This is a genomic window from Streptomyces sp. NPDC001220, assembly GCF_053597895.1.
In genome coordinates this window covers 57,672-114,435 of the sequence record NZ_JBSFJE010000018.1, presented here as the reverse complement: position 1 = coordinate 114,435, position 56,764 = coordinate 57,672, and the positions used below count along the sequence as shown (strand labels likewise).

At 71.8% G+C, this 56,764-nt stretch carries 52 protein-coding genes (2 of these 52 only partly in view); 29 read left to right on the top strand and 23 right to left on the bottom strand.

Annotated features, from left to right (window positions below; genetic code table 11):
• The 4 genes from ACWDGI_RS35600 to ACWDGI_RS35585 all read left to right on the top strand — a co-directional run.
• On the top strand, positions 1-138 hold the end of the coding sequence (locus tag ACWDGI_RS35600) for a nitrilase-related carbon-nitrogen hydrolase (RefSeq protein ID WP_450766255.1). It extends 705 nt beyond the left edge of the window; only the last 138 of its 843 coding nucleotides appear in the window; its start codon lies beyond the left edge, outside the window; it ends in the stop codon at positions 136-138.
• A 34-nt stretch (positions 139-172) separates the two neighbouring features.
• Positions 173-1,615, top strand: a complete 1,443-nt coding sequence (gene hydA / locus ACWDGI_RS35595; RefSeq protein ID WP_450766253.1) for a dihydropyrimidinase — start codon at positions 173-175, stop codon at positions 1,613-1,615.
• A gap of 11 nt (positions 1,616-1,626) precedes the next feature.
• On the top strand, positions 1,627-2,646 hold the full coding sequence (locus ACWDGI_RS35590; protein WP_450766251.1) for a TIGR03842 family LLM class F420-dependent oxidoreductase: 1,020 nt from the start codon (positions 1,627-1,629) through the stop codon (positions 2,644-2,646).
• Between the two features lie 136 nt (positions 2,647-2,782).
• Positions 2,783-4,309, top strand: coding sequence for an NCS1 family nucleobase:cation symporter-1 (locus ACWDGI_RS35585; protein ID WP_450766249.1), 1,527 nt, complete (start codon positions 2,783-2,785; stop codon positions 4,307-4,309).
• A 22-nt stretch (positions 4,310-4,331) separates the two neighbouring features.
• Here ACWDGI_RS35585 and ACWDGI_RS35580 read toward each other — a convergent pair whose 3' ends face one another.
• Positions 4,332-5,012 (bottom strand): hypothetical protein, encoded by a 681-nt coding sequence (locus ACWDGI_RS35580; RefSeq protein WP_450766247.1) that lies wholly within the window; start codon positions 5,010-5,012, stop codon positions 4,332-4,334.
• 237 nt (positions 5,013-5,249) lie between these two features.
• Complete coding sequence (locus ACWDGI_RS35575) at positions 5,250-5,528, bottom strand: GlsB/YeaQ/YmgE family stress response membrane protein (protein WP_450766245.1); 279 nt, start codon at positions 5,526-5,528, stop codon at positions 5,250-5,252.
• A 235-nt stretch (positions 5,529-5,763) separates the two neighbouring features.
• On the opposite strand from ACWDGI_RS35575, the gene ACWDGI_RS35570 reads away from it, so the two are divergent.
• Together ACWDGI_RS35570 and ACWDGI_RS35565 are read left to right on the top strand one after the other, a co-directional pair.
• On the top strand, positions 5,764-6,126 hold the full coding sequence (locus tag ACWDGI_RS35570; RefSeq protein ID WP_450766243.1) for an ArsR/SmtB family transcription factor: 363 nt from the start codon (positions 5,764-5,766) through the stop codon (positions 6,124-6,126).
• A gap of 236 nt (positions 6,127-6,362) precedes the next feature.
• Entirely contained in the window at positions 6,363-8,066 is a 1,704-nt protein-coding gene (locus ACWDGI_RS35565) for an LCP family protein (RefSeq protein WP_450766241.1), read from the top strand.
• 154 nt (positions 8,067-8,220) lie between these two features.
• On the opposite strand, the gene ACWDGI_RS35560 is transcribed toward ACWDGI_RS35565, so the two are convergent.
• The gene (locus tag ACWDGI_RS35560) at positions 8,221-8,907 is read right to left on the bottom strand and encodes an RES family NAD+ phosphorylase (protein ID WP_450766239.1); all 687 of its coding nucleotides are present in this window, start codon (positions 8,905-8,907) and stop codon (positions 8,221-8,223) included.
• 163 nt (positions 8,908-9,070) lie between these two features.
• On the opposite strand from ACWDGI_RS35560, the gene ACWDGI_RS35555 reads away from it, so the two are divergent.
• The 5 genes from ACWDGI_RS35555 to ACWDGI_RS35535 all read left to right on the top strand — a co-directional run bounded on the left by ACWDGI_RS35555 (position 9,071) and on the right by ACWDGI_RS35535 (position 14,381).
• Positions 9,071-9,307, top strand: coding sequence for a hypothetical protein (locus tag ACWDGI_RS35555; RefSeq protein ID WP_450766237.1), 237 nt, complete (start codon positions 9,071-9,073; stop codon positions 9,305-9,307).
• Between the two features lie 275 nt (positions 9,308-9,582).
• Positions 9,583-11,388, top strand: a complete 1,806-nt coding sequence (locus ACWDGI_RS35550) for a gamma-glutamyltransferase family protein (protein ID WP_450766235.1) — start codon at positions 9,583-9,585, stop codon at positions 11,386-11,388.
• 142 nt (positions 11,389-11,530) lie between these two features.
• A complete protein-coding gene (locus ACWDGI_RS35545; RefSeq protein WP_450766233.1) occupies positions 11,531-12,379 on the top strand; it encodes an inositol monophosphatase family protein in 849 nt (282 codons plus the stop codon).
• A gap of 86 nt (positions 12,380-12,465) precedes the next feature.
• Positions 12,466-13,875, top strand: coding sequence for a phytoene desaturase family protein (locus tag ACWDGI_RS35540; protein ID WP_450766231.1), 1,410 nt, complete (start codon positions 12,466-12,468; stop codon positions 13,873-13,875).
• The gene (locus ACWDGI_RS35535) at positions 13,872-14,381 is read left to right on the top strand and encodes an O-acetyl-ADP-ribose deacetylase (RefSeq protein WP_450766229.1); all 510 of its coding nucleotides are present in this window, start codon (positions 13,872-13,874) and stop codon (positions 14,379-14,381) included. Before ACWDGI_RS35540 ends, ACWDGI_RS35535 begins: the two co-directional genes overlap by 4 nt.
• A gap of 127 nt (positions 14,382-14,508) precedes the next feature.
• Here ACWDGI_RS35535 and ACWDGI_RS35530 read toward each other — a convergent pair whose 3' ends face one another.
• Together ACWDGI_RS35530 and ACWDGI_RS35525 are read right to left on the bottom strand one after the other, a co-directional pair.
• Entirely contained in the window at positions 14,509-15,408 is a 900-nt protein-coding gene (locus ACWDGI_RS35530; protein ID WP_450766227.1) for a LacI family DNA-binding transcriptional regulator, read from the bottom strand.
• Positions 15,409-15,476: 68 nt separating this feature from the next.
• The gene (locus ACWDGI_RS35525) at positions 15,477-16,358 is read right to left on the bottom strand and encodes a LysR family transcriptional regulator (RefSeq protein WP_450766225.1); all 882 of its coding nucleotides are present in this window, start codon (positions 16,356-16,358) and stop codon (positions 15,477-15,479) included.
• Positions 16,359-16,503: 145 nt separating this feature from the next.
• Here ACWDGI_RS35525 and ACWDGI_RS35520 point away from each other — a divergent pair, with 145 nt between their 5' ends.
• From ACWDGI_RS35520 to ACWDGI_RS35510, 3 genes are all read left to right on the top strand, one after another.
• Entirely contained in the window at positions 16,504-17,397 is an 894-nt protein-coding gene (locus tag ACWDGI_RS35520; protein WP_450766223.1) for an SDR family oxidoreductase, read from the top strand.
• 145 nt (positions 17,398-17,542) lie between these two features.
• Positions 17,543-19,021 carry an AlkA N-terminal domain-containing protein gene (locus ACWDGI_RS35515; protein WP_450766221.1) on the top strand — a complete coding sequence of 493 codons (1,479 nt, stop codon included), beginning with the start codon at positions 17,543-17,545 and terminating at the stop codon, positions 19,019-19,021.
• 10 nt (positions 19,022-19,031) lie between these two features.
• A complete protein-coding gene (locus ACWDGI_RS35510) occupies positions 19,032-19,514 on the top strand; it encodes a methylated-DNA--[protein]-cysteine S-methyltransferase (RefSeq protein WP_450766219.1) in 483 nt (160 codons plus the stop codon).
• A 76-nt stretch (positions 19,515-19,590) separates the two neighbouring features.
• On the opposite strand, the gene ACWDGI_RS35505 is transcribed toward ACWDGI_RS35510, so the two are convergent.
• Entirely contained in the window at positions 19,591-20,463 is an 873-nt protein-coding gene (locus ACWDGI_RS35505; protein WP_450766217.1) for an aldo/keto reductase family oxidoreductase, read from the bottom strand.
• A gap of 131 nt (positions 20,464-20,594) precedes the next feature.
• Here ACWDGI_RS35505 and ACWDGI_RS35500 point away from each other — a divergent pair, with 131 nt between their 5' ends.
• Positions 20,595-21,029 carry a winged helix-turn-helix transcriptional regulator gene (locus tag ACWDGI_RS35500; RefSeq protein ID WP_450766215.1) on the top strand — a complete coding sequence of 145 codons (435 nt, stop codon included), beginning with the start codon at positions 20,595-20,597 and terminating at the stop codon, positions 21,027-21,029.
• Positions 21,030-21,082: 53 nt separating this feature from the next.
• Here the strand turns inward: ACWDGI_RS35500 and ACWDGI_RS35495 are convergent, their stop codons facing one another.
• Genes ACWDGI_RS35495 through ACWDGI_RS35485 form a run of 3 tightly spaced genes read right to left on the bottom strand, consistent with a single transcriptional unit; the run spans position 21,083 to position 23,471 of the window.
• On the bottom strand, positions 21,083-21,817 hold the full coding sequence (locus ACWDGI_RS35495) for an SIR2 family NAD-dependent protein deacylase (protein ID WP_450766213.1): 735 nt from the start codon (positions 21,815-21,817) through the stop codon (positions 21,083-21,085).
• Positions 21,818-21,876: 59 nt separating this feature from the next.
• Positions 21,877-22,371, bottom strand: coding sequence for an NUDIX domain-containing protein (locus tag ACWDGI_RS35490; RefSeq protein ID WP_450766211.1), 495 nt, complete (start codon positions 22,369-22,371; stop codon positions 21,877-21,879).
• The gene (locus ACWDGI_RS35485; protein WP_450766209.1) at positions 22,368-23,471 is read right to left on the bottom strand and encodes an ADP-ribosylglycohydrolase family protein; all 1,104 of its coding nucleotides are present in this window, start codon (positions 23,469-23,471) and stop codon (positions 22,368-22,370) included. The genes ACWDGI_RS35490 and ACWDGI_RS35485 overlap by 4 nt, the downstream gene beginning before the upstream one ends.
• A gap of 159 nt (positions 23,472-23,630) precedes the next feature.
• Here ACWDGI_RS35485 and ACWDGI_RS35480 point away from each other — a divergent pair, with 159 nt between their 5' ends.
• A complete protein-coding gene (locus tag ACWDGI_RS35480; RefSeq protein WP_450766461.1) occupies positions 23,631-24,749 on the top strand; it encodes a glycerate kinase in 1,119 nt (372 codons plus the stop codon).
• 149 nt (positions 24,750-24,898) lie between these two features.
• On the opposite strand, the gene pssA is transcribed toward ACWDGI_RS35480, so the two are convergent.
• The 9 genes from pssA to ACWDGI_RS35435 all read right to left on the bottom strand — a co-directional run bounded on the left by pssA (position 24,899) and on the right by ACWDGI_RS35435 (position 36,141).
• Positions 24,899-25,723 (bottom strand): CDP-diacylglycerol--serine O-phosphatidyltransferase, encoded by an 825-nt coding sequence (gene pssA / locus ACWDGI_RS35475; protein ID WP_450766459.1) that lies wholly within the window; start codon positions 25,721-25,723, stop codon positions 24,899-24,901.
• Positions 25,724-25,745: 22 nt separating this feature from the next.
• The gene (locus ACWDGI_RS35470; protein WP_365684803.1) at positions 25,746-26,402 is read right to left on the bottom strand and encodes a phosphatidylserine decarboxylase; all 657 of its coding nucleotides are present in this window, start codon (positions 26,400-26,402) and stop codon (positions 25,746-25,748) included.
• Between the two features lie 169 nt (positions 26,403-26,571).
• Positions 26,572-27,786, bottom strand: a complete 1,215-nt coding sequence (locus tag ACWDGI_RS35465; protein ID WP_450766206.1) for an acyl-CoA dehydrogenase family protein — start codon at positions 27,784-27,786, stop codon at positions 26,572-26,574.
• Between the two features lie 3 nt (positions 27,787-27,789).
• Complete coding sequence (locus ACWDGI_RS35460) at positions 27,790-28,302, bottom strand: MaoC family dehydratase (RefSeq protein ID WP_123972516.1); 513 nt, start codon at positions 28,300-28,302, stop codon at positions 27,790-27,792.
• Positions 28,303-28,305: 3 nt separating this feature from the next.
• Positions 28,306-29,271 (bottom strand): HpcH/HpaI aldolase/citrate lyase family protein, encoded by a 966-nt coding sequence (locus ACWDGI_RS35455; protein WP_450766204.1) that lies wholly within the window; start codon positions 29,269-29,271, stop codon positions 28,306-28,308.
• Positions 29,268-31,340 (bottom strand): protein meaA, encoded by a 2,073-nt coding sequence (locus ACWDGI_RS35450; RefSeq protein WP_450766203.1) that lies wholly within the window; start codon positions 31,338-31,340, stop codon positions 29,268-29,270. The genes ACWDGI_RS35455 and ACWDGI_RS35450 overlap by 4 nt, the downstream gene beginning before the upstream one ends.
• A 17-nt stretch (positions 31,341-31,357) precedes the next feature.
• Positions 31,358-32,701, bottom strand: coding sequence for a crotonyl-CoA carboxylase/reductase (gene ccrA / locus ACWDGI_RS35445; protein ID WP_450766201.1), 1,344 nt, complete (start codon positions 32,699-32,701; stop codon positions 31,358-31,360).
• A gap of 613 nt (positions 32,702-33,314) precedes the next feature.
• Entirely contained in the window at positions 33,315-34,145 is an 831-nt protein-coding gene (locus tag ACWDGI_RS35440; RefSeq protein WP_450766199.1) for a TetR family transcriptional regulator, read from the bottom strand.
• Between the two features lie 190 nt (positions 34,146-34,335).
• Positions 34,336-36,141 carry a 3-hydroxyacyl-CoA dehydrogenase family protein gene (locus ACWDGI_RS35435; RefSeq protein ID WP_450766197.1) on the bottom strand — a complete coding sequence of 602 codons (1,806 nt, stop codon included), beginning with the start codon at positions 36,139-36,141 and terminating at the stop codon, positions 34,336-34,338.
• Between the two features lie 391 nt (positions 36,142-36,532).
• Here ACWDGI_RS35435 and ACWDGI_RS35430 point away from each other — a divergent pair, with 391 nt between their 5' ends.
• Positions 36,533-37,108 (top strand): adenylosuccinate lyase, encoded by a 576-nt coding sequence (locus tag ACWDGI_RS35430; protein WP_450766195.1) that lies wholly within the window; start codon positions 36,533-36,535, stop codon positions 37,106-37,108.
• Here ACWDGI_RS35430 and ACWDGI_RS35425 read toward each other — a convergent pair.
• The 4 genes from ACWDGI_RS35425 to ACWDGI_RS35410 form a co-directional block, all read right to left on the bottom strand.
• Positions 37,095-37,628 carry an N-acetyltransferase family protein gene (locus ACWDGI_RS35425; RefSeq protein ID WP_450766193.1) on the bottom strand — a complete coding sequence of 178 codons (534 nt, stop codon included), beginning with the start codon at positions 37,626-37,628 and terminating at the stop codon, positions 37,095-37,097. The genes ACWDGI_RS35430 and ACWDGI_RS35425 overlap by 14 nt on opposite strands.
• 46 nt (positions 37,629-37,674) lie before the next feature.
• Entirely contained in the window at positions 37,675-38,073 is a 399-nt protein-coding gene (locus ACWDGI_RS35420; RefSeq protein WP_450766191.1) for a RidA family protein, read from the bottom strand.
• A gap of 56 nt (positions 38,074-38,129) precedes the next feature.
• Complete coding sequence (locus ACWDGI_RS35415; RefSeq protein WP_450766189.1) at positions 38,130-39,698, bottom strand: alpha/beta hydrolase; 1,569 nt, start codon at positions 39,696-39,698, stop codon at positions 38,130-38,132.
• A 167-nt stretch (positions 39,699-39,865) separates the two neighbouring features.
• A complete protein-coding gene (locus ACWDGI_RS35410; protein WP_450766187.1) occupies positions 39,866-40,906 on the bottom strand; it encodes an Rv2578c family radical SAM protein in 1,041 nt (346 codons plus the stop codon).
• Between the two features lie 180 nt (positions 40,907-41,086).
• Here ACWDGI_RS35410 and ACWDGI_RS35405 point away from each other — a divergent pair, with 180 nt between their 5' ends.
• From ACWDGI_RS35405 to ACWDGI_RS35360, 10 genes are all read left to right on the top strand, one after another.
• Complete coding sequence (locus ACWDGI_RS35405; protein WP_450766185.1) at positions 41,087-41,530, top strand: SRPBCC family protein; 444 nt, start codon at positions 41,087-41,089, stop codon at positions 41,528-41,530.
• 181 nt (positions 41,531-41,711) lie between these two features.
• A complete protein-coding gene (locus ACWDGI_RS35400; RefSeq protein ID WP_450766183.1) occupies positions 41,712-44,099 on the top strand; it encodes an MFS transporter in 2,388 nt (795 codons plus the stop codon).
• 174 nt (positions 44,100-44,273) lie between these two features.
• Positions 44,274-46,739, top strand: a complete 2,466-nt coding sequence (locus tag ACWDGI_RS35395) for an ATP-binding SpoIIE family protein phosphatase (protein WP_450766181.1) — start codon at positions 44,274-44,276, stop codon at positions 46,737-46,739.
• A gap of 134 nt (positions 46,740-46,873) precedes the next feature.
• Positions 46,874-47,599 carry a class I SAM-dependent methyltransferase gene (locus ACWDGI_RS35390; protein WP_450766179.1) on the top strand — a complete coding sequence of 242 codons (726 nt, stop codon included), beginning with the start codon at positions 46,874-46,876 and terminating at the stop codon, positions 47,597-47,599.
• Positions 47,600-47,739: 140 nt separating this feature from the next.
• Positions 47,740-48,573: a M55 family metallopeptidase gene (locus tag ACWDGI_RS35385; RefSeq protein ID WP_450766177.1), complete on the top strand. Its 834-nt coding sequence runs from the start codon at positions 47,740-47,742 to the stop codon at positions 48,571-48,573.
• Positions 48,566-49,870 carry a M20/M25/M40 family metallo-hydrolase gene (locus tag ACWDGI_RS35380; protein WP_450766175.1) on the top strand — a complete coding sequence of 435 codons (1,305 nt, stop codon included), beginning with the start codon at positions 48,566-48,568 and terminating at the stop codon, positions 49,868-49,870. Before ACWDGI_RS35385 ends, ACWDGI_RS35380 begins: the two co-directional genes overlap by 8 nt.
• Before the next feature lie 8 nt (positions 49,871-49,878).
• On the top strand, positions 49,879-51,813 hold the full coding sequence (locus tag ACWDGI_RS35375) for a prolyl oligopeptidase family serine peptidase (RefSeq protein ID WP_450766173.1): 1,935 nt from the start codon (positions 49,879-49,881) through the stop codon (positions 51,811-51,813).
• Positions 51,810-52,733, top strand: a complete 924-nt coding sequence (locus ACWDGI_RS35370; RefSeq protein WP_450766171.1) for a S66 peptidase family protein — start codon at positions 51,810-51,812, stop codon at positions 52,731-52,733. Before ACWDGI_RS35375 ends, ACWDGI_RS35370 begins: the two co-directional genes overlap by 4 nt.
• A gap of 64 nt (positions 52,734-52,797) precedes the next feature.
• Entirely contained in the window at positions 52,798-53,352 is a 555-nt protein-coding gene (locus ACWDGI_RS35365) for a GNAT family N-acetyltransferase (protein ID WP_450766169.1), read from the top strand.
• Between the two features lie 102 nt (positions 53,353-53,454).
• Positions 53,455-55,413 (top strand): DUF5107 domain-containing protein, encoded by a 1,959-nt coding sequence (locus ACWDGI_RS35360; RefSeq protein WP_450766167.1) that lies wholly within the window; start codon positions 53,455-53,457, stop codon positions 55,411-55,413.
• On the opposite strand, the gene ACWDGI_RS35355 is transcribed toward ACWDGI_RS35360, so the two are convergent.
• Positions 55,414-55,764 carry a VOC family protein gene (locus ACWDGI_RS35355; RefSeq protein WP_450766165.1) on the bottom strand — a complete coding sequence of 117 codons (351 nt, stop codon included), beginning with the start codon at positions 55,762-55,764 and terminating at the stop codon, positions 55,414-55,416.
• Between the two features lie 87 nt (positions 55,765-55,851).
• Between ACWDGI_RS35355 and ACWDGI_RS35350 the strand changes: the two genes are divergently transcribed.
• Positions 55,852-56,313 (top strand): phage holin family protein, encoded by a 462-nt coding sequence (locus tag ACWDGI_RS35350; RefSeq protein ID WP_450766163.1) that lies wholly within the window; start codon positions 55,852-55,854, stop codon positions 56,311-56,313.
• 416 nt (positions 56,314-56,729) lie between these two features.
• A protein-coding gene (locus ACWDGI_RS35345) for a transketolase (protein WP_450766162.1) crosses the window boundary here: on the top strand, positions 56,730-56,764 show its 5' portion. It continues 1,813 nt past the right edge of the window; 35 of the gene's 1,848 nt are visible here — the first part of the coding sequence; the start codon lies at positions 56,730-56,732; its stop codon lies off the right edge, out of view.

Genomic DNA, 56,764 nt, shown 5'->3' with positions numbered 1-56,764 from the left:
GGCGAGGTGGCCTCGGACAAGGAGACCGAACTCGTCGTCCGCGACCTGGACCTGGCCAAGCTGCGCGAGGTCCGCGACCGCTGGCAGTTCTTCCGGGACCGCCGCCCCGACGCGTACGGCCCGATCACCGCACCGTAACCGCACCAGAGTCGAGCAGGGCAGGAGAGGGAGAATGAGCAGCCGTACCGTCATCCGGGGCGGACTCGTCATCACCGCGTCCGACGAGATCCACGCCGACGTCCTGATCGAGGACGGCCGCATCGCCGCCCTCGCCGCCTCCGGAACCCCCGCCGCCGAGGCCTTCACCGCCGAGCGAAGCGAGATGGGGGCACCCCCGCCCGAAGGGTGGGGGAGGACCATCGACGCGACCGGCAAGTACGTCATCCCGGGCGGTGTCGACGCCCACACCCACATGGAGCTGCCGTTCGGCGGCACCTTCGCCTCCGACACCTTCGAGACCGGCACCCGGGCCGCCGCCTGGGGCGGTACGACGACGATCGTCGACTTCGCGGTACAGAGCGTCGGCCACAGCCTGCGCGAGGGCCTGGACGCCTGGCACGCCAAGGCCGAGGGCAACTGCGCGATCGACTACGGCTTCCACATGATCGTCTCCGATGTGAACCAGGAGACGCTCAAGGAGATGGACCTGCTGGTCGAGGAGGGGGTGACCTCCTTCAAGCAGTTCATGGCCTACCCCGGCGTCTTCTACTCCGACGACGGCCAGATCCTGCGCGCCATGCAGCGCTCCGCCGAGAACGGCGGCCTGATCATGATGCACGCCGAGAACGGCATCGCCATCGACGTGCTGGTGGAGCAGGCGCTGGCCCGTGGCGAGACCGACCCCCGCTACCACGGCGAGGTGCGCAAGGCGCTGCTCGAAGCCGAGGCCACACACCGCGCCATCAGGCTCGCCCAGGTGGCCGGCGCGCCCCTGTACGTCGTGCACGTCTCGGCGATGGAGGCGGTGGCCGAGCTGGCGCGGGCACGCGACGAGGGGCTGCCCGTCTTCGGCGAGACCTGCCCGCAGTACCTGTTCCTGTCGACCGACAACCTCGCCGAGCCCGACTTCGAGGGCTCGAAGTACGTGTGCTCGACCCCGCTCAGGCCCAAGGAGCACCAGGCCAAGCTCTGGCAGGGCCTGCGGACCAATGACCTCCAGGTGGTCTCCACCGACCACTGCCCCTTCTGCTTCGTGGGCCAGAAGGAACTGGGCCGCGGGGACTTCTCGAAGATCCCCAACGGCCTGCCCGGCGTCGAGAACCGCATGGACCTGCTCCACCAGGCCGTCGTCGACGGGCACATCTCGCGCCGTCGCTGGATCGAGATCGCCTGCGCCGCCCCGGCCCGGATGTTCGGGATGTACCCGAAGAAGGGCACCATCACCCCGGGTGCCGATGCCGACGTCGTCATCTACGACCCGCACGCCGAGCAGATCGTCTCCGCCGAGACCCACCACATGAACGTCGACTACTCGGCGTACGAGGGCAAGCGGCTCACCGGCCGGGTCGAGACGGTCCTCTCGCGCGGCGAACTCGTCATCACCGAGCGGGAGTACACCGGACACGCCGGACACGGCGTCTACACTCCGCGCTCCACCTGTCAGTACCTCAACTAGGAGTGGCGCCCATGGACTTCGGACTCGTCCTGCAGACCGACCCGCCGGCCTCCCGTGTCATCAGCCTGATGAAGCGGGCCGAACGCAACGGGTTCTCGTACGGCTGGACCTTCGACTCCGCCGTGCTGTGGCAGGAACCGTTCGTGATCTACAGCCAGATCCTCGCCAACACGACGAAGCTGACCGTCGGGCCGATGGTCACCAACCCGGGCACCCGCACCTGGGAGGTCACCGCCTCCACCTTCGCCACCCTCAACGACATGTTCGGCAACCGCACGGTCTGCGGCATCGGCCGCGGCGACTCCGCGATGCGGGTGGCCGGGCGCAAGCCCAACACCCTCGCCCGGATCAGCGAGGCCATGAAGGTCATCCGGGCACTGGGCCGGGGCGAGGAAGCCGACCTGGGCGGCACGGTGATCCGGTTCCCGTGGATCAGGCCCGGTGCCGAACTCCCCGTCTGGATGGCCGCGTACGGCCCGAAGGCGCTCAAGATGACAGGCGAGGAGGCCGACGGCTTCATCCTCCAGCTCTCCGACCTCTACCTCACCGAGTACATGGTGAAGGCGGTGAAGGACGCGGCGGTGGCCGCCGGACGTGACCCCTCCGAGGTCAGGATCTGCGTCGCCGCCCCGGCGTACGTCACCGAGGACGACTCGCCCGAAGCTCTGGCGCACGCCCGTGACCAGTGCCGCTGGTTCGGCGGCATGGTCGGCAACCACGTGGCCGACCTCGTCGCCAAGTACGGCGAGCACTCCGCCGCCGTACCCGACGAACTCACCGACTACATCAAGTCCCGCCAGGCCTACGACTACGCGCACCACGGGCGCAGCGGCAACCCCGACACCGAGTTCGTGCCCGACGAGATCGTCGACCGGTTCTGCGTCATCGGACCGGTGGAGAAGCACATCGAGAAGCTGAACGCACTGCGCGAGCTGGGCGTCGACCAGTTCGCCGTCTACGACATGCACGACGCGCAGGAAGCCACCATCGACGCATACGGGAGCAAGGTCATCCCGACCGTCAACGGCTGACCCGCACCCACCGGTTGATCTCCCCCTTCCCGCCGTCCCGGGAAGGGGGTCCCCCTCGCACCCCCCGCTCACCTCCCCCCTCGGCGCCACCCGCACGGCCTTTCTCCCGTCCCGTCTCCTCCCGATTGGCCTGCCCATGACCGACACCGCTCCCACAGCCATACCGCCGTCCGGCCAAGTCACCGCCTCCGACGGGCGCGTCGAGCTCGCCCCGGGCTCCCCGCCGCCGACCGGTCCCTACGCCAACGAGGACCTGCTGCCGGTCCCCGTCGAAAAGCGCACGTGGACCACGTACAACTTCTCCGCGCTCTGGGTCGGCATGGCCCACAACACGGCGTCCTGGACCCTGGCCTCCGGGCTGATCGCGGTCGGCATGGACTGGAAACAGGCCGTGTTCACCATCGCCCTGGCCAACCTGATCGTCCTGGTCCCGATGCTGCTCACCGGGCACGCCGGGCCGAAGTACGGCATCCCCTTCCCGGTCTTCGCCCGCGCCAGCTTCGGCGTACGCGGCGCCAACCTCCCCGCCGTCGTACGGGCGCTGGTGGCCTGCGGCTGGTTCGGCATCCAGACCTGGATCGGCGGCGAGGCCATCTACTTCCTCGCCGGCAAGCTCATCGGCGACAGCTGGGCGAACGCCTCGCACGTCGGCGGTTACGCCTGGACCATGTGGCTGTCGTTCGCGATCTTCTGGGCGCTCCAGGTCGCCATCATCTACCGGGGCATGGAGACCATCCGCCGCTTCGAGAACTGGGCCGCGCCCTTCGTGATCGTCGGCGCGATCGTGATGCTGGTCTGGATGAGCAACAAGGCCGGCGGTCTCGGCCCGCTCTTCGACCAGCCCTCCAAGCTCGGCTGGGGCGGGGACTTCTGGAAGCTGTTCTGGCCCTCGCTGATGGGCATGATCGGTTTCTGGTCCACCCTGAGCCTGAACATCCCCGACTTCACCCGGTACGGCAAGAGCCAGAAGGCGCAGACCTGGGGCCAGGCCCTCGGCCTGCCGACCACGATGACCCTGTTCGCGTTCCTGTCGGTCCTGGTGACCTCCGGTTCCCAGGCCGTGTACGGCGCGCCGATCTGGGACCCGGTCCAGCTGGCCGCCAAGACGGACAACGTGGTCGGGCTGCTCTACGCCCTGGTCACCGTCCTCGTCGCGACCCTGTCCGTGAACATCGCGGCCAACCTGGTGTCGCCGTCGTTCGACTTCTCCAACATCGCGCCCCGGAAGATCAGTTTCCGCACCGGCGCCCTGATCACCTGCGTGCTCGGTGTGGTGATCTTCCCGTGGAAGCTGTACTCCGACCCGCAGGGCTACATCTTCACCTGGCTCGGCCTGGTCGGCGGTCTGCTCGGCACGGTCGCCGGCATCCTCATCGCCGACTACTGGCTGCTGCGCCGCACCCGCCTCGACCTGACCGACCTGTACCGTACGGGCGGCCGGTACTGGTACGACGGCGGTTGGAACTGGCGGGCGGTCGTGGCCTTCCTCGTCGGCGGTGTCCTCGCCGTCGGCGGCGCCAGCTTCAAGCCGCTGTTCGACGGCCGCCCGATCCCGGCGCTGTCCTCGCTCGCCGACTACGGCTGGGCGGTCGGACTCGGCACGTCCCTGGTGCTGTACGTGGGACTGACCCTGCTGACGAGGCGCACCCCCGAAGAAGCATGAGCGCGAAGGGCGGCCGGAGCGGTTACCGGCTGCCCTTCAGCGCGGTCACCGCGCTCTTCGCCGCCTTGATGGCGCCCTTGTTGATCTCGTCCGTGGACGGCGCCTTCTTGTTCTCGAAGTCGCTGCCGTTGTAGGTGATGACCACCAGCGCGTTCGAGACCTGGGCCATCACCACGCCCTCACGGGTCTGCTGCTTGTCCTCGGTGCTGAGGTTCACCACCGAGTAGCCGCTGTCACCGAGCCCCGGCACCGCCCCGCCGCCGCTCTTCTCCGCGACCCGGTCCTTGTACTCCTTCGCCGCCGCCGCGTCCGTGTCCATGATCTCGAAGGAGACGTCGAGCCAGCGGTAGTCGTACCCCTTGAGCGCGTTCCAGGAGCAGGTGCGGCGCAGCTTGGTGTCCGTGGAGGGGATCTCCTTGCCGGCCGTCTTCGCGCCCGGCACCAGCGACTTGATGGTGGCCACCGGGATGCTGCCGCAGGGCGCGGGAGCGCCGGCGTAGGTCTTGACGGCCCCCGTCGACGCCGTGGACGACGACGGGGCGTCGCTCGCCGACTGGCCGGCCGTCTGCTGGGTCGAGGTGTCACCGGAGGCGGTGGCGGACGTCTTGTCCGGACCCGACGCCATCGCCCAGCCCGCACAGGCGAGCACGGCGACCGGCGTCAGGCGCGCGGTGAGGGCGAGTGGCAGTGGTAGAGAACGCAAGTCGCACTTCTCGTGGGGGACGGTGTGCCGAGGTGTCCACACTGCGGACGGGACGCCAGTGTCACACGACTCACTGTGGGGTGGAAGTGGAATCGGCGCCTTGCCTGCGCCGCAGGCACTCACGCCCTGTTGACGAGGCCCGCGGGCCCGTCCCCGTACATCCGGAATGTCGTGTGGCCACGGTCCCCGTACTTCCGGAATGTCGTGACTGGGCCCGGCTCTGGAAGGTGACCGGAGTCACCGCCGCGCGCGGTCGCGCGAGTTGCCGAACAGCAGCCGGTAGGCGATGAGGAGGACCAGGGAGCCGGCTATCGCGGCGCCCCAGGTGTAGAGGTCGAAGAACTGCTTCTCCACCGGGCGGTCGAGGAAGCGGGCCGAGAGCCAGCCGCCGACGAAGGCGCCCGCGATGCCGATCAGGGTGGTGCCGATCAGGCCACCCGGGTCACGGCCGGGCAGCAGGATCTTGGCGATGGCTCCGGCGAGGAGGCCGAGGATGACCCAGCTGACGATGCCCACGTTGGTTGTCCTCCCGGTACGGGGTGGCGCCTTGCTCAGTTGCCTTGTTGCGCAAGCTTATGAACGGCAGTGGCCCGCGGCGGCGCCTGACGCCGAGCCGTCGATGATCTGTCACCCGCTCATGACAATGCGGAGAACACGTGCAGGACATTCCGGGGAGGCCGTACGGAGGCCGGTGACCGCCCGCCTACACTGAGTGCACTTCTGTGCGACGACTGTGAGGAGGGAGCGGGCTGTGGCGGAGGACATCGGTGGAGCCGCGGACCCCTCCGGCAGGGTGCTGGCGGAGGCGGCCGCGGTGTTCGGGCTGCTCGCCTCACCGGCCCGGCTGCACCTCATGTGGGCGCTGTCCCAGGGCGAGAGTGACGTGACATGCCTCGCCGACCGGGTCGGCGGCGCCCTGCCCGCGGTCAGCCAGCACCTGGCCAAGCTCAGGCTGGCCGGCCTGGTGCGCTCCCGCCGGGAGGGGCGTCGGCAGATCTACTATGTGGACGATCCGGACATCGTGACCGTGGTGCGGGTGACCGTCGGACAGCTGACCGTGCGCTCGTACCAAGTTCCGGCACCGGTGCGCCGATTGCGCGAAGCGGGGGTCTGAGAGCGCCGGCGCGGATCCGACGGCACCGGCGCCCCCGGGGTTCCACGGGGATGCACGGGCGTTTCCATGAGATCACTCACCTGTGAAATCGGTAGGGATCTGTGCTGCTCGGGCCGTGGGTTTGTTAGATTGCGCAATCACGCAACCCAAGTGGGCCCACCTCGCGCCTGCCCGTACACCGCCGCGTACGGGACGACCTCACTGTCGCGGGCCCAACCCGTTCATGGGAGTGGAAGATGACCGACCCGTGGGACGGCCCGGGGGGGCAGGCCACGCGGAGCCGCACCGACCGGGTGCCCGGACAGCGCGGTGCCCTGCCCGACGGGGCGCGCCCGACCGGTGGCCGGGCCGCGGCCCGGCAGGCGGCCAGATCCCGTGGCGGCAGAGGGGCCCGACGGGCCAGGCCGACGGGCCGCGGCAGGCGGGCGCTGAAGGTGGTCGGCCTGGTCACCGCCGTCCTGGTCCTGGTCACGGCCGGCGCGGGTTGGTGGTTCTACCAGCACCTGAACGGCAACATCAACAGCGTCTCCCTCGACGGCAAGGGCGGCACCGAGAAGGCCGACGCGTTCGGCCGGACCCCGATCAACATCCTGGTGATCGGCTCGGACGGCCGGACCAGCTCCGAGGACTGCAAGCTCGGCGGCGGCTGCAAGACGACCGGGGTGCAGACCGGCAACGGCAACGCGGACGTGGAGATGGTCGTCCACATATCCGCGGACCGCTCCAACGCAACCGTCATGAGCATCCCCCGCGACACCATGGTCAACGTGCCTGCCTGCAAGGACAGCGCGAGCGGCCAGTCCACGTCCGGCTACTACGGCCAGGTCAACAGCGCCCTCGAGTACGGGCCCGCCTGCCAGGTCGACACCATCCACCAGCTCACCGGCATCACCATCGACCACTTCGTCAAGCTGGACTTCTCGGGCGTGGTCAAGATGTCCGACGCGGTCGGCGGCGTCTCCGTCTGCGTCAGCTCCAACGTGTACGACACCTACTCGCACCTCAAGCTGTCCAAGGGCCCCCACACCCTCAAGGGCGAGGCCGCACTGGAGTTCGTCCGCTCCCGGCACGGCTTCGGCGACGGCAGCGACCTCGGCCGTACCGTCTCCCAGCACATCTTCCTCAGCGCGATGATGCGCAACTTCAAGAGCGCGGGCACGCTCACCGACCCCACCGCGGTCTACAAGCTCGCCGATGCCGCCACCAAGGCGCTCACCGTGGACGACGGCCTCGGCACCGTCAAGAAGCTGATATCGCTCGCGGCCGACGTGAACAAGGTCCCCACCAAGCGGATGACCTTCACCACCATGCAGACCGCCCCGGACCCGAACAACAACAACCGCGTGGTGGTCGGCGACGGTGCCAAGGACCTGTTCGCCACCATGGCCAACGACCAGTCGCTGACCACCAGTTCCGGCAAGAAGTCGTCGGCCGCCGAGGCCACCGCGAAGCCGAAGGCCACCACCGCGACCGTACCCGCCGCCCAGATCGCCGTGACCGTCGAGAACGGCACCGACGTCACGGGCCGCGCCTCCGCGATCGCGACCTCGCTGATCTCGCAGGGCTTCAGCAGCGGTACGAGCACGGCCAACGCGCCGAGCTCGGCGACCACGACCACCGTGACCTACGGGAGCGGCGACAAGGCCGAGGCACAGACCGTCGCCAAGGCGCTGGACGTACCCAGCTCGCACGTCAAGCAGGGCACCGGCACCGGCGTGACCCTGGTCATCGGCAGCGACTGGACGACCGGCTCCAGCTACCCGGCCAGCTCCGGCGACACCAAGGCCGCCGTCTCCAACGCCAACGCCTCGACCGCCGACGACTCCAAGACCTGCGCCAAGGTCAGCCCCTACAAGACGGTGAGCCTCAACGGGGTCCCGATGACACCGGCCCAGGCGTACGCGGCGGCGGGGAACAAGCCCGACTCGGACGCCGACTAGCGGGCGGCCGGGGTCTGTGATCGACCAGGTCGCGTGCCCCGGCCTCCCCCTCGGCCCCGGCGGCAGGCCGCCGCGCCGGCCGCTTCGGGGCGGCGCCGGAGGGTCACCGGATGTCCGTGACGCCCCTCGGGCGTGATACCGCGGAGGTGCGGAGTCACGGGCGCCTTCGGGGGTGCTCGACACGAATGCGCAGCGCGGCGAGGAGACTGTTCACGTAGTCGCGGCCGGCCGGCGTGTTCAGCTCCAGCGGGGCCTCGGACGACGGCTTGAGCAGGGCGGGGCCGTTCTCCCGCTCGTACAGGGCGCACACCTCGCCGGAGAGCAGCCCCGAGTCCTGGCGCGAGGGCCAGCGCAGCCCCACCGCCCAGTCGGCCTGGCCCCGGATCCACGAGCCCCAGCGACGGGTGCGCGGATACGCCGGGGCCTCCGCCTCCACGAGCCAGATGTCCTGGCGGACCGCCGCGAGACGGGCGTTGTCCGTGAGGTCGACCAGCGGCAGGTCGACGGCCGCGACGACCTTCGACAGCAGCATGCCCCGCACCCGGGGCTGGGTGATGCGCCGGCGCCCGTTCGGCTGCACACGCAGATCGCGGGCCAGGGTCTCGCACAGAGCGGTCAGCGGCGACAGCCCCGCATACAGGTAGGGGAGCCGCTCGGGGCTCAGCTCGTCCCTGATGTGGCAGAACCGGCCGCCGCCCCAGTGCAGGTCGCCCGGTACGGCCTTGAACTCGGTGGCGGCACGGCGTTCGCTGTGCACCCGCCACAGCTCGGTACCGGCGGGCAGCACATGGCGGTGCGGGGTGACCCGGACGGCCGGGGCGGGGATCATCTGGTCGGGCACGCCCAGTTGTGGCTCCTGGACCCGGACCGCGTGCTCCCCGACGGCATGCCCCGCCCGATCGCGGACCTACTGCACGACGGGGATCCTTCGGCCCTGGACATGTGGGCGGCCTTCGCCTGCCAGGGGCACTGAGCCCAAGGGGCGGGACGGGGTAGGGCACGCGATGGACTCGGCCGTGACGGGCCTGCTGGCGGCGGTGGTCGGCGTGGGCGGCACCCTCGGCTCCGCCTGGCTGACCCAGCGCCGCGGGGACACCCTGCGGCGCGAGGAGTGGGACCGGCTGGAACGTGCCCGGCTGGCCGAACTCGACGCCCAGCGGCAGCAGTCGGGACGTGACGGGCCCGACGTACGAATGACCCCGGCGAACGCCTCCGGGGCGACGGTCTCGACGTACGAATGACCCCGGCGAACGCCTCGGGGGCGACGGTCTCGATGTACGAATGACCCCCGCGAACGCCTCCGGGGCGACGGTCTCGACGTACGGATGACCCCCGCGAACGCCTCCCGGGCGGGCTCGACGAGGAAGGCAGGCGGCCTGCTGTGCCCGGCCGTCCGTGGGTAGTCTGCTGCGTGATCAGGGCGATCGGAGCCGAGCTGAGACCTCCCGGACCCTCCCCGCGGCGGGTCCGGAGGACTGTCCGGCCCGGCCTACGCGCGCACCTACCGAGGTGAGAGATGCACTTCACCACCCGACCCACGCTTCAGGGATCCTTCGGCATGGTGTCGTCCACGCACTGGCTGGCCTCCCAGTCGGCGATGGCGGTCCTGGAGAACGGCGGCAACGCGTACGACGCGGCCGTCGCCGGCGCGTTCGTCCTGCACGTGGTCGAGCCGCACCTCAACGGACCCGCCGGTGAGGTACCGATCCTGCTCGCCCCGGCCGGCGGCGAGGTGCGGGTGCTGTGCGGCCAGGGTGTGGCCCCGGCCGGCGCCACGGTCGCCCACTACCGGGCGCTCGGCCTCGACCTGGTCCCCGGCACCGGCCCGCTGGCCGCGGCCGTCCCCGGCGCCTTCGACGCCTGGCTGCTCCTGCTCCGCGACCACGGCACCAAGCCGCTCGACGAGATCCTGGCGTACGCCATCGGATACGCCGAGCACGGGCACCCACCCGTGGAGAACGTCGGCGCGACCGTGGCGAGCGTACGGGAGCTGTTCGAGACCGAGTGGACTTCGTCGGCGGAGCTGTACCTGCCGGGCGGCCGGGCGCCCCGGCCCGGTGAGTTGTTCCGCAACCCCGCCCTCGCGGCCACCTGGCAGCGGCTGCTCGCCGAGACCGCGGGCGCCGGGGACCGGGAGGCGCGGATCGACGCGGCCCGTGAGGTGTGGCGCACCGGCTTCATCGCCGAGGCCCTGGTCGGGCAGGCCGCCCGCCCCACCATGGACACCAGCGGCGAGCGGCACACCGGCACCCTCACCGCGGCCGACCTGGCCGGCTGGTCCGCGAGCTACGAGGCCCCGGCGTCGTACGACTGGCACGGCTGGACCGTCTGCAAGGCGGGTCCCTGGAGCCAGGGGCCGACCTTCCTCCAGCAGCTGGCCCTGCTGCCGCCCGAGCTGTCCGAACTGCCCGCGTACGGCTCCGCCGACTACCTGCACCTCCTGATCGAGGGCTGCAAGCTCGCCATGGCCGACCGGGAGGCCTGGTACGGGGACGCGGCCGAGGTACCGCTCGCCGAACTGCTCTCCGACGCGTACAACGCGGAGCGGCGCGGCCTGGTCGGCGCCAAGGCCTCCGGGGAACTGCGGCCCGGCAGCCCCGGCGGACGCCTGCCCCGGCTGCCCGGGTACGCGCGCGTGGAGGCCGCGCGGAGCAGCGCCTTCGACCCGCTGGGCGCCGGTGAGCCGACGGTCGCGCAGGTCGCCGCCGACGGCACCACCCGGGGCGACACCTGCCACCTGGACGTCGTCGACCGCTGGGGCAACATGGTCGCGGCCACCCCCAGTGGCGGCTGGCTCCAGTCCAACCCCGTCGTCCCCGAGCTGGGCTTCCCGCTGGGCACCCGGCTCCAGATGGCCTGGCTGGAGGAGGGGCTGCCGAACTCCCTCACCCCCGGCCGCCGCCCCCGCACCACGCTCACCCCGTCGATAGCCCTGCGCGACGGCGAACCGGTGCTGGCCTTCGGCACGCCCGGCGGCGACCAGCAGGACCAGTGGCAGCTGCACTTCTTCCTCGCCGTCGCGCTGTGCGGCGAGGTGCGCGGCGGACTCGACCTCCAGGGCGCGATCGACGCCCCGAACTGGCACAACGACAGCTTCCCCAGCTCCTTCTACCCGCGCGGGCGCCGCCCCGCGAGCGTGACCGTCGAGTCGCGGACGGACCCCGGGGTGGTGGCCGGGCTACGGCGGCGCGGCCATGACGTGACGGTCGGGCCGGGCTGGTCGGAGGGGCGGCTGTGCGCGGTGGCCCGGGACCCGCGGACCGGGGTGCTGTCGGCGGCGGCGAATCCGCGCGGGATGCAGGGGTACGCGGTGGGGCGCTGACGCCGATGTGCTGCTGTCAGGGCGCTGACCTGGCACGTCCGTCGAGCGCCCGCTGATCGTCGGCACCGCCTGTTCGTCCGTATTCCATGTCCCGTACATCCGGGCGGCGGGGATTGTCAGGGGCGCGTGCTCTCATGGAGGCATGATCGAAGCAACGGAGACCATCGACGAGTTTCTCCTCCAGCACGCCGGTGACGTCGAGGACGCCATCCGCAAGGCCGCCCGGACCGAGATCCTGCCCCGCTGGCGCCGGCTCGCCGACCACGAGGTCGACCAGAAGAGCGGGCCGCACGACCTGGTGACGGACGCCGACCGGCTCGCCGAGAGGTACCTCACCGGGGCGCTGGGCGCCCTGCTGCCGGGTTCCGTCGTGGTCGGCGAGGAGGCGGTGCACGCTGACCCGGAGACGTACGAGGCACTCCAGGGCGACGCGCCGGTGTGGATAGTCGACCCGGTCGACGGCACCCGCCAGTTCGTGCGCGGCGAGGACGGCTTCTGCACGCTGGTCGCGCTCGCCCACCGGGGCGTCCTGCTCGCCTCCTGGACCTTCGCCCCTGCCCGCGGCCAACTCGCCACGGCGGTACGGGGGAAGGGCGCCTTCCTGGACGGCGTACGGCTGCACGCCGGACCGCCCGCCGCCGACCGTGACCTGCGGATCGCCACCTCCCACCCGGACTACACGACGGACGCGCAGAAGCGCGCGCTGTTCGCCCTGTGGGTCGACGGCGTCGCCCCGCGCGCCTGCGGCTCGGCGGGCCTGGAGTATCTGGCCGTCGCCCGGGGCGAGTTGGACGCGACGGCGTTCTCCTGGGAGGCCGCCTGGGACCACGCGGCCGGACTGCTGCTGGTCGAGGAGGCGGGCGGCGCCCACCTCACGCTCGCCGGCGAGCCATTCCGGATCACGGGCGACAACGTCCTGCCGTTCACCGCGGCCCGCGACGCGGCCACCGCCCACCGGGTGGTGGACCTGCTGCGGAACCCGCACTGGTAACCCCGGACGAGGGCGGTGTCAGTCCTCCGGCATATCCTGAACCCGAGTGGCCAATCGGCTGACGAAGGGGTGCGAAGGTGCCGTCGATGCTCGATGCGGTCGTGGTGGGGGCGGGGCCGAACGGCCTGACGGCCGCCGTGGAGCTGGCCCGGCGCGGCTTCTCCGTCGCCGTCTTCGAGGCGCGCGACACCGTGGGCGGCGGCGCCCGCACCGAGGAGCTCACACTGCCGGGCTTCCGGCACGACCCGTGCTCCGCGGCGCACCCGCTCGGGATCAACTCGCCCGCGTTCCGCGCCCTGCCCCTGGAGCGCTACGGCCTGGAGTGGCTGCACCCCGAGCTGCCGATGGCCCACCCGTTCCCGGACGGCCGGGCCGCCGTACTGGCCCGCTCGGTCGCCGAGACGGCGGCCTCCTTCGGACCGCGTGACGCGGGCACCTACCGCAGGCTGGTCGAGCCGTTCCTGCCCAAGTGGGACACCCTGGCGCGGGACTTCATGTCCCTGCCGCTGACCGCGCTGCCCCGCGACCCGGTCACCCTCGCCCGCTTCGGCCTGGTCGGGCTGCCGCCCGCCTCCCTGCTGCTGCACCGCTTCCGCGACGAGCGGGCCAGAACCCTCTTCGCCGGCCTCGTCGCCCATGTCATGGCCCCGCTCAGCGGACCCGGGACCGGTGCCGTCGGCCTGGTCTTCGCGCTCGCCGCGCACGCCCGCGGCTGGCCGGTGGCCCGGGGCGGCTCGCAGGCCATCTCCGACGCCCTCGCCGCCTACCTCGAGGAGCTCGGCGGCGCGATCCACACCGACTACGAGGTCAAGCGCCTGGACGACCTGCCGCCCGCCCGGTCGTACATCTTCGACACCTCGCCGACCGCCCTGGCCCGTATCGCCGGCCTCGGCAACTACTACCAGGACTACCGGTACGGCCCGGGTGTCTTCAAGATCGACTACGCGCTGGACGGGCCGGTTCCCTGGACCGCCCCGGAGGCCCGGCGCGCCGGGACCGTGCAGATCGGCGCGGACAGCGCGGAGATCGGCGCCGCCCTGCGCGCCGCCTCCCGCCAGGGCCGCGCCCCCGACCGGCCGTTCATGATCACCGTGCAGCCCGGGGTCGTGGACCCGTCCCGTGCCCCCGAGGGCAAGCAGGTGTTCTGGGCCTACGCCCATGTGCCGAGCGGCTGGACCGGTGACCTAACCGACGTGATGGAGCGTCAACTTGAGCGCTTCGCGCCGGGGTTCCGGGACCGCGTGCTGGCCCGTGCCACCGCGGGACCCGCCGAGCTCGCCGCCCGCAACGCCAACTACGTCGGCGGCGACATCGGCACCGGCGCGGTCTCCGGCCTGCAGATCCTGCTGCGCCCCAAACTCTCCCTGTTCCCGTACGGCACCCCGCATCCGGCCGTCTTCATCTGCTCGTCGGCCACCCCGCCCGGCCCGGGTGTACACGGCATGTCGGGGCACAACGCGGCCAAGGCCGTGTGGAGGAGGCTGAGACAGTCATGACCCGCATCACGCTCGTCCAGGGCGACATCACCCGGCAGACCGCCGACGCCATCGTCAACGCGGCCAACTCCTCGCTGCTCGGCGGCGGAGGCGTCGACGGCGCCATCCACCGGCGCGGCGGCCCCGCGATCCTGGAGGACTGCCGCAAGCTGCGGGCCGGTCACTACGGCAAGGGCCTGCCCACCGGCCAGGCGGTGGCCACCACCGCCGGCGAACTCGACGCCCGGTGGGTCATCCACACCGTCGGACCCGTCCACTCCACGAGCGAGGACCGCTCCGAGCTGCTGGCCTCCTGCTACCGCGAGTCCCTGAAGCGCGCCGACGAACTCGGCGCCCGCACGGTCGCGTTCCCCGCCGTCTCCACCGGGATCTACGGCTGGCCGCTGGACGACGGCGCCCGGATCGCCGTGGCGACCGTCCGGGAGGCGGACACGGCCGTCGAGGAGGTCCGGTTCGTCCTCTTCGACCAGCGGGCCTACGAGGCGTTCGCCACGCAGCTGACCTGAGCGCGGCTGCGCGCACCGACTCTGGCGTTCGGGTGGTCTGCGCGGGTGTCCACGCCGGCTCCCGGGCTCGGGTGGTCTGCGCGGCTGCGCGCACTGACATCCGTGTTCAGCTCGTCTGCGCGGGCGTTCACACCGACTCCCGGACGATGATCCGCGCCGGGACCGGGACCAGGCCCGCCGAGTCCAGCCCCAGCGCGGTGCGCGCCGCCAGCCGGCCGTGGGCCTCCGCGTCGATGTGCACGGTGGTCAGGGCGGGGCTGCTCAGCTCGCCGTACTCGGTGTCGTCGTAGCCGATCACCGCCATGTCGCCGGGGACGGCCAGGCCCAGGTCGTGCAGGGCGGTCAGGGTGCGCAGGGCGAGGTCGTCGTCGAAGGCGGCGACCGCCGTGACGTCCGGATGGGCCGCGCGCAGTCCGGCGACCGCGCCGGTGCCCGCCCGCCGCGGGCGCGGCACCGTGACCGGGACCAGGGGCGGCAGGCCCAGGCTGTGCACGGTGTGCTCGGCGAACCGCTGCCGGGCCCGGGCCGGCGCGGAGTCCTCCTCGGGGAGGGCCAGCGCGATCCGGGTGTGCCCGTGCTCCGCCAGGTGCCGGATCTGCAGCGCCGCGTGCGCGGCGAGGCCGTCCTTCCAGCCACCGCCCCGGTCCTCCAGGTCATGACCGGTCAGATACGGCTCGGCGAACCGGATCATGGCACGCGGGGTGATCGCGTCGAGCACCTGCCGGGTCGCCCCCGCCGAGTGCTGCCCGTGCCGCACCAGCAGGACATGCCCGTGGGCGGCGAGTTCGTCGTCCAGGCCGCGCACGTAGCTGCGCGAGTAGTTGCCCTCCAGACCCCGGTCCAGGTCGAGGACGACCACCCGGGAACTGCCCTCGCGCAGCGCGCGGGCCACCCCGTGCGGAACGTAGCCGAGGTCGTGCGCCGCCTGCCGTACCCGGTCGCGGGTGGCCGCCGAGATGGACTGACGCGGGTCGTCGTTCAGGACGAAGCTCACCGTGGCGCGCGAGACACCGCTGGCGGCGGCCACGTCGTTCAGCGTGACTCTCCCGGACGTACTCATCACGCAGCCCCGATCATCGATTCCGGCCGTTCGGTCTAGGCAGCGCCGACCGGGACCAGATGGGCCTCGGCCGCGCGCCGGAACGCCGGCAGCAGGGGATGGCGGTCGCCGGCCCGGGTGGCCAGGACGACCTGGAGGGGATCCGCGTCCACGACCGGCACGACGACGATGTCCGGCCGCAGGTTGCCCCGGAAGCCGGCCGGCGCCAGCGACACCACCTCACCGCTCGCCACCAGCTCCAGCTTGTCCTCCAGCGTGTCCACCAGGGCGCCCAGGTTGGTGTGACCGGCTGGATTCGCGCCGATCCGGTCGGCGCCGGTGAAGCGCGGCAGCGGCTCGTCGGCGAAATCGGCGAGCGTGACAGACTCCTTGCCCGCCAGCCGGTGGCCCAGCGGGACCAGCAGCACGCGCGGCTCGTCGTACAGCACCGTGATGTCCAAGCCGTCGGCGGTGAACAGGAACCGGGTCACCACCACGTCGACCCGGTGGTCGAGCAGCGCGTCGCGCGGTTCGTTCCAGTCCACGTGCAGGGTGCGGACGTCGGCCTCCGGGTGGCGGTGGCGGACGTCCCGGACGGCCGGGGTGACGATCTGGTGGGTGGTGTACCCGACCGTGAACGGGCCGTGCGCGGCGGCCGAGCGCGCGCTCGCGGCGGCCCGGGCGGCGCTGCGCAGCAACTCCCTGGCCTGCGGCAGAAAGGTCTCACCGGCCTCGGTGAGCCGGGTGCCGCGCGGAGTGCGGTCCAGTAGCCGGACGCCCAGCTCCCGCTCCAGACGCCGGATCTGCCGGCTCAGCGACGGCTGGGCCAGATGCAGCGCGTCGGCCGCCCGGCCGAAGTGCAACTCGTCGGCGACCACGGTGAAGTAGCGCACCAGACGGAGCTCCAGGTCCACCGGCGGTACGAAGGAATCGGGCACCCCTCGACTCTACTCCCGCCGCCGTGAGCTGCGGTCATGACCGGACAGGCATCACCAGGTGCGGAACGGGTCTTGGACCCGGGGGCCGTGCCGGACGCAGGCTGGAGTCATCCCAGCCCGTTCACTCTCCGTGAGGTGATCTGTCATGCGTGTGTTCGTCACCGGCGCCACCGGGTTCATCGGCAGCGCGGTGGTCCGCGAACTGCTCGGCGCCGGGCACCAGGTGCTCGGCCTGGCCCGCTCGGACGCGGCCGAGGCGACCCTGAAGGAGGTGGGAGCGGAGGTGCACCGCGGCGACCTGAACGACGTCGACGGCCTGCGGGCCGCGGCGCGGACGGCTGACGGCGTGGTCCACACGGGCTTCAACCACGACTTCTCCGACCTGCCGGGTGCCCTGCGCACCGAACTCGCGGCCCTGGCCGCCTTCGGCGACGCCCTCGCCGGCTCCGACCGCCCCCTGGTCATCAGCTCGGTGACCGGCCTGCTGGCCCCGGGGCGCCTCGGCACCGAGACCGACGGACCCGATCCCGCGGCGCCCGGAGCGCACCGGGGCGAGTCGGAGCGGGCCGCGCTCGCCCTGGCCGACCGCGGGGTACGGGTCTCCGCGATCCGCCTCTCGGCCTCCGTGCACGGGGCCGGCGACCACGCCTTCGTCCCGCACCTGATCGACCTGGCCCGGGACAAGGGCGTCGCCGGCTACCCGGGCGACGGCGCCAACCGCTGGCCGGCCGTGCACCGCCTGGACGCGGCCGTCCTGTTCCGCAAGGCCCTGGAGACCGCCCCGGCCGGGGCCGTGCTGCACGCGGCCGCCGAGGAGGGCGTACCGCTGCGCGACATCACCGCGGTCATCGGCCGCCGCCTCGGCCTGCCGGTGGTGTCCCTCGCGCCGGAGGAGGCGGCCGCCCACTTCGGCTGGATGTTCCGCTTCGCGGGCAGCGACAACCCGACGGCGAGCACCGCGACCCGCGAGCGCTACGACTGGCGACCCGGGCAGCCGGGACTGCTGGCCGACCTCGACCAGGACCACTACTTCGGCTGAGCGCGCCACCGGGCCATCGGGTCACCGGGGCCATCGGGTCACCGGGTCATCGAGGCCACCGGAGCCACAGGGGCTTGGAGGTCAGCGCACCTACGTGTCGGATTTCCGCCAGCATCGGCCCCGCCCGCGGGCCGATGCTGGACCCATGCAGAAAGGGACGAACCTCGACCGCGAGCACTGTGTACGCGCCGTGCAGTCCAAGGACGCACGGTTCGACGGCTGGTTCTTCACGGCCGTCCTGACCACCCGCATCTACTGCCGGCCCAGCTGCCCGGTGGTTCCGCCCAAGCCCGAGAACATGACGTTCTATCCGAGCGCGGCCGCCTGCCAGCAGGCCGGCTTCCGGGCCTGCAAGCGCTGCCGCCCCGACACCAGCCCCGGTTCCCCGGAGTGGAACCAGCGCGCCGACCTGGTCGCCCGCGCCATGCGGCTGATCGCCGACGGGGTCGTGGACCGCGAAGGCGTACCCGGCCTCGCCGCCCGCCTCGGCTACAGCCCCCGGCAGGTCGAACGCCAGCTCCTCGCCGAACTCGGCGCCGGCCCGCTGGCCCTCGCCCGCGCCCAGCGCGCCCAGACCGCCCGCCTGCTGGTCGAGACGACCGCCCTGCCGATGGCGGAGATCGCCTTCGCGGCCGGTTTCTCCTCGATCCGCACCTTCAACGACACCGTCCGCGAGGTCTTCGCGCTGTCCCCGAGCGAGTTGCGCGCGAGGGCCCCGAAGAGCGTGTCAAGCGCCCCCGGAGCGCTGTCGCTGCGGCTGCCCTTCCGCGCCCCTCTCAACCCCGACAACCTCTTCGGCCACCTCGCGGCCACCGCCGTACCCGGCGTCGAGGAGTGGCGGGACGGCGCCTACCGGCGGACCCTGCGGCTGCCGTACGGCCACGGCATCGCGGCCCTCGCCCCGAAGCCCGACCACATCGCCTGCCGGCTCACCCTCAGCGACCTGCGGGACCTGCCCGTCGCCATCAGCCGCTGCCGGCGGATGCTCGATCTGGACGCCGACCCGGTCGCGGTCGACGACCAGCTGCGCACCGACCCCGTGCTGGCTCCGCTGGTGGACAAGGCGCCCGGACGCCGGGTGCCCCGCACGGTCGACGAGGCGGAGTTCGCCGTCCGGGCCGTGCTCGGCCAGCAGGTCTCCACGGCCGCCGCCCGCACCCACGCGGCCCGCCTGGTGACCGCCCACGGCACCCCGGTCGACGACCCGGAGGGCGGGCTCACCCACCTCTTCCCGACCCCCGCGGCGCTGGCCGAACTGCCCCCCGAGTCCCTGGCGATGCCCCGCACCCGCCGTACCACCTTCACCACCCTGGTCGGCCAACTCGCCGACGGCACCCTCCACCTGGGCGTGGAGAGCGACTGGGCGGAGGCCCGCGCCAAGCTCCTGGAACTCCCCGGCTTCGGCCCCTGGACCGTCGACGTGATCGCCATGCGCGCCCTCGGCGACCCCGACGCCTTCCTCCCCACCGACCTCGGCATCCGCCGCGCCGCCCTGGACCTGGGCCTGCCCGGCACCCCGGCCGCCCTCACCGCCCGCGCGGCCGCCTGGCGCCCCTGGCGGGCCTACGCGGTCCAGTACCTGTGGGCGACCGACAGTCACCCGATCAACTTCCTTCCCGTGTAAGGACCTTGCCGTGAAGAACCACACCGTCACCGACAGCCCCTACGGCCCCCTCACCCTGGTCGCCGAGGACGGCATCCTCTGCGGCCTCTACATGGAGGACCAACGCCACCGCCCGCTCGAGGAGACCTTCGGCGCCCGCGACGACGACCTCTTCGCCGAGACCGAGGAACAGCTCACCGCCTACTTCGCGGGCGAGTTGAAGGAGTTCACCGTCGAACTGCGCCTGAACGGAACCCCGTTCCAGCGCGGCGTCTGGGAACAGCTGCGCCGGATCCCCTACGGCGAGACCCGCTCGTACGGCGAACTCGCCGACGCCCTCGGCAAACCCAAGGCCTCCCGCGCGGTCGGCCTCGCCAACGGGAAGAACCCGGTCGGCATCATCGTCCCCTGCCACCGCGTGATCGGCACCAACGGCAACCTCACCGGCTACGGCGGCGGTCTGCCCCGCAAGCAGCGCCTGCTGGACTTCGAACGGGGCGCCGGCCTCTTCTGACCACCCTCGCCGACGCCGGGCCGCGGGCCGCCGGCCGGCCCGCAGACCCCGGTTCCGATCGGTGACCTGTGCGTGTTCAGTGGCCGATGCCGTCCAGTTCGGCCACATCCTCGGCGGAGAGGGAGAGCCGTGCGCCCGCGATGTTCTCGCGCAGGTGGGCGGTGGATGAGGTGCCGGGGATGAGCAGGATGTTCGGTGAGCGCTGCATCAGCCAGGCCAGAGCGACCGACATCGGGGTCGCCGCCAGCCGGCTCGCGACCTGCGAGAGGGTCTCGGACTGGAGCGGAGTGAAGCCTCCCAGGGGGAAGAACGGTGCGTAGGCGATGCCGTCGGCGGCGAGGTGGTCCACCAGGTCGTCGTCGTGGCGGTGGGCGAGGTTGTACATGTTCTGCACGCACACGATCGGAGCGATGCCGTGAGCTTCGGCGACCTGCTCCGCGGTGACGTTGCTGACGCCGAGGTGGCGGATCAGGCCCTCTCGCTGGAGGCCGACAAGCGTTTCGAATGCTTCGGTGATCGAGCCGGGCTGGGGGCCCTGGGCGTCGCCCATGCGCATGTTGACCAGGTCCAGGGTCTCGACGCCGAGGGATTCGAGGTTCTTGTGGACTTGCTCGCGCAGGTCTTCGGGACGCCGGGCCGTGGGCCAGCCGCCCTGTGCGTCGCGGGTCGCGCCCACCTTGGTGGCGATGAACAACGACTCCGGATAGGGGTGCAGTGCTTCGTGGATCAGCTCATTCGTGATGCGTGGTCCGTAGGCGTCGCTGGTGTCGATGTGGGTGATCCCGAGGCTGACCGCCTCGCGCAGGACGGCCAGGGCGCCGTCGTGGTCGGCGGGCGGCCCCATGACCCAGGGACCGGCGAGCTGCATCGCACCGTAGCCGAACCGGGTGATGGTCGAGTCACCCAGCGTCCAGTTTCCACCGGGAAGGGGTGTGGAGGGCGTGTTCATCGCCGTGCCTTTCGCTTCTTGCCGGGCGTGGTGTCTCCGGGCCCGTAGCACCAGTGTTGGCGACACACTCTCTGCCAGGAAGTAGGTACTCTGAAGTGCGTAACTAACCGAGAGGGTGTGAGGTGGGACCGGTGACGACGACGAAGGCGGAAGAGAAAGCACAGGCCAAGGCCGAGTACAACGCGTTCCTGGCGGTGTGCCCCAGCCGCCAGCTCCTCGACCGGATCTCAGACAAGTGGGTCGTCCTGGTCCTGTGCGCACTGGGCGGCGACACGTCCGAACCGCCCGGCGCATCGACCGCCCCCAAGGCGATGCGCTTCTCCGAACTCGCCCGGCTACTGGCCGGCGTCAGCCAGAAGATGCTGACCCAGACCCTGCGTGCCCTGGAACGCGACGGCTTGCTCACCCGCACGGTGACACCCACGGTCCCCGTGACCGTCACGTACGAGCTCACCGACCTCGGCCTCTCACTCCACCACCTGACACGAGGGCTCAGGCAGTGGGCGCAGACCCACATGGACCAAGTCCTCGCCAACCGCGAGCAGCAGGACGCGCGAGATTCCTAGTACGGGCGGCGTCGTCCGTCTCCGTCGCGAGCTGAGAAGAGAGCTGAAGCGGCTTACGCCTTCTCGCTTGCCAGAAAGCGCAGCAGCTCAGGCAGTGCGGTGCCGATCGGCTCGCGGACGATCTCGTCGGCCCGGTCGTCGTACGGCGTGGGTTCGGCGTTGACGATGATGAGCCGGGCGCCGTGGTCGGCGGCGACGCCCGCGAGGCCGGCGGCGGGCTGGACCTGGAGGCTGCTGCCGACGGCGATGAAGACGGTGCAGGCCTTGCTGATGGCGAGGGCCTCGCCGAGCACGACGGGGTCGAGTCGCTCGCCGAACATGACGGTGGCGGACTTGAGGATGCCTCCGCACTCCAGGCACGGCGGGTCGTCCTCGCCGGCCTCGACGCGGGCGATCGCGTCCACCATCGGCCCCCGCGCGTGGCACTTGGTGCACACCACGCTGCGCGCCGAGCCGTGCAGTTCGAGCACCTTGCGGGCGGGCATCCCGGCGAGCTGGTGCAGCCCGTCCACGTTCTGCGTGATGACCCTGACGGGCACGCCGGACCGTTCCAGGTCGGCCACCGCCCGGTGCGCGGCGTTCGGCTCGGCCTGGAGCGCGCGGCTCTTGCGCCGCATCTGCCAGGACCGGCGCCGGATCTCCGGGTCGCCCATGTAGTAGTCGTAGGTCACGAGCTTCTCGGCCTCGGGATCCCGACGCCACAGACCGGCGGGTCCGCGGTAGTCGGGGATCCCGGAGTCGGTCGAGATGCCGGCGCCGCTGAGGACGGCGACGAGGGGCTTGGGCATGTGTTCGAGGGTAGGGCGAGGCCGGTGCGGCCGGCGAACGGATATTGCCCGCCCCGGGATCACCCCGCGCGGTTGCCGTTCTCCAGTTCCGCCGTGCCCAGGCCCTCGTCCAGTACGTCCAGCGCGGCCAGTACGCGGCGGCCCAGCGAGCCCGGCAGATACGTGAGGAGCTCGGCGCGCGGGACCAGCCGCCAGGAGAGCAGTTCCTCCTCCTGGAGCCGGATCGCCCCGAGGTCGGCGTCGGTGACGACCCCGCCGTCGTACAGATAGGCGACGATCGGCGGCCGGCCGGTGCCGTGCACCCAGTCCACCGCGAGCAGCCGGCCCATCTCCCGGTCCAGGCCGATCTCCTCCAGGGTCTCCCGGCGGCCGCCCTGGCGCGGGGTCTCCCCGTCGTCGGACTCGACGGTCCCGCCGGGCAGCGCCCAGCCCTCCCGGTAGTTGGGCTCGACGAGCAGCACCCGTCCTTCGCCGTCCCGGAAGAGCGCGGCCGCCCCGGCGAGGATCCGGGGGAGGCCCGCGATGTACGTGGCGTAGTCGTCAGTCGTGGTCACCCAGGAAGGGTAACCAGCGCGGGCTCGGGACCCGTCCGGGCGAGCCGCACGGTGCGCTCCGCCAGGTCGCTGATGCGGGCCCCGTCGAAGCCGAAGACCGCGCTGCGGACCGTGTCCTCCAGCGGGACCTTCCACTGGTCCGGGATGGCCGCCGCGCCGGTCAGCACCCCGGCCACCGAGCCCGCCGTCGCGCCGTTGGAGTCGGTGTCCAGGCCGCCGCGCACGGTGAGGGTGACGGTCCGGGTGAAGTCGCCGTCGCCGTAGAGCAGCCCCGCGGTGAGCACGGCCACGTTCGGGACGGTGTGGATCCAGCCGAGGCCCGCGGTCTCCCCGGAGACGGTGGCGAGGGTGTCCTCCCAGCTCAGCCGGGCCTCGTGCAGGGAGACGACCCGGCGTACGGTCCGCGCGAGACGGCAGCTCGCCGGTACGACGGTGAGCGCGCTGTCGATCGCCTGGCGCACGGTCGGCGCGGTGAACGCCGCCGAGATCAGCGCGGCGGCCCACATCGCGCCGTAGACCCCGTTCCCCGCATGGGAGAGCACCGCGTCCCGGCGGGCCAGGGCGGCGGCCCGGTGCGGGGCGTCCGGGCAGGTCCAGCCGAAGATGTCGGCGCGGATCAGGGCGCCGATCCACTCCTGGTAGGGGTTGTCGTAGGTGGCGGTGAGGGGCGGTTTGAGGCCGTCCGCGAGGTTGCGGTAGGCGGCCCGTTCCGCCGTGAAGGTCTGGAGGTACGGCAGCCGCAGCAGCCACAGCTCGCCGACCTGCTCGGTGCTGAAACCGAAGCCGTGGGTCTCCAGGAGGTCCAGGCCGAGGATGGCGTAGTCGACGTCGTCGTCACGGCAGCTGCCGTGGATCCGGCCGCGCACGCACCGGCGCCACTCGGGGCGCAGCGCGAGCGCGTCGCTCTCGTCGGCGGGCTCGGGGAGGTAGTCGGTGAGCGGCAGGGCGGCGGCCCGCCGCAGATAGCCGTCGATGCGTTCCCTGGTCCACACGTCGCCCCGCTCGACCGGTTTGCCGAGCATGTTGCCCGCGATCCGGCCGAGCCAGCCGCCGAGCACGCGGTCGGCGAGGTCCGGACCGGCGGTGCCGTCGTTGCCCATGGCTGTGGTCTACCCGATTTCCCAGGCGGCTCCCAGGCCGTTCCCAGGCTTCGGTCCCGGAATGACGGCGAGGGTGTCCTCCGGTTAAGGTCACAGCGGCGCGACTGGCCTTGACATGCGCGAGGCCCGGAGAGCAAGGGGATACAGGTGACACAGCGCGTGCTCATCGCCGCGGACAAGTTCAAGGGCTCGCTGACGGCCGTGCAGGTCGCCGAGCGGGTCACTGCGGGGCTCCGGCGGGTCGTGCCCGGCCTGGAGGTGGCGGCGCTGCCCGTCGCGGACGGCGGGGACGGCACGGTGGCCGCGGCGGTCGCCGCCGGTTTCGAACGCCACGAAAGGCCGGTCGCCGGCCCGCTGGGGCAGGAGGTCGGCGCCGCGTTCGCGCTGCGCGGCGACACCGCGGTGGTGGAGATGGCCGAGGCGAGCGGACTGCAACGGCTGCCGGCCGGTGTCTTCGCGCCCCTGACGGCCTCCACGTACGGCTCGGGAGAGCTGCTGCGGGCCGCGCTGGACGCGGGCGCCCGCACGATCGTCTTCGGTGTCGGAGGCAGCGCCACGACCGACGGTGGCGCCGGAATGCTGTCGGCGCTCGGGGCGCGGTTCCTGGACGAGGACGGCGAACCGGTACCGCCGGGCGGCGGCGGCCTCGCCGGCGTGGCCCGCGCGGACCTGTCCGGCCTGGACCCGCGTCTGTCCTCGGTCGACCTGGTTCTCGCCAGCGACGTCGACAACCCGCTGACCGGCCCCAAGGGCGCACCGGCCGTGTACGGCCCGCAGAAGGGCGCCTCGCCGGACGACGTGGCGGTCCTGGACGCCGCTCTCGCCCACTTCGCGAAGGTCCTGGAGGCCGAGGTCGGCCCGCGCGCGGCGGAGTACGCCGTGGCGCCGGGCGCCGGGGCCGCCGGCGGCATCGGATACGGCGCGCTGCTGCTCGGCGCCCGGTTCCGCCCCGGCATCGAGGTCATGCTCGACGTCCTCGGCTTCGCGCCCGCCGTGGAGCGGGCGTCACTGGTCATCACCGGCGAGGGCTCGCTGGACGAGCAGACGCTGCACGGGAAGGCGCCGGCCGGGGTGGCCGCGGCCGCGCGTGCCGCCGGCAAGGAGGTCGTGGCGGTGTGCGGGCGGCTGGCCCTGCCGCCGGCGGCGCTGGGCGGGGCGGGGATCCGGCGGGCGTATCCGCTGACGTCCATGGAACCGGACGTGGTGAAGTGCATCGCGGACGCCGGACCGATCCTGGAACGCGTCGCGGAACAGATCGCCCGTGACTTCCTGACCTGAGCCGCCACGCGCCCGCCGAGACGCCCCGCCTCGTCTCCCGGCCCACCGAGCGGGGTGGTGGGTGCGGACAGCGGGCTCAGGGGCCCATGGGCGTGGACACGGCAGAGGGCCCCGGACCGAGCACGGTCCGGGGCCCTCTGCCGTTGCGGTTACGGCAGCTGCGCCGCCCTCGCCTCGCGGCGGTTGTCGCGGATGTTGTTCACCCGGCGGGCCGTGGCGAACAGGGGGATCACCGCGCCCATCACCAGCTGCAGCGCACAGCCGGTCTGGAGCAGGAGCTGGCCGCCGGGGGCGTCGAAGGCCCAGGCCGCCAGGAGCCCCATCGAGAGGACGATCCAGGACAGCATCGCCCCGGCGAGGCGGCCGCGCGGCTTCGGGTACTCGACCCGGCTCACCATCAGCCAGGCCGTACCGAGGATCGCGAGCAGCGTGGCGAAGAAGGGCAGCTCCAGCAGCACGATCGAGACGACCGTGAGCGCACCGAACGGCGACGGCATGCCCTGGAACATGCCGTTCGGCGGGGTCACGCAGCTGAACCGGGCCAGCCGCAGCACCACCGCCAGCAGCACGACCACCGCTCCGACCGCGGCCACCTTCTGGTACGCGTCGTCGGCCACCATGCCGTAGACGAGCACGAAGTACGCGGGGGCCAGGCCGAAGCTGACCAGGTCCGAGAGGTTGTCCAGCTCGGCGCCCATGGGGGAGGAGCGCAGCTTGCGCGCCACGAGGCCGTCGAACAGGTCGAAGACCGCCGCGCAGAGCATGAGGATGACCGCGGTGGCGGCGCTGTGCCGCGCCATGCCCGCCGACTGGTCGTCCCCGGTGAGGTGCGGGATCAGGATCCCGGTGGTGGTGAAGTACACCGCCATGAAGCCGCACGTGGCGTTGCCCAGCGTGAGGGTGTCCGCTATCGAGAGGCGGAGAGAGAGCGGCATCTCCTCCTCGTCGTCGCCGGCCTCGTCGGCCTCGGGCACCCAGCCCGCCTGGGTCTCCGGATCAATCACGGTCAATGCGAGTCACCCCAGCCACGGTCTTCTGCCCGACCTCGACCGCGACCTCCACGCCTTCGGGCAGGTAGATGTCGACGCGCGAGCCGAAGCGGATCAGACCGATGCGGTCGCCCTGCTCGACCTTCGTGCCCTGCGGGACGTAGGGCACGATGCGACGGGCCACCGCGCCGGCGATCTGGATCATCTCGATGTCGCCGAGTTCGGTGTCGAAATGCCAGACTACGCGCTCGTTGTTCTCGCTCTCCTTGTTGAAGGCGGGAACGAAGCCACCGGGGATGTGCTCCACCGACGTCACGGTGCCGGACAGCGGAGCCCGGTTGACGTGGACGTTGAGCGGGCTCATGAAGATCGCGACGCGGGTGCGGCCGTCCTTCCACGGCATGATGCTCTGCACCACACCGTCGGCGGGGGAGATGACACGGCCCTGGGCGATCTCACGCTCGGGGTCGCGGAAGAACCACAGCATGCCCGCCGCGAGCGCGGTGGCGGGCACGGCGACTGCCTTCGCGGCGCCGGAGCGACGGGCGCGCAGGAGGCTGACGGCTGCGGTGGCGACGGTCGGGAGAAGCCACGGCGATGCTCCGCGCGCGAGGCGTACGCCGGCCAGGCTGTCTCGATGTGCAGAGGTTTGGCTGTGGGGCATGGATGACCTTCGTAGCGGATGATGCCGCGCGGGAAATGGGGACGGCGGCTTTCCGGGATCGTACCGGTCGTGGCCTACAACTGGGCAAGCCAGGAAGACGAGTCGGCGGCCGAAGACCGCTGACGGGGTGTGATCTTCTTCTCGAAGAAAACACCCCGTACCCGGACAATCAGCCCTGGAATCGATACTCTTCGAGCAACCTTCGCCCGATGATCATTTTCTGGATCTCGGCGGTACCTTCGCCGATCAGCAGCATCGGCGCCTCGCGGTAGAGGCGTTCGATCTCGTACTCCTTGGAGAATCCGTAGCCGCCGTGGATCCGGAAGGCGTCCTCCACGACCTCCTTGCAGTACTCGGAGGCGAGGTACTTCGCCATCCCGGCCTCGAGGTCGTTTCGTTCCCCGGAGTCCTTTTTGCGTGCCGCGTTGACCATCATGGCATGCGCGGCCTCGACCTTGGTGGCCATCTCCGCGAGCTTGAACTGGATGGCCTGGTGCTGGGCGATCGGCTTGCCGAAAGTGTGACGCTGCTGGGCGTACCGGACGCCCAGTTCGAACGCACGCTGTGCGACACCGCAGCCACGCGCCGCCACGTTGACGCGGCCGACCTCGACTCCGTCCATCATTTGGTAAAAACCTCGGCCGGTGACCCCGCCGAGCACCCGATCGGCCGGAATCCGGAGCCCGTCCATGATCAGCTCGGTGGTGTCGACGCCCTTGTAGCCCATCTTGTCGATCTTGCCCGGGATGGTGAGGCCGGGGCGGACCTCTCCGAAGCCGGGCTCCTTCTCGATCAGGAAGGTCGTCATCGACTTGTGGGGCTTGGCGGCTGCCTCTTCAGGGGAGTGGCCTTCGTCACTCCGGACGAGGACGGCGACGAGGGACGACGTGCCGCCGTTCGTCAGCCACATCTTCTGGCCGTTCAGGACGTACTCCTCGCCGTCCTTCACCGCCTTCGAGGTGATCGCCGACACGTCCGAGCCCAGGGCGGGCTCCGACATCGAGAACGCGCCCCGGATGTCACCGGCCGCCATGCGCGGCAGGAAGTGGTCCTTCTGCTCCTGCGTGCCGTGCTGCTTGAGCATGTACGCCACGATGAAGTGCGTGTTGATGATCCCGGAGACGGACATCCAGCCCCGGGCGATCTCCTCGACGCAGAGCGCGTACGTCAGGAGGGACTCGCCCAGGCCGCCGTACTCCTCGGGGATCATCAGGCCGAAGAGGCCGAGCTCCTTGAGGCCGTCGACGATCTGCTGGGGATACTCGTCACGGTGCTCCAGCTCGGTGGCGACCGGGAGGATCTCCTTGTCCACGAAGTCGCGGACGGTGGAGAGGATCTCCTGCTGGACGTCGGTCAGACCGGCGGTCTGGGCGAGACGGGCCATCGCTTACTTCCCCTGTTCCTTGAGCTCGGGGCGGCCCGGCTGCTCGCCGCCGCGCTCCTTGATGTACGTCTCGGTCGGCACCATCACCTTGCGGCGGAAGACGCACACCAGCGTGCCGTCCTGCTTGTAGCCCTTGGTCTCGACGTAGACGATCCCGCGGTCGTTCTTCGACTTGGAGGGCCACTTGTCGAGCACGGTGGTCTGGCCGTAGACCGTGTCGCCGTGGAAGGTCGGCGCCACGTGCTTGAGCGACTCGATCTCCAGGTTGGCGATCGCCTTGCCGGAGATGTCCGGCACGCTCATGCCGAGCAGCAGCGAGTAGATGTAGTTCCCGACCACCACGTTCTTGCCGAAGTCCGTCGTCTTCTCGGCGTAGTTGGTGTCCATGTGGAGCGGGTGGTGGTTCATGGTGAGGAGACAGAACAGGTGGTCGTCGTACTCCGTGACCGTCTTCCCGGGCCAGTGCTTGTACGTCGCCCCGACCTCGAACTCCTCGTACGTGCGTCCGAACTGCATCGCCTAGGCCTCCGGGATCTCGAACTTCGACGTGCGCTGCATGCCGGCGGCCCGGCCCTTGCCGGAGATGACCAGGGCCATCTTGCGGCTGGCCTCGTCGATCATCTCGTCGCCGAGCATCGCGGAGCCCTTCTTGCCGCCCGCCTCGGACGTGTAGTAGTCGTACGCGTCCAGGATCAGCTCGGCGTGGTCGTAGTCCTCCTGCGACGGCGAGAAGATCTCGTTGGACGCCTCGACCTGGCCCGGGTGCAGCACCCACTTGCCGTCGAAGCCGAGGGCCGCGGCGCGCTGGGCGACCGCGCGGTAGCCCTCCACGTTGCGGATCTGGAGGTAGGGGCCGTCGATCGCCTGGAGGTTGTTGGCGCGGGCGGCCATCAGGATCTTCATCAGGATGTAGTGGTAGGCGTCCGCCGGGTAGCCGGGCGGCTGCTCGCCCACCACCAGCGACTTCATGTTGATGGACGCCATGAAGTCGGCCGGGCCGAAGATGATCGTCTCGACACGCTGGGACGCGGTGGCGATCTCGTTGACGTTGTTGAGGCCCTGCGCGTTCTCGATCTGCGCCTCGATGCCGATCTTGCCGACCTCGAAGCCCATGGTCTTCTCGATCTGGGTGAGGAGCAGGTCCAGCGCGACCACCTGCTGGGCGGTCTGCACCTTCGGCAGCATGATGCAGTCGAGGTTCTGGCCGGCGCCCTCGACGACCGTGACGACATCGCGGTACGTCCACTCGGTCGTCCAGTCGTTGACGCGCACCACCCGCGTCTTGCCCGTCCAGTCACCCTCGTTGAGGAACTTCACGATGGTGTGCCGCGCCCCGGGCTTGGCGAGCGGCGCGCACGCGTCCTCCAGGTCCAGGAAGACCTGGTCCGCCGGGAGACCCTGGGCCTTCTCCAGGAAGCGGGGGTTCGAGCCGGGCACGGCCAGGCAGGAGCGCCGCGGGCGGAGCCGGTTGACGGGCGTGGTCATGCGGGGACCTCCAGGGGGTCGAGCTTGTTCGCTTTCCGGATCTCGTCGACGATGCGGCCGATGATTCCGGTGATGTCGAAGTCCTTCGGGGTGAAGACCGCGGCCACTCCGGCTTCCCTGAGCTGCTCGGCGTCACCATTCGGGATGATGCCACCGGCGATGACGGGTATATCTGTGGCACCGGCCACACGGAGTCGTTCCAGGACGTCCGGGACCAGCTGGGCGTGCGAGCCGGACAGGATCGACAGGCCCACCGCGTGCACGTCCTCGGCCAGGGCCGCGTCCACGATCTGCTCGGGTGTCAGCCGGATGCCCTGGTACACCACTTCGAAGCCGGCGTCCCGGGCCCGTACGGCGATCTGCTCGGCGCCGTTGGAGTGCCCGTCGAGACCCGGCTTGCCGACCAGGAACCTCAGCTTGCCGCTGCCCAGGTCGCGGGCGGTGGCGTCCACCTTCGCCCGCACCTCGGCCAGCGCCGAGCCCGCCTCGACGGGGACCGCGACGGGAGCGGAGGAGACCCCGGTGGGTGCCCGGAACTCGCCGAACACCTCCCGCAGCGCGCCCGCCCACTCGCCGGTCGTGACTCCGGCACGGGCGCACTCCAGGGTGGCCTCCATGAGGTTGCCGGTGCCCTTGGCGGCCTCCTTCAGCCGCTCCAGCGCCTTGCAGGGGCGCGGGTGGTTGAACGGCGGCTGGTAGCGCGTGTCGCGCCAGCGGCCGATCGCCGCCACCACCCGGGCCTCGACGGCCGGGTCGACCGTCTGGATCGCGGTGTCCAGGTCGGCCGTGAGCGGGTTGGGTTCGGTCGTCTCGAAGATGTTGACGCCGACGATCTTCTCCCGCCCGGACTCGATCCGGCCCCGGCGCTCCGCGTGCGAGGAGACCAGCTGCGACTTCAGATAGCCGGACTCGACGGCGGCCATCGCGCCGCCCATCTCCTGGATCCGGTCGATCTCGGCCAGGGAGTCCTCGACCAGCTGGGCGACCTTCGCCTCGATGACGTGCGAGCCCTCGAAGATGTCCTCGTACTCCAGCAGGTCGCTCTCATGGGCGAGCACCTGCTGGATGCGCAGCGACCACTGCTGGTCCCAGGGCCGGGGCAGGCCGAGGGCCTCGTTCCACGCGGGCAGCTGAACGGCGCGCGCGCGGGCGTCCTTCGACAGCGTCACGGCGAGCATCTCGAGGACGATCCGCTGGACGTTGTTCTCCGGCTGCGCCTCGGTCAGACCCAGCGAGTTGACCTGGACGCCGTACCGGAAACGGCGCTGCTTGGGGTTCTCGATGCCGTACCGCTCGCGGGTGACCCTGTCCCAGATGCGGCCGAACGCGCGCATCTTGCACATCTCCTCGACGAAGCGGACGCCCGCGTTCACGAAGAAGGAGATCCGCGCGACCACATCGCCCATCCGCTCCTGCGGCACCTGGCCGGAGTCACGGACGGCGTCCAGCACCGCGATGGCCGTGGACATCGCGTACGCGATCTCCTGGACCGGCGTGGCGCCCGCCTCCTGCAGGTGGTAGCTGCAGATGTTGATCGGGTTCCACTTCGGCATGTGGGAGACCGTGTAGGCGATCATGTCCGTCGTCAGCCGGAGCGACGGCCCCGGCGGGAAGACATGCGTCCCCCGGGACAGGTACTCCTTGACGATGTCGTTCTGGGTCGTGCCCTGGAGCTTGGTGATGTCGGCGCCCTGCTCCTCGGCGACGACCTGGTAGAGCGCCAGCAGCCACATGGCGGTGGCGTTGATCGTCATCGAGGTGTTCATCTGCTCCAGGGGGATGTCCTGGAACAGCCGGCGCATGTCACCGAGGTGCGAGACGGGTACGCCCACCCGGCCGACCTCGCCGCGGGCGAGGATGTGGTCGGGGTCGTAGCCGGTCTGCGTCGGCAGGTCGAACGCCACCGACAGGCCGGTCTGGCCCTTGTCGAGGTTGCGCCGGTACAGCTCGTTGGACGCCTCGGCCGTGGAGTGCCCGGCATACGTGCGCATGAGCCACGGCCGGTCCTTCTCCCTCGGCGCCTGCGGCACGGAATCCCGCCCGCCGTCGGCGATCTGACGCTCAGTCATCTATGACCTCGGGTGTCTCAGATGTTGCGGAAGCGGTTGATGGCGTCGAGGTGCTTGGCGCGCATCTCCTCGTCGCGCACGCCGAGGCCTTCCTCGGGGGCCAGGCACAGGACGCCGACCTTGCCCTGGTGGAGGTTGCGGTGCACGTCGTAGGCGGCCTGGCCGGTCTCCTCCAGGGAGTAGACCTTCGACAGGGTGGGGTGGATCTTGCCCTTCGCGATCAGCCGGTTGGCCTCCCAGGCCTCGCGGTAGTTGGCGAAGTGCGAGCCGATGATCCGCTTCAGGGACATCCACAGGTAGCGGTTGTCGTACTCGTGGTTGTAGCCGGAGGTGGAGGCGCAGGTGACGATCGTGCCGCCCTTGCGGGTGACGTAGACGGAGGCGCCGAAGGTCTCGCGGCCGGGGTGCTCGAAGACGATGTCGACGTCCTCGCCGCCGGTCAGTTCACGGATGCGCTTGCCGAAGCGCTTCCACTCGCGCGGGTCCTGCTCGTGCTCGTTCTTCCAGAACCTGAAGTCCTCGGCGTTGCGGTCGATGATCGCCTCGGCGCCCATGGACCGGCAGATCTCCGCCTTCTGCGGCGAGGACACGACACAGATCGGGTTGGCGCCGCCGGCCAGCGCGAACTGGGTGGCGTAGGAGCCGAGTCCGCCGCTCGCGCCCCAGATGAGGACGTTGTCGCCCTGCTTCATGCCGGCGCCGTTGCGGGAGACCAGCTGGCGGTAGGCGGTGGAGTTGACCAGGCCCGGGGCGGCGGCCTCCTCCCAGCTGAGGTGGTTGGGCTTGGGCATCAGCTGGTTGGACTTGACCAGCGCGATCTCGGCGAGCCCGCCGAAGTTGGTCTCGAAGCCCCAGATGCGCTGCTCGGGGTCGAGCATGGTGTCGTTGTGGCCGTCGGACGACTCCAGTTCCACGCTCAGGCAGTGCGCGACGACCTCGTCACCGGGGTTCCAGGCGTTGACGCCCGGGCCGGTGCGCAGGACGACGCCCGCGAGGTCGGAGCCGATGATGTGGTACGGCAGGTCGTGCCGCTTGGTCAGCTCGCTGAGCCGGCCGTAGCGCTCCAGGAAGCCGAACGTGGACATCGGCTCGAAGATCGAGGTCCAGACCGAGTTGTAGTTGACGCTCGATGCCATGACGGCGACCAGGGCCTCGCCCGGGCCCAGCTCGGGCAGGGCCACCTCGTCGAGGTGGGTGGACTTGCGCGGGTCCTTGTCGCGGGTCTCCAGACCCGCGAACATCTCCGTCTCGTCCTTGTGCACGGTGATCGCGCGGTACGACTCGGGCAGCGGCAGGGCGGCGAAGTCGGCCGGCGTCGAGTCCGGCGACTGGATCGCGTCGAGAATGGCCTGAGTGGTCACGGTGTTGCCTCCGGCGGTTCTGCGCCCCTTGAGGGAAGGGGTGCTGAGGGTTACGTCGGTGCTGCTGAGGGTTTTGGGAAGGTGCCGTCGGTTCGGCGTGGGTGGTGCTTCGGCAGCGCTTTGTGGCGCGGGAGGTTGCCTGTGACGCAGGCGTCCGGCGGGCGGGCTGGTGGGCTCGCCGGGACAGGCCGGACACCCATCAACGTATGACACCGCGTGTCAGGTGGCAAGGCACTGAGTGCCAGAACTTGCTCTCAGATGAAATCTTTACGTAACAAATGAGCGATGATCGATCAAACCTACTGGCCGGTAGGGTAAGGTGTCCCGACTTGCGGAGGTCGTCCGGATGTCAGAGTGGCTCGGCCGGACGGTTAGAGAGGTGCCCGGCACGCAGTGCCATCGCGTGCGGCAGCCGGAACCGGACCTCGGGGCCGATCGGGTGACGGGGAACGCCCTCCCGCGCCTCGGCGGCGGGATTCTCACCGACCAGGCGTCGACGCGCCCTGAGAGGGGCGCGGAACTGTGTCGATCCGCGGCTCCGCCGCGTGGGCGCGGCGAACCACCACGACGCCACACCCGCCCAGGGGGGCACGTCGTGGCACCCGCCGGGCGCTCAACGCTCCTTGAGCGCCTGTTCGATGGTGCGCATCACCTCGTGGAGCGGGGCGTCGGTCCGGGCCACCGTCACCAGCACCTCGCCCTGCGAGGTCACGGTGGCCGGCGTGGTGGACCGGGGCGGGGTCTCCCGGCCCGCTCCGATGCCCGTCCCGAACGTCTTGCGCACGATCGCGAAGGCGTGGTCGAGCTGTGCCTCCACATCTCCCTGGCCGCCGGCCCGCAGCCAGCGCCGCAGCACGTGGTTGTGGGCGGTGACCACCGCCGACGCGGCGACCTCGGCCAGCAGCGGGTCGTCGTTCGCGTCGTCCGCGTGCGCGTGCTCGTCGAAGTGGCCGAGGAGGTAGCGGGTGAAGAGGCGCTCGTAGCGGGCCACCGAGGCGATCTCGGCCTCGCGGAGGGTGGGTACCTCGCGGGTGAGCTTGTAGCGGGCGACCGAGATGTCCGGCCGGACCGCGTACATCTTCATGACTTCCTTGATGCCACGGCACACGGTGTCGAGCGGGTGCTCGTGCGCCGGGGCCGCGTTGAGCACGGCCTCCGCACGGATCAGCGTGTCGTCGTGGTCCGGGAAAATGGCCTCTTCCTTGGAGCGGAAGTGGCGGAAGAAGGTGCGACGGGCGACCCCGGCCGCGGCCGCGATCTCGTCGACGGTGGTCGCCTCGTACCCCTTGGTCGCGAACAGCTCCATCGCGGCGGCCGCCAGTTCTCGGCGCATCTTGAGCCGCTGGGCTGCCGCGCGACTGCCCGCGGCACTTTCCGGCGCGTCGGACGTGGCTGGTGTACGTGAGGACCTGGCGGGCTGGGGCATGCCCCGAACGTACTGCATGTGCGCAGCTTGATGGGCGTGACCGGGGTTTCCCCCGCCTGTGAAGGGCGGGGGACCTCCGGGCCGGGCGGGCGGGGGAGGGTCTGGCGGGGCGGGCGGGGGAGAGCTGTGGCGGGCGGGCGGCGGACCGCTGCCCGGGTCGAGCAGCCCGCCCCAGTCCCGCTCGTCCCGGTACCAGTCGCCGAGGCCCTCAGCGGCGGGCATATTCGCGGAAGCCACGGCCGGTCTTGCGGCCGAGGCAGCCCGCGGCCACCAGGTGCTCCAGGAGCGGCGCGGGCGCCAGCCCCGGATCGCGGAACTCCCGGTGCAGGACCTTTTCGATCGCGAGCGACACGTCGAGGCCGACCACGTCCAGCAGCTCGAACGGGCCCATCGGGTAGCCGCCGCCGAGCTTCATCGCCGCGTCGATGTCGTCGAGCGAGGCGTAGTGCTCCTCGACCATCTTGATCGCGTTGTTGAGGTACGGGAACAGCAGCGCGTTCACGATGAACCCGGCCCGGTCACCGCAGTCGACGGCGTGCTTCCTGATGTTCGCGCAGACCTCGCGGACGGTCGCGTGGACGTCCTCGCCGGTCAGCACGGTACGGACGACCTCGACCAGCTTCATGGCCGGCGCCGGGTTGAAGAAGTGCATGCCGATCACGTCCTGCGGACGCGAGGTGGCCCGGGCGCAGGCCACGACCGGCAGCGAGGAGGTCGTGGTGGCCAGGACCGCGCCGGGCTTGCAGACCTTGTCCAGAGTGGCGAACAGCTGCCGCTTGACCTCCAGGTCCTCGGCGACCGCCTCGACGGCCAGGTCGACGTCGGCGAAGGCGTCGTAGGAACCCGCGGCGCTGATCAGGTCCAGGGTCTGGGCGGCGGCCTCGGCGGTCATCCGCCCCTTGCCGACCGAGCGGTCCAGGGACTTGCCGATGCGGGCCTTGGCGGCCTGTGCCTTCTCCTCGCTGCGGGCGGCCAGCACGACCTGGTAGCCGGCCTTGGCGAAGACCTCGGCGATCCCGGAGGCCATGGTGCCGGAGCCGGCCACCCCGACCGAGCGGACCGGGCGGCCCTGGGTGAGGGCGGCGCCGTCCAGCGGGGTCAGCGCGTCCCGGACGACCGTGGCGCTGCCGGGGGCCTCGTAGGTGTAGAAGCCGCGCCCGGACTTGCGGCCGGTCAGGCCCGCCTCGCTGAGCTGCTTGAGCACGGGGGCCGGGGCGTGCAGCCGGTCGCGGGACTCGGCGTACATGGCCTCGAGGACCGTCCGCGCGGTGTCGATGCCGATCAGGTCGAGCAGGGCGAGCGGGCCCATCGGCAGGCCGCAGCCGAGCCGCATGGCCGCGTCGATGTCCTCCCGGGAGGCATACTTGGCCTCGTACATCGAGGCGGCCTGGTTGAGGTAACCGAACAGCAGCCCGTCCGCGACGAACCCGGGGCGGTCGCCGACCGCGACCGGTTCCTTGCCCAGTTCCAGTGCGAGGTCGGTGACCGCGGCGACCGCGCTCGGGGCGGTGAGCACCGAGGAGACGACCTCGACCAGCTTCATCGCCGGGGCCGGGTTGAAGAAGTGCAGGCCGAGGACGCGCTCGGGACGTGCCGAGTCGGCGGCCAGCCGGGTCACGGAGAGCGCGTTGGTACCGGTGGCCAGGATGGTCTCGGGACGGACGATGCCGTCCAGCTCGCGGAAGATCTGGTGCTTGATCTCGTACGACTCCGGGACCACCTCGATGACGAGGTCGGCGTCGGCCGCGGCCGTCAGGTCGGTGCCGGTGCGGACCCGGGCGAGGACGTCGGTGCGTTCCTGCTCGGTCAGCCTGCCGCGGGCCACGGCACGGGCCGTGGAGGCTTCCAGGGCGGCGAGGGAGCCGGCGGCCTGGGCCTCGCTGATGTCGATGCCGATCACCTCGCGGCCGGCCCTTGCGAGGACCTCGGTGATACCGGTGCCCATGGTGCCGAGGCCGACCACGGCGACGGTCCTGAGCGGGGACAGGGAGGGGTCGGACTGGGGAGTGGCCATCGCGGGACTCCAGGAATGAGGGTGACGACTGGAAACGCCCCCCGGTGCGCCGAAGGGGCGCACCGGGTGCGTGGAGAGCTGCAAGGGAGCTGCGTGAATGCGGGTGTTGCCGGGCTGCTGGCGCACACGCCCGGTGCCGTCGCCGCAGGCGTGCACACGCCTGGGAGCGGCTGATCCCGACCGGCCCTGTCCCGGAGCCGAGTCGTGCGTACGGTACGAGGTACCGAACCGACCTGATGCTCACGACGGCTGCGTCACCAAACCGGAATGAGCGTTAGTGCGAGTGGGTGACTCGCTCGATTGAGCTTAACCGGCGGGTAACGAGCGCGCCAGCCCCCCGACTTTGTGATGTACGTCCCTCCGCTCCCGCAACCCCTCTACGCTGGGCTTCGTGGACGAAGAGTTGCGATCGCTCACGGAGCGTCTGCGCCAGGAGTCGCAGGGAACGGTCGCCTACGACCGGCTGCTGGCGACCGAGGACCCCGACGAGCTGGCGGAGGTGCTCATCGCCGCCGGACAGCCCCTGTGGGCCAGGGAGTTGGCGGCGTACCGCCTGGGGACGGCCGGCGACCGGCGCGCCTTCGAGACCCTGGTCCTCCTCCTGAACCACCGCGATCCACCGCGGTGCGCCTCCGCCGCGCACGCCCTCGCCCGCCTGCGGGACCCGCGCACCGCCCGCGCCGCCGCCGCTCTCGCCACCAACGAACTCCGGGTCGCCTACGCCCTGCACCCGGTCCGTCTCCTGGTCGTGCTCCGCGCCCCGGAGTCCGTGCCGGCCCTCATCACCACCCTGGAGCGCCGGCTGCGCCCGCACGACCCCTACCGCAAGGTCGCCCTCGCCTGTGTGGAGGGCCTGGGCACCCTGGGCGACACCCGTGCCCGCCGCGTCCTGAGCGAGGCGCTGGCCCACCCCACCCTCGCCGAGGCCGCGGTCCAGGCCCTGTCCCACATCCCTAGGCCACGGTGAGGCCGCCGTTTTTGACGTACCGCACCTCGGGCACGGGCACCCCGTCGACCTCGTACGGCTCCTCGGCGCCGTCGGGCCGGAAGCCCGCCGTCTCGTAGAACCGCCGGGCCCGCGCGTTCCCCTTCAGCACCCACAGGTACACGCGCCTGTACCGGGCGCACTGCTCGAGCACCGTCTCCAGCAGCCGCCGACCGGCCCCGGTGCCGACATGGGCCGGGTCGAGGTAGATCGCGTACAACTCGGCGTCCCCGGTGCGTACTTCGCCGTCCCGGTACGGCCCGTGCGCGGCCCAGCCGACGATCTCGCCGCCCTGCTCGGCGACCAGGTCCGTCACTCCGTCCTCGCCGTCCCGGAACCGGGCCCGCCGCCGCTCGGCGTCCCGCTCGACACTGAGTCCGTCCAGGAAGGGCTGCGGCATGAGCCCCCGGTAGGCGTACTGCCAGCCCCGGACGCGTATCTCCGAGACCCGGTCACAGTCGTCGAGGGCCATCGGTCGGATGCGGAGGGAGTCGTCGGTCATGACGGCACCCTAGGAAGCGAACGGGTCCGGCCGCCCGGTGTTCCGCTCAGTCCGCCACGACCGCGAAGGCCTCGATCTCCATCAGGAACCGGGGCGCGACGAGTGCGGCCACCTGGATCGCGGACGACGCCGGGAGGCGGTCGTCGGGTATGTGTGCGGCGCGCGCCTCGCGGACGGCCGGCATGTGTGCCATGTCCGTGACGAAGTAGGTGAGCTTGACGACGTCGTCGAAGCCGGCGCCGGCCGCCGCCAGGCAGCGGCTCAGGTTCTCGAAGACCTGGCGGGCCTGGGCGGCCGGGTCGCCCTCGCCGACGAGCTTGCCGTGCTCGTCCAGCGGCAGCTGGCCGGAGACGGCGACGAACCGGCCGGTGGCCGCCACCACATGGCTGTACTGGGCGGCCGGGGCGACGCCGTCGGGGGCGGTGATGCGGGTCGGGTCAGTCATGCGTCCATGGTGGACCATGGGTCTGACAACGCCCCCGACGGTTGGTCAGGACCGGTTCAGCCGCGGAACCCCAGCAGCCCGTGCAGGGTCGAGCCGCGCGACGACGTGGACGCCGCCTTCGTGCTCAGGGGCTTCGGGTCCGGGGTCTTCCGGCAGACCGCGTCGGCGGTGCCGTCGCCGTGCGGGACCCTGCCGTCGGCCAGGTAGGCGGCGAGGTAGTCGTCCAGGCAGCTGTTGCCGCTCAGCGTGATGCCGTGGTTGCCGCCGCCCTGTTCGACGACCAGGCTGGAGCCGGCCAGCAGCCGGTGGGCCGTGACACCGCCCTGGTAGGGCGTGGCCGCGTCGTCCGTGGCCTGGAAGAGAAGGGTCGGCGGGAGCTTGCCGTTGGCGATGGTCGGCGGCTTCAGCGCGGACGTCGGCCAGGAGGTGCACGCCGCGTTGTACCAGGCGTTGTTCCAGACCATGAACGGTGCCTTCTCGTAGGCCGCCCAGTTGTCCTTGCGCCACTGGTTCCAGTCCCGCGGCCAGGAGGCGTCCCGGCACTGGACGGCCGCGTAGACGCTGTAGCCGTTCTCGCCCGAGGCGTCGACGGCCGCGAAGTTCTGGTACGCCTCGACCAGCGCCGCCGTCTTCTTGCCGTTGACGTAGGCGGAGAACGCCTCCGCCAGGTAGGGCCAGTAGCCGTTGTAGTAGCCGCCCGGGATGAAGGTGTCCTCCAGTTCGGCGGCGCCCACCTTGCCGCCCGCCGGCTTCTTCGCCAGCGCCGCCCGCATGGTGTACCACCTGGCCTCGACCTGCTTCGGGTCGGTGCCGAGCTTGTAGGTGGAGTCGTACTTCGCGATCCACGCCATCAGGGCGCGGTGGCGGTCGTCGAACGCGTAGTCCTGGCCGAGGTTGTCGTCGTACCAGACACCTGTCGGGTCCACGATCGAGTCCAGGACCAGGCGGTGGATCCGCTCCGGGTGCAGCTTCGCGTAGACGGCGCCCAGGTACGTGCCGTACGAGTAGCCGAAGTAGCTGATCCGGCCGGCTCCGAGGGCCTGGCGGATGGAGTCCATGTCCTGTGCCGCGCTGACCGTGTCGAGGTACGGCAGCAGGCTCGCGTACTTCTTGCCGCAGGCCGCCGCGAACGACTGCACGCGCTTGAGGTTCGCCTCTTCCAGGGCGGGCGTGGCCGGCACCGAGTCGGGGCGCACCGGGTCGAAGTAGCCCGGCGCGCAGTCGATCGCCGGGCTGCTCCGGCCCACGCCACGCGGGTCGAAGCCGATGACGTCGTACTGGGCCGCCACCTTCTTCGGCAGCGTGGAGGCGACGAAGCCGGCGAGGCTCAGCCCGCTGCCGCCGGGGCCACCGGGGTTGACCAGCAGCGGGCCCTGGTAGGTGGACGCGGTGTGCGGGACGCGGGAGAGGGCGAGCGTGATCTGCTTCCCGCCCGGGTTCCGGTGGTCGAGGGGCGCCTTGACGGTGCCGCACTGCAGCGTCGGATAGTCGGTGGTGCCGCACTTCTTCCAGGCCACCGAGGGTGCCTGGACGGCGGCTCGGGCGGTGGCGCTCGCGGGCAGGGCGGTGAACGACCCGGCCACGACGGCGGCGGCGGCGCACAGCACGGCTGCGCGTGTTCGCATGGGGTCCTCCCAGGACGGAGGTGACGCGGACCGCACGTGTCACGGTCCTCGCCGCATCGTCCCGGGAACAGCACCCGGAAGAACCTGTTCTGACGATTATTGACCCAATTGGGCCGAGGGTTGCGCTCGAACGCTCCCAGCTGTGAACGCCTCGGTCGCGAACGCTCTCAGAGCAGCGTGAGTTGCGTCGGCTCCGGCAGCGCGGGCTCCTCCTCCGCCGTCGGTCCCGGCATCCGGCGGGGGGTGCCGGCGCGGTTCGGCCCGATGCCGTACTCCTCGGCCAGCTCGTGCACCTGACGGGTGATCCGGCGCTGGTACCACTTGGGCGCGTAGGCGCCCTCCGCGTACAGCCGCTCGTAGCGCCGGACGAGGTGCGGATGGCGGGCCGCGAGCCAGCTCATGAACCACTCGCGGGCGCCGGGGCGCAGATGCAGCACCAGGGGCGTCACGGAGGTGGCCCCGGCGGCCGCGATCGCCCGCACGGTGGCCCGCAGTTGGGCCGGGTGGTCGCCCAGGAAGGGGATCACGGGCGCCATCAGGACCCCGCACCCGATGCCGGCCTCGGTGAGGGCCCGCACCACGTCCAGGCGGCGCTCGGGCGCCGGGGTGCCCGGCTCCACGGTGCGCCACAGCTCGGGGTCGACGAAGCCGACCGAGACCGAGATGCCGACGTCCGTGACGTCGGCCGCGCGCCGCAGCAGGTCGAGGTCGCGCAGGATCAGCGTGCCCTTGGTGAGGATCGAGAAGGGGTTCGCGTGGTCGGCCAGGGCCGAGATGATCCCCGGCATCAGCCGGTAGCGGCCCTCCGCGCGCTGGTAGCAGTCGACGTTGGTGCCCATCGCGATGTGGTCGCCCAGCCAGCGCCGTGAGCCCAGCTGGCGGCGGAGCAGATCGGGGGCGTTCACCTTGACCACGATCTGGGTGTCGAAGCCGATCCCGGTGTCGAGGTCCAGATAGCTGTGCGTCTTGCGCGCGAAACAGTAGACGCACGCGTGCGTGCAGCCCCGGTACGGGTTCACCGTCCACTCGAACGGCATCCGTGAGGCGCCCGGCACCCGGTTGATGATCGACCGTGCCCGCACCTCGTGGAACGTGATTCCCCGGAACTCAGGCGTGTCGAACGTGCGGGTCGTGACCGCGTCCGCGCCGAACAGCGCGGTGTCGGCCCGGCCGTGTTCGGCCTCCTCGGTGAGGTTCTCCCAGCGCATGACGCCTCCTCGGTAGCACTGCCCCCAGAATAGAACATCTGTTCCCATGATCGTGCGAACGATCCGTGGAGACCGCGCGCACACCGTTTCCGACCGCTTCCGGCACCCCGATTTGGGCGGCCGGGCGCCGGGGTGGTTGGCTTGCCCAAACCCCGAGAACTCAGGTGCTGGAGGAAGTCAATGGCGCAGGTCGAGGCCACTACGGAGCGGGTCGTCGCGGCGGACGCGGAGACGGTGTTCGACGCGCTCGCCGACTACAGCGGCACGCGCGCGAAGCTGCTGCCCCAGCACTTCAGCGAGTACGAGGTGCGCGAGGGCGGCGACGGCGAGGGCACCCTGGTCCACTGGAAGCTCCAGGCCACCAGCAAGCGCGTCCGCGACTGCCTCCTGGAGGTCAGCGAGCCCACCGACGGCGAGCTGGTCGAGAAGGACCGCAACTCCTCCATGGTCACCACCTGGCGCGTCACCCCGGCCGGCGAGGGCAGCTCCAGGGTCGTGGTGCACACCACCTGGCAGGGTGCCGGCGGTATCGGCGGCTTCTTCGAGAAGACCTTCGCCCCCAAGGGCCTCGGCCGGATCTACGACGAGGTGCTCGACAGGCTCGCCGCCGAGGTCGCGAAGTAGCCCCGATCCCACGGCGGTAGGCAACCGCCGGATGGACAGGGGGCGTTGAACCCCCTCACCGGTTCGAGTGGATCTCCGGCCCGACCGGTCTCGTGCCGTAACTCGTCGTGCTTGCCCACAGTTGTCGCCCTACGGGACATAAGGCGGGAACTGTGCGCAGGCGCGACGAGGGGAGCGGTACGTGGGGACGACTCTGGTGCAGTACGAGGAGCCGGCCGCGGCGCCTGCCGACGCCCCCGTACCCGAACCCGCGCCGGCCTCCGGACTCGGGCCGCGCCGCACCCGGTTGGTGTTCTGCGGGCTGATGCTCGCCCTGCTGCTGGCCGCCCTGGACCAGATGATCGTCGCCACCGCGCTCCCGAGGATCGTCGGCGAGCTGCACGGCCTGGACCGGATGTCCTGGGCGATCACCGCCTACCTGCTCACCTCCACCATCGGCCTCCCGGTCTACGGCAAGCTCGGCGACCTCATCGGCCGCAAGAGCGTCTTCCAGTTCGCGATCCTGGTCTTCGTCGTCGGCTCCGCGCTGGCCGGACGGGCGCAGAGCATGGACCAGCTGATCGCCTACCGCGCGGTGCAGGGCGTCGGCGCCGGCGGGCTGATGATCGGTGTCCAGGCGATCATCGCCGACATCGTGCCGCCCCGGCAGCGCGGCCGCTTCATGGGTCTGATCGGCGCCGCCTTCGGCCTCGCCTCCGTCGCCGGACCGCTGCTCGGCGGCTACTTCACCGACCACCTCTCCTGGCGCTGGTGCTTCTACGTCAACGTGCCCTTCGGCCTGGTCACCCTGGCCGTCGTCACGGCCGTGCTGAAGCTGCCCAAGCCCCGGGCCCGTGCCCGATTCGACGTCCTGGGCACCCTGTTGCTGGCCGCCGCCTCCACCTGCCTCGTCCTGCTGACCAGTTGGGGTGGTACGGAGTACGAGTGGGGCTCGCGTGTCATCCTCGGGCTCGGCGCCGGTGCCGTGGTCGCCACCGTGCTGTTCCTGATCGCCGAGCACCACGCGGTCGAACCCCTCATCCCGCTGCGGCTGTTCCGGGACTCCGTCTTCAACGTGACCGGACTCGTCGGACTGGTCGTCGGCGTCGCGCTGTTCGGCGCCGCCAGCTACCTGCCGACCTTCCTGCAGATGGTCGACGGCGCCTCGGCCACCGAGTCCGGGCTGCTGATGCTGCCGATGATGGGCGGGATCGTCGGCGCCTCGATCGTCTCCGGGCAGCTCATCAGCCACACCGGGCACTACCGGATCTTCCCGGTGCTCGGTGGGGCGCTGTCCGTGGTGGGCATGTGGCTGCTCTCCCGGCTCGAAGTCGACACCCCGCGCTGGCAGTACAGCATCTGGATGGCCGTGCTCGGCGCCGGCATCGGCATGGTGATGCCGGTGCTCGTCCTCGCCGTGCAGAACTCCGTACGGCCCGCCGACCTCGGCACCGCCACCAGCGCCAACAACTACTTCCGGCAGATCGGCGGCAGCGTCGGCGCCGCCGTCTTCGGCACCCTCTTCGCCGACCGGCTCACCGACGCCCTGCACAAACGTCTCCCCGCCCACGCCGGCGCCCGGCTGCCCGACCCCGAGTCCCTCACCCCGCAGCTCGTCCACGCGCTGCCCCCGGCGCTGCGCGACGCCTACATCCGCGCCTACGCCGACGCGATGCCCAGGATCTTCCTCTACCTGGTCCCGATGCTCGTGCTCGGTCTGCTCATCGCCTGCTTCCTCAAGGAGAAACCGCTGGTGTCCCACCCCACCGCAGAAACCGAGTCCGTCCCCGTGAACACCCCGATCCCGCAGGCACGCTCGCCGTACACCGGTGCCGGGATCCCGGTCTGCGGCACGGTGCAGCACCCCGACGGGACCGTGGTGCCCCGCGCCGCACTGACCCTCATCGACGCCGTCGGCCGGCAGATCGGCCGGGGTGCCAGCGGCGACGACGGACGGTACGCCCTGTCCACGCCCGGCTCCGGTTCGTACGTCCTGATCGCCGCCGCCGGCGGCCACCAGCCGCAGGCGGTCACCGTGACCGTCGGCGAGCGGCCCGTCGAACTCGACGTCGTCCTCGGCGGCGCCGGACGCCTCGCGGGCACCGTCCGCACCGCCGACGGCACACCCGTCCGCGACGCCACCGTCACGCTCACCAACGTGCAGGGCGAGGTCGTCGCCAGCACCCGCAGCGGACGCGAGGGCGGCTATGTCATCACTGAGCTGGTGGCCGGCGAGTACACCCTCGCCGCCAGCGCCCCCGCCTTCCGCCCGGCCGCCCTCCCGGTCACCGTGCAGGCATCGCGGGAGACCCGGCAGGACGTCGAGCTGGCGGGCGGCGCCGTGCTGAAGGGCACCGTCCGGGCCGGCGGCGGTCGGCCCGTCGAGGACGCGCGCGTGACCCTCCTCGACGCCGCCGGGAACGTCGTGGACACCCTCACCACCGGCGCCGACGGAACGTTCCGGTTCGTCGACCTCTCCTCCGGCGAGTACACCGTCATCGCCGCCGGTTACCCGCCGGTCGCCACGGTACTCCAGGTCGCGGGCGGCGGCCGCACCGAACGCGATCTCCAACTGGGGCACGAGGACTGAGCGGACGGGGCGCGAGCGCCGGCCGGACGGGGCGCGAGGGCGCGGACCTGCGCGCCGGTGCGCTCCGGTGAAACCAATTCCAGAATTGCCACACATCGCGACCGACGGCCACCGTACGGTAGTGGCTGGCGGCACAGATCTTTCGCGGAGCCGTGGGGAGAGAGGGCCTGGGCCATGGACCATGGCAGCGAGCGGGACACACCTCCCGGCCTCGGTGCCGGGGAGGGCGCGGCAGGCCGTGTCCCGCTGGCCGTGGTCGTCGTCGGCCGCGACGGGCGGGTCTCCCACTGGAGCACCGGCGCGCGCCGGCTCTTCGGCGCCGCCAGGGAACAGGCGATCGGCCGCTTGGCCCTGGACCTGCTGCCGGTCTCCGGGGCGCTCCCCGAGGACGACGAGATCACCCCGTACGGCGCCTACGCGGCCTACGACGGACTCGGCCCCGACCTGGAGTCCTCGCTCGACGGACGGCTGAACTTCCCCGCCGCGGGCCGCGCCCGGCTCACCGTGCCGGAGCACGACCGCGTCGATGTGCTCTGGTGGGCGTATCCGCTGGTCGGTCCCGGCGAGGAGCGGCTGCTGGTGCTCGCGGCGGACGCCGAGCGGCTGCGCCGGTCCGAGCGCGCCGAGGACGTGGCCTTCGAGCGCATCGCGCCCGGATTCGCCCTGCACACCGACTTCCCCGGCGCCGAGGAACTCGCCCGCCGGCTCCCCGAGATCCTGCCCAGCATGAGCGTCGACGAGAGCGCCCGGATCGTCGCCCAGGTACTGGAACTCGGTTATCCGATCCTGGAGTTCAGCCAGAACGACCGGGTCCCCGTCACCCCGGACTGGGGCGTCGCCCGGCGCGTCGAGCGCAAGGCCCGCCGGGAGCGCGCCGCCCGGGTGGCCGCCCAGGGCCTGCCGGTACCCGCCGACCTCACCGACGACGAGGGCGAGGACCTGGAGTACGCGGCCGTCCGTGAGCGCCTCGAATTCCTCAACGAGGTCAGCGGGAAGATCGGCACCTCGCTCGACCTGTCCCGGACCATCGTCGAGGTCAGCCGGGCCGTCGTACCCCGCTTCACCGATGTCGCCGGCACCTATCTGCGCGAACAGGTCGTCGCCGGCGAGGGGTTCCCGGACGGCGTGCCCGACACCACCACCATGTGGCACCGGGTCGCCCTGGAGCACACCGACGAACCCGGCCGCTGGGACGACGTCGTCCCGGTCGGCGAGGCCATGCCGTTCCCCGCGCACACCCCGTTCTTCCAGTGCATGACCAGCGGCGAGCCGGTCCTGGTGCCGCGCATCAGCGTGGAGATGGGCCATGCCATCGCCTCGCAGTTCGAGAAGCGCGACATCCGGCCCCTGATCACCGGCCGCTCGATGCTGGTCGTCCCCCTCAAGGCCCGCAACGTCGTGCTCGGCTTCATGGTCCTGCTGCGCCACCCCGAGCGCGAGATGTTCGACGACATGGACCGGGTCACCGGCGCCGAACTCGCCGCCCGCGCGGGCCTCGTGCTCGACAACGCGCGCATGTACACCTTCCAGGAGAGCGTCGCCGAGACCCTCCAGGACAGCATGCTGCCGCACATACCGCCGCGCATGGCGGGCTGTGACATCGCCACCCGGTATCTGCCGGGCACCCTGCTCGGACGCATCGGCGGCGACTGGTTCGACTCCGTGAAGCTCCCCGGCGCCCGCACCGCCCTGGTCGTCGGCGACGTCATGGGCCACGGCCTCAACTCGGCAGCGATGATGGGCCAGTTGCGGACGGCCGTCCAGACCATGGCGGCCCTGGACCTGCCGCCCGCCCAACTCCTGCGCAACCTCGACGACCTGGCCCAGCGCCTCGGCGACGGCTACCTCGCCACCTGCCTCTACGCCGTCTACGACCCGATCGAGAGCGAACTCCACCTCGCCAACGCGGGCCACATACCGCCCGTGCTGGTCCGTGCCGTGGACGGCCGCAGCGAACTCCTCGACCTGCCCACCGGGGCGCCCATCGGCGTCGGCGGGGTCGCCTTCGAGTCGCTTCGGGTGCGTGTGGACCCCGGCGACCGGCTGGTGATGTGCACCGACGGACTCGTCGAGATGCGCGGAGAGGACATCGGTGTCGGCCTCGCCGCCCTCTGCGAGTCCGCCGCCCATCCGGCCGCCTCCATGGACGACGCCTGCGACACCATCATCCGTGCCCTCGCCGCGACGTTCTCCCAAGCGGGCCGCGGCGACCGCAAGGACGACGTCGCCCTGCTGATGGCCCGCCTCAACGGCATCGAGCCGGACGACGTCGCCGAATGGCGGCTCGCCCTCGACCCGGCCGAGGTCGGCCGGGCCCGCGCCGCCGTCCGCGAACAGCTCCACGACTGGGGCCTGGCCCGGCTCGCCGACCCCGCCGAACTGATGGTCAGCGAGATCGTCACCAACGCCGTCCGGCACTCCCACAGCCGTCCGGTCCAGCTCCGGCTGATCCGCGGCGAGACCCTGCTGTGCGAGGTCGATGACGACGACCACACCCTGCCGACCCTGCTCAGCGTGGAACCCGGCGCCGGCTCCGGGCGCGGACTGCGGGTGGTGAGCACACTGGCCCGGGAGTGGGGCACCAGCCGTACGACCGCCGGCAAGACCGTCTGGTTCGAGCTCACCTCACGGCGCCGCTGACCCCAGGGCGCACGTTCGTCGAAAGTGGGGTGAAGGAACGCGCCAGGCGCTTGTGGCCGAAACCGGCGCAGGGTAGACCGTACTGGCCCGTCACATACGGCGGCCTTCTGCGGTCACATCCTGGGGAGTTGGGCATGAGCGTGACGAGTAGATACCGGGACGCCTGGGAGGGCTTCTGGCGCGAGGCGTCCGAGGCGACAGGGGCGGTGTTCTGGGACGCCGAGCCGGGCGTGACCGCGTCGGTCCATGTCCCCCTCTTCGAGCCCCACCTCACCGACCCCGGCCTGCCGCTGGTCGACCTCGGCTGCGGCAACGGCACCCAGACCCGCTTCCTCGCCGGCCGCTTCCCACGGGTGCTGGGCACCGACATCGCCGAGGCCGCCCTGGAACACGCCCGGCACGCCGATCCGGCCGGACTGGCCCGCTACCGGCAGCTGGACGCGGTCGAGAAGACCGAGGCCGAGGCCCTGCACGCCGAACTCGGCGACGCCAACGTCTATATGCGGGGCGTGCTGCACCAGTGCGACCCCGACGACCGGCAGCCGTTGACCGACACCGTCGCCACCCTCGTCGGCGATCGCGGCCGGGCCTTCCTCGTCGAGCTCTCCCAGGCCGCCCGCCCCATCCTCGGCGGCCTCGCCCAAAGCCCGGCGGGCCCGCCGCCCAAGCTCGCCCCGGTCTTCCGGCACGGCATCGCCCCCGGCGAGGTCGCCGACGACGCGGTACCCGAGTACCTGCGCAACGCCGGCCTCACGGTCCTCGCGAGCGGCGAACTGCCGCTGACGACAACAGAGTTCACCCCGGACGGCGAGCGGATCGTGCTGCCGTCGAAGTGGCTGGTGGCGGGGCGCGCGAACTGACCTCCACGGACAGTGCCAGTCCGCCCCTCGGCGTGCCGTCGGCCGGGGGGCGGACGGCCGTGCCGGGCCGGTCGGGTGCGGGGGAGGACGACGGCTCGCTTCCTGGCCGGTGGCCGCCCGGACGCGTAACGTGGCGCACCATGAAGATCCTCATCAGCGCCGACATGGAGGGCGCCACCGGGGTGACCTGGCCCGGCGACGTACTGCCCGGCACACCGCAGTGGGAGCGGTGCCGGTCGATGTTCACCTCGGACGTCAACGCCGCCGTCCTCGGCTTCCTCGACGGCGGTGCCGACGAGGTCCTCGTCAACGAGGCCCACTGGAGCATGCGCAACCTGCTCCTGGAGCAGCTCGACGATCGCGCCGAGATGATCACCGGCCGCCACAAGACCCTCTCCATGGTCGAGGGCGTCCAGCACGGCGACGTCGACGGCATCGCCTTCGTCGGCTACCACACCGGCGCCGGCATGGAGGGCGTGCTCGCCCACACCTACCTCGCCAACTCCATCACCGGCGTCTGGCTCAACGACGTCCGTGCCAGCGAGGGCCTGCTCAACGCGCATGTCGTCGCCGAGTACGGAGTCCCGGTCGTCCTCGTCACCGGCGACGACCTCGCCTGCGAGGACGCTCTCGGCTACGCGCCGGAGGCCCTCAAGGTCGCCGTCAAGGACCACGTGTCGAGGTACGCGGCCAAGTGCCGCACGCCCGCCAGGACCGCCGCCGACATCCGCGCCGCCGCCAAGGAGGCGGCCGGGCTCGCGGTGCGCCGCGAACCCGTGACCGGCGGCCCGTTCACCGTCGCCCTGGAGTTCGACGCCGAGCACCTCGCCCTCTCCGCCACCGTCGTCCCCGGCGTGAAGCGGATCGGCGAGCGGAAGGTGGCGTACACCGAGGGGACCATGTACGACGGCATCCGCACCTTCAAGGCGGTCACCACGATCGTCTCGGCCGCGATGGAGGAGCAGTATGGCTGACGAACAGGCGCTGGACGAGGTGGTCCGGTTCACCTCCGAGCTGATCCGGATCGACACCAGCAACTTCGGCGGCGGCGACTGCCGGGAGCGGCCCGCCGCCGAGTACGCGGCCGAGCGGCTGGCGGGAGCGGGTCTGGAGCCGATCCTCCTGGAGCGGACCGAGGGCCGCACCAACGTCGTCGCCCGCATCGAGGGGACGAACGCGACGGCGGACGCGCTCCTGGTCCACGGGCACCTCGACGTGGTGCCCGCACAGCCCGCCGACTGGAGCGTCGACCCCTTCTCGGGGGAGATCCGCGACGGGGTCGTGTGGGGCCGGGGCGCCGTCGACATGAAGAACATGGACGCGATGATCCTGGCGGTGGCGCGGTCCTGGGCCCGCGAGGGGGTACGGCCGCGCCGGGACATCGTCGTCGCCTTCACCGCCGACGAGGAGGCCAGCGCCGAGGACGGCTCCGGGTTCCTCGCCGACCACCACCCCGAGCTGTTCGAGGGCTGCACCGAGGGCGTCAGCGAGTCGGGCGCCTTCACCTTCCACGACGGCACCGGACGGCAGCTCTACCCCATCGCCGCGGGCGAGCGGGGCACCGGCTGGCTGAAGCTCACCGCGCGCGGCCGCGCCGGACACGGCTCCAAGGTCAACAAGGAGAACGCGGTCACCCGGCTCGCCGCCGCCGTCACCCGGATCGGCGAGCACACCTGGCCGCTCCGGCTCACCCCGACCGTCACCGCCGCCCTCACCGAACTCGCCGCCGTCTACGGCATCGAGCCCGACCTCACCGAGGTCGACCTGCTGCTCGACAAGCTCGGCCCGGCCGCCAAACTGGTCGAGGCCACCGTCCGCAACAGCGCCAACCCGACCATGCTGAACGCCGGTTACAAGGTCAACGTCATCCCCGGCGAAGCCGTCGCCTTCGTCGACGGACGCCATCTGCACGGTACCGAGGACGAGTTCCGCGCCACGCTGGACCGGCTCACCGGACCCGATGTCGACTGGGAGTTCCACCACCGCGAGGTCGCCCTCCAGGCGCCGCTCGACTCACCGACGTACGCCCGGATGCGCGCCGCCGTCGAGGAGTTCGCGCCCGAGGGCCATGTGGTGCCGTACTGCATGTCGGGCGGCACCGACGCCAAGCAGTTCTCCCGGCTCGGCATCACCGGCTACGGTTTCACACCGCTCCGGCTGCCCGAGGGCTACGACTACCAGGCCATGTTCCACGGCGTCGACGAACGTGTCCCCGTGGAGGCCCTGCACTTCGGCGTCCGGGTCCTGGACCGCTTCCTGCGCACGGCATAGGAGACATCGTGGAGACGAAGCCGTACGGCTCCTGGCCCTCGCCCATCGACGCGGCCCTGGCCGCCGCGCACGACGGCAGCCCCGAGTGGGTGGGCTTCGTCGGCGACGAGACCTGGTGGACCGAACCCCGCCCGCGGGAGGGCGGGCGCCGGACCCTGGTGCGGGGCGGCACCCGGGAGTCCGTGCTGCCCGCGCCGTGGAACGTCCGCAGCCGGGTCATCGAGTACGGCGGACAGCCCTGGGCCGGTGCCGTGCCCGCGACCGGCGGCGAACCGCTGCTGGTCTTCGTCCACTTCGACGACCAGCGGCTGTACCGCTACGAGCCGGGTACCGAGCCGCGGCCGCTGACCCCGACCGGACTCCGCTGGGCCGAACCGCGGCTGCTGCTCGAACGGGGTGAGGTCTGGTGCGTCCTCGAGGAGTTCACCGGGGACGGGCCCGGCGATGTGCGGCGGGTGCTCGCCGCCGTACCCCTGGACGGCTCGGCCGCCGAGGACCGGGCCGCCGTACGCGAACTCACCGACGACCGGCACCGGTTCGTGACCGGTCCACGCCTGTCGCCCGACGGGCGGCAGGCCGCCTGGCTCGCCTGGGACCATCCGCGGATGCCGTGGGACGGCACGGAACTGCTGGTCGGCGAGGTCGGCGACGACGGTGTGCTGCACCGGGTCCGCACGGTCGCGGGCGGGCCCGAGGAGTCCGTCGCCCAGGTCGAATGGTCGACGGACGGCCGTCTCCTGTACGCGAGCGACCGCAGCGGCTGGTGGAACCTCTACCGCGACGGCACCCGGCTGTGCCCGCGCGAGGAGGAGTTCGCCGGGCCGCTCTGGAAGCTCGGCCAGCGCTGGTTCGCCCCGCTGGACAACGGGCTGATCGCCGTCGTCCACGGCCGGGGGGCGACCGCACTCGGGATACTCGACCCGGAATCCGGCGACCTCGTCGACGCCGCCGGCCCCTGGACCGAGTTCGCCCCCGCCCTCGCGGCGCACGGCACCCGAGTCGTCGCGGTCGGCGCCGGCCCGCGCACCGCGTACGAAGTGATCGAACTGGACACCGCGAGCGGCCGTGCCCGGGTCGTCGGCGCCGCCCACCGCGACCCGGTCGACCCCGCCTACTATCCGGAGCCGCGGGTCCGCACCTTCTCCGGCCCGGACGGCCGCGAGGTGCACGCCCACATCTACCCGCCCCACCACCCCGGCCACACCGCCCCCGACGGCGAGCTGCCGCCGTACGTCGTCTGGGCGCACGGCGGCCCCACCAGCCGGGCGCCCCTCGTCCTCGACCTGGCCATCGGCTACTTCACCTCCCGGGGCATCGGCGTCGCCGAGGTCAACTACGGCGGCTCCACCGGGTACGGGCGGGAGTACCGCAACCGGCTGCGCGAGCAGTGGGGCGTGGTCGACGTCGAGGACTGCGCGGCCGTCGCCCTCGCCCTCGCCGAGGAGGGCACCGCCGACCGCGCCCGGCTGGCGATCCGGGGCGGCAGCGCCGGCGGCTGGACCGCGGCTGCCTCGCTGACCAGCACCGACGTCTACGCCTGCGGCACCATCGCCTACCCCATCCTCGACCTCACCGGCTGGGGCACGGGGGAGACCCACGACTTCGAGTCCCGGTACCTGGAGTCGCTGATCGGGCCGCTGGCCGACGTCCCCGAGCGGTACGTCGAACGCTCGCCCAGTGAGCACGCCGACCGGCTCGCCGCGCCCTTCCTGCTGCTCCAGGGCCTGGACGACGTGATCTGCCCGCCCGTGCAGTGCGAACGTTTCCTCGCCAACCTCGACGGACGGCGCGTGCCGCACGCCTACCTCACCTTCGCGGGCGAGGGCCACGGATTCCGTCGCGCCGAGACCATGGTTCGCGCCCTGGAGGCCGAACTCGCCCTGTACGCCCAGGTGTTCGGGCTGAACGTGCCCGGCATCCCCGAGTTGGAGCTGGTGAAGTGAGAGAGCTGGTACGGCCGTCGAGGCTCGCCCCCGGTGCGCGGGTCGTCGTGGTGGCACCGAGCGGGCCGGTGATGGAGGAGCGGCTCCAGGCGGGCCTCGACATCCTGCGCGGCTGGGATCTCGACCCCGTGGTGGCACCCCATGTGCTCGCACAGGACGGGGAGCTGGGCTACCTCGCCGGCTCCGACGCCGACCGGGCCGCCGACCTCCAGCGGGCCTGGTGCGACCCGTCCGTGTCCGCCGTGCTCTGCGCGCGCGGCGGCTACGGCGCCCAGCGCCTGGTCGACCTGCTCGACTGGGAGGCGATGCGGGCCGCCGGGCCGAAGGTGTTCGTCGGCTTCAGCGACGGGACCGTGCTGCACGAGGCGTTCGCCACCCGGCTCGGGCTCGCCACCCTGTACGGGCCGGTGGCCGCGGGCGCCGACTTCGTCAAGAGCACCGAGGCGCAGCAGCATCTGCGGGCCACCCTGTTCGCCCCGGAGACGGTCCGCACGATCACCGGCCGGGGCCGCTCGCTGGTGCCCGGCCGGGCCCGGGGCGTCACGATCGGCGGCTGCCTGCGCCTGCTCGCGACCGGCATCGGCACCCCGCACACCCACTCGGGCGCGCGCGGCGGGCTGCTCCTGCTGGAGGACGTGGGCGAGCAGCCGTACAGCCTCGACCGGAGCATCACCCAGCTGCTGCGGTCCGGCCGGCTCGACGGCGTCGCCGGGATCCTGCTCGGGTCCTGGGACCGGTGCGGGCCGTACGAGGACGTGCGGGCGGTGCTGGCCGACCGGCTCGGCGGGCTCGGGGTACCGGTGGTGGAGGAGTTCGGCTTCGGGCACTGCGAGTCCGCCCTGACCATGCCGCTCGGCGTCGCGGCGGAGCTGGACGCCGACGCGGGCACGCTCACGCTGCTGGAACCGGCGCTGCGCTGAGTCGGAGCACGGTGCGGGGCCTGTTTCACGGAACGCCGCGGCCGGCTTTGCGTAGGGTGGCCGGATGCCGCACATCGCTTCCCGCTATCTCGCCGAGGGCCCTCGCGTGGGCATCCGCCACTTCACCTACGAGGACGGCGCCGAGTTCATCGCCCGGGCCCGGGAGAGCAAGGACCTCCACGAGCCCTGGCTGTTCCCGCCCACCACGGACGCGGCCTACGCCGGTTACGCGGGCCGGCTGATCGAGGACCGCAGCAAGGCCGGGTTCCTGGTCTGCGAGAAGGACAGCGCAGAGCGCGGTGGGGCGATCGCCGGGTTCATCAACATCAACAACATCGTCGAGGGCGGCTTCCAGTGCGGTGCCCTCGGCTACGGCGTGTTCGCGCACGCCGCCGGGCGCGGGCTGATGCGGGAGGCGATGGGGCTGGTCGTGGACCACGCCTTCGGGCCGATGCGGCTGCACCGGCTGGAGATCAACGCCCAGCCCGGCAACGCCGCCTCCATCGCGCTCGCGCGCGGTGCCGGGTTCCGCCTCGAGGGGTTCTCGCCGAACATGATCTACATCGACGGGGCCTGGCGGGACCACGAGCGGTGGGCCGTCACGGCCGAGATGCGCTGATCCAGGAGCAGGGCACGGACCGCTGGACAGGCTCCGGCGGTCCGGCCTTTGCGGAATCCTGACCGGCAGCTCCCCTGGTCAGCTCGTCCCGTGCCGGGTTCCATGGCGATCGTGACCAGGATCCGACGTGAGGTACTGACCCTGCCCGCGGCGGAGTTGGGCCCGGACAACCCGCTGCCCCCGCTCCGCCCGCTCGACGAGCTGCACCGCGTCGATGAGCGCGAACGGGACGAATTCCCGGCCGACATGGCCCGCCAGCTCGGCTACGAACCGCTCCGCAGCCTCCTCCCGGTGCGGATCCGCGACGGCTACGGCAGAACCCGCGAGCCGCGCGCCCTGGCCGCGCTCGTGATCGAGAACGACCGGCTGCGCGCCACCGTCCTGCCCGGCCTCGGCGGCCGCGTCGCCTCCCTCGTGCACCTGCCCACCGGTCGTGAACTCCTCTACCGAAACCCGGTGTTCCAGCCCGCCAACTTCGCCCTCAACGGGGCCTGGTACGCCGGTGGCATCGAATGGAACATCGGTGCCACCGGCCACACCACCCTGTCCTGCGCCCCGCTGCACGCGGCCCGTGTCCCCGCCCCCGACGGCGGGGAGATGCTCCGGCTGTGGGAGTGGGAACGGCTGCGCGACCTGCCCTTCCAGGTCGACCTGTGGCTGCCGGACGGCTCCGACTTCCTGTACGTCGGTGTCCGCGTCCGCAATCCGCACGAACGCCCGGTGCCGCTCTACTGGTGGTCCAACACCGCCGTGCCCGAGGACCGCCGGGTCGTGGTGGCGGCCGAGGAGGCCTGGGAGTTCGGGCCCGAACGCCGGCTGCGCCGGGTGCCTGTTCCGTCGTACGAGACCCGACACCCCTTCGCCACCGACTACTTCTACGACCTGCCGGACGGCCGGCGCCGCTGGATCGCCGCGCTGGACGCGGCCGGGCACGGACTGGTGCAGACCTCGACCGACGGGCTGCGCGGCCGGAAGCTGTTCGTGTGGGGCTCGGGCCCCGGCGGCCGGCGCTGGCAGGAATGGCTCGGCGGACCCGGCACCGGCGGCTACCGCGAGATCCAGGCCGGGCTGGCCCGCACCCAGCTGGAGCACGTCCGGCTGGAGGCGGAGAGCGAGGTCTCCTGGCTGGAGGCGTACGGACCGCTGTCCGCGTCGCCGGAGACGGAGACGGTGGGGGCGGCCGTGGGGGCGGCCGTGGCGGCGGCCGTGGCGGAGCGGCTGGAGGACGCCCTGCCGCGCACGGTGCTCGACGCCGCGTTCGCGGCCTGGCAGCCGTACGCCGACACCGCACCCGGCGAGATCCTCGCCACCGGTTCCGGCTGGGGTGCCCTGGAAGTCCTGCGCGCGGACTGGAAGCTGCCCGGCACCCCGTTCGCGGAGTCGACGCTCGGCGAGGAGCAGGCGCCCTGGCGGGACCTGCTGCACACCGGCCTGCTGCCCGAACCCCGCCGGGTACGGCCGCCGGGGCCCACCCTGGTCGCCCCGCACTGGCGGGACATGCTGGAGACGGCCCCAGCGACCCCGCACACCGAGTACCACCTGGGCGTCGCCCAGTGGCACGCCGGCGACCGGGCCCAGGCGGTCCGCAGCTGGGAGCGGGCCCTCCAGCTCGCCCCGTCCCTGTGGCCGCTGCTGCGCTGTCTCGCGGTCGCCGACCAGGAGCACGGGCACCACGAACGGGCCGCCGAGCGGTACGCCGACGCCTTCGACGACCTGTGCCGGGAACGCCGCGACGACGGCGAGGCCTGGACGGCGGCCGCTGCCGCGCTGGGCCGTGAGGCACTCGAGGCGCTGCTGCGGGTACGCCGGGCCGCGGACGCCCGCACCGTCTGGGAGGCGCTGCCCCCGGCCACCCGGGAGCGGGGCCGGTTCCGGCTCCTGGAGGCGGAGTTGCTGCTCGCCGAGGGGCGGCGGGCGGCGGCCCGGGCGGTGTTCGAGGACGGGTTCGAGGTCGCCGACCTGCGGGAAGGGGCCGATGCCGTCGGCCGGCTGTGGGCGCGGCTCGGTGACGAGCCGCTGCCCGGCCGGTACGACTTCCGGATGCGGCCGCGGAACCCCTGATCAGGCCGGTTGCTGATCGACGTACTCGAAGACCGAGCCGTCGGGGTGCATCGCGAGCAGGTTGCGGCCGGCGGGCGTGGGCACCGGGCCGGCGAGGATGCGGGCGCCGAGATCGTCCAGCAACCGGTGGGCCGCGTCGACGTCCTGGACCGCGATCGTCGCGGTCACCTTGCGCAGCACCTCCAGCTCCGCCTCCGGGCCGCTCATCAGAAGAAAGGAGCCGACCGCGGCGACCTGGACGCCCCCGCGTTCGAAACGGAGGGCTCTGCCGCCGGAGAGGCGTTCGTAGAACGGGATCGCGGTTTCGAGGTCGTCGACGCAGATGCGCAGGGAGGCGCCCAGAATCTCCATGCGACGAGCCTAGTTGGCGCCGGGCGCGAAGACGCCGCCTCCGGCGATCTCCTGTTACGGCTTTTCGCGTCCGGGTACCCGCCCCGCATGGAACACCTCGATCATCTCGAACATCTGGACAAGGACCTCGTCGACGAACTGGCCCAGGTCGCACGCGAGACCGTACGGGATGAGCTGCGCCAGCAGGGCCGCAAGCGGCGGCGGGCCGCTCTGCTGTACGGCGCCTCCGGTGCCGTCGCCCTGTACGCCGGGGCTGCGGTGGCGTCGGCCGTGGGCCTGGCGTTGGCGATGGTGCTGCCGGGGTGGGCCGCGGCGCTGGTCACCGCGGGGATCCTGGGCGCGGTCGCCTACCTGCTGAGGGAGGCCGGCCGCCCCAGTCGGCCGCACGCTCCCCGGCGGGTCATCGGCGGAACGGCGCCCGCGGGGCCGCCCAGCGGGCTGGGGCTGCCGTACCCGCCCATGCCGGGGCAGCCGCCGGTGCCGCCGATCACGCCGGTCGTACCGATCACACCCGACGCCGGCGAGGACGTGCCGCCTCGTCGCGCCTGACGTCGCCCGGAAGGCGACACCGCGCGGTGTGCGCAGGCCGCGCGCTGCCGCGCACCCTTGGCGGGGCGCTCTCGGCGGGCGGCGTTTGACGGGCCCGCCTACGGTTACGTGGGAAGCCTCGGAACCCAGACGCATTCCCGGAGGCGCACCGTGAGCCGTCGACCCCGGATCGTGACCGCCGGCACCGGGTCCGCCGGGGGCCGCGCGGGCCGTACCCCCCGCCCGGCCGGCCCGGAACCGTGCCGGCGGCACGCTGCCCCATCCCGCCGGCCGCCTGCCGTATCCGCGTCGGAGGCCCCCGGCGCGGTCCGGTCCCGCACGGCCCTGGCCGGCGCCGCCGGGCACGGTGGACACGGACGCCCCGGAGCCGCCGAACGCCCCGGAACCGCTACGGACACTCCCCGCGAAGGAGTCTCATGAACACCGCCGAACTCGTCGAACTCGCCCAGCA

What these genes read in the sequence shown, in the direction of transcription:
- hydA (WP_450766253.1), top strand. Translation starts at nt 173, where the DNA reads ATGAGCAGCCGTACCGTCATCCGGGGCGGACTCGTCATCACCGCGTCC.
- ACWDGI_RS35590 (WP_450766251.1), top strand. Translation starts at nt 1,627, where the DNA reads ATGGACTTCGGACTCGTCCTGCAGACCGACCCGCCGGCCTCCCGTGTC.
- ACWDGI_RS35585 (WP_450766249.1), top strand. Translation starts at nt 2,783, where the DNA reads ATGACCGACACCGCTCCCACAGCCATACCGCCGTCCGGCCAAGTCACC.
- ACWDGI_RS35565 (WP_450766241.1), top strand. Translation starts at nt 6,363, where the DNA reads ATGACCGACCCGTGGGACGGCCCGGGGGGGCAGGCCACGCGGAGCCGC.
- ACWDGI_RS35555 (WP_450766237.1), top strand. Translation starts at nt 9,071, where the DNA reads ATGGACTCGGCCGTGACGGGCCTGCTGGCGGCGGTGGTCGGCGTGGGC.
- ACWDGI_RS35550 (WP_450766235.1), top strand. Translation starts at nt 9,583, where the DNA reads ATGCACTTCACCACCCGACCCACGCTTCAGGGATCCTTCGGCATGGTG.
- ACWDGI_RS35545 (WP_450766233.1), top strand. Translation starts at nt 11,531, where the DNA reads ATGATCGAAGCAACGGAGACCATCGACGAGTTTCTCCTCCAGCACGCC.
- ACWDGI_RS35540 (WP_450766231.1), top strand. Translation starts at nt 12,466, where the DNA reads ATGCTCGATGCGGTCGTGGTGGGGGCGGGGCCGAACGGCCTGACGGCC.
- ACWDGI_RS35535 (WP_450766229.1), top strand. Translation starts at nt 13,872, where the DNA reads ATGACCCGCATCACGCTCGTCCAGGGCGACATCACCCGGCAGACCGCC.
- ACWDGI_RS35520 (WP_450766223.1), top strand. Translation starts at nt 16,504, where the DNA reads ATGCGTGTGTTCGTCACCGGCGCCACCGGGTTCATCGGCAGCGCGGTG.
- ACWDGI_RS35515 (WP_450766221.1), top strand. Translation starts at nt 17,543, where the DNA reads ATGCAGAAAGGGACGAACCTCGACCGCGAGCACTGTGTACGCGCCGTG.
- ACWDGI_RS35505 (WP_450766217.1), bottom strand. Translation starts at nt 20,463, where the DNA reads ATGAACACGCCCTCCACACCCCTTCCCGGTGGAAACTGGACGCTGGGT.
- ACWDGI_RS35495 (WP_450766213.1), bottom strand. Translation starts at nt 21,817, where the DNA reads ATGCCCAAGCCCCTCGTCGCCGTCCTCAGCGGCGCCGGCATCTCGACC.
- ACWDGI_RS35485 (WP_450766209.1), bottom strand. Translation starts at nt 23,471, where the DNA reads ATGGGCAACGACGGCACCGCCGGTCCGGACCTCGCCGACCGCGTGCTC.
- ACWDGI_RS35470 (WP_365684803.1), bottom strand. Translation starts at nt 26,402, where the DNA reads ATGCCCCACAGCCAAACCTCTGCACATCGAGACAGCCTGGCCGGCGTA.
- ACWDGI_RS35465 (WP_450766206.1), bottom strand. Translation starts at nt 27,786, where the DNA reads ATGGCCCGTCTCGCCCAGACCGCCGGTCTGACCGACGTCCAGCAGGAG.
- ACWDGI_RS35460 (WP_123972516.1), bottom strand. Translation starts at nt 28,302, where the DNA reads ATGCAGTTCGGACGCACGTACGAGGAGTTCGAGGTCGGGGCGACGTAC.
- ACWDGI_RS35455 (WP_450766204.1), bottom strand. Translation starts at nt 29,271, where the DNA reads ATGACCACGCCCGTCAACCGGCTCCGCCCGCGGCGCTCCTGCCTGGCC.
- ACWDGI_RS35450 (WP_450766203.1), bottom strand. Translation starts at nt 31,340, where the DNA reads ATGACTGAGCGTCAGATCGCCGACGGCGGGCGGGATTCCGTGCCGCAG.
- ACWDGI_RS35440 (WP_450766199.1), bottom strand. Translation starts at nt 34,145, where the DNA reads ATGCAGTACGTTCGGGGCATGCCCCAGCCCGCCAGGTCCTCACGTACA.
- ACWDGI_RS35435 (WP_450766197.1), bottom strand. Translation starts at nt 36,141, where the DNA reads ATGGCCACTCCCCAGTCCGACCCCTCCCTGTCCCCGCTCAGGACCGTC.
- ACWDGI_RS35425 (WP_450766193.1), bottom strand. Translation starts at nt 37,628, where the DNA reads ATGACCGACGACTCCCTCCGCATCCGACCGATGGCCCTCGACGACTGT.
- ACWDGI_RS35420 (WP_450766191.1), bottom strand. Translation starts at nt 38,073, where the DNA reads ATGACTGACCCGACCCGCATCACCGCCCCCGACGGCGTCGCCCCGGCC.
- ACWDGI_RS35415 (WP_450766189.1), bottom strand. Translation starts at nt 39,698, where the DNA reads ATGCGAACACGCGCAGCCGTGCTGTGCGCCGCCGCCGCCGTCGTGGCC.
- ACWDGI_RS35410 (WP_450766187.1), bottom strand. Translation starts at nt 40,906, where the DNA reads ATGCGCTGGGAGAACCTCACCGAGGAGGCCGAACACGGCCGGGCCGAC.
- ACWDGI_RS35405 (WP_450766185.1), top strand. Translation starts at nt 41,087, where the DNA reads ATGGCGCAGGTCGAGGCCACTACGGAGCGGGTCGTCGCGGCGGACGCG.
- ACWDGI_RS35395 (WP_450766181.1), top strand. Translation starts at nt 44,274, where the DNA reads ATGGACCATGGCAGCGAGCGGGACACACCTCCCGGCCTCGGTGCCGGG.
- ACWDGI_RS35390 (WP_450766179.1), top strand. Translation starts at nt 46,874, where the DNA reads ATGAGCGTGACGAGTAGATACCGGGACGCCTGGGAGGGCTTCTGGCGC.
- ACWDGI_RS35385 (WP_450766177.1), top strand. Translation starts at nt 47,740, where the DNA reads ATGAAGATCCTCATCAGCGCCGACATGGAGGGCGCCACCGGGGTGACC.
- ACWDGI_RS35380 (WP_450766175.1), top strand. Translation starts at nt 48,566, where the DNA reads ATGGCTGACGAACAGGCGCTGGACGAGGTGGTCCGGTTCACCTCCGAG.
- ACWDGI_RS35365 (WP_450766169.1), top strand. Translation starts at nt 52,798, where the DNA reads ATGCCGCACATCGCTTCCCGCTATCTCGCCGAGGGCCCTCGCGTGGGC.
- ACWDGI_RS35360 (WP_450766167.1), top strand. Translation starts at nt 53,455, where the DNA reads ATGGCGATCGTGACCAGGATCCGACGTGAGGTACTGACCCTGCCCGCG.
- ACWDGI_RS35355 (WP_450766165.1), bottom strand. Translation starts at nt 55,764, where the DNA reads ATGGAGATTCTGGGCGCCTCCCTGCGCATCTGCGTCGACGACCTCGAA.
- ACWDGI_RS35350 (WP_450766163.1), top strand. Translation starts at nt 55,852, where the DNA reads ATGGAACACCTCGATCATCTCGAACATCTGGACAAGGACCTCGTCGAC.